The 52,211-nt window shown below is 71.6% G+C and carries 56 protein-coding genes; 36 read left to right on the top strand and 20 right to left on the bottom strand.

Features of this window, described 5'->3' with window-relative positions; translation table 11 throughout:
- Positions 1-400: 400 nt before the first annotated feature.
- A complete protein-coding gene (locus NX794_RS04925; RefSeq protein WP_258776906.1) occupies positions 401-1,144 on the bottom strand; it encodes an LmeA family phospholipid-binding protein in 744 nt (247 codons plus the stop codon).
- A gap of 148 nt (positions 1,145-1,292) precedes the next feature.
- Here NX794_RS04925 and NX794_RS04930 point away from each other — a divergent pair, with 148 nt between their 5' ends.
- Positions 1,293-1,556: a DUF3099 domain-containing protein gene (locus tag NX794_RS04930; RefSeq protein WP_258776907.1), complete on the top strand. Its 264-nt coding sequence runs from the start codon at positions 1,293-1,295 to the stop codon at positions 1,554-1,556.
- A gap of 13 nt (positions 1,557-1,569) precedes the next feature.
- Here NX794_RS04930 and NX794_RS04935 read toward each other — a convergent pair whose 3' ends face one another.
- Positions 1,570-1,932, bottom strand: coding sequence for a DsrE family protein (locus NX794_RS04935; RefSeq protein ID WP_258776908.1), 363 nt, complete (start codon positions 1,930-1,932; stop codon positions 1,570-1,572).
- A 178-nt stretch (positions 1,933-2,110) separates the two neighbouring features.
- Here NX794_RS04935 and NX794_RS04940 point away from each other — a divergent pair, with 178 nt between their 5' ends.
- The 3 genes from NX794_RS04940 to NX794_RS04950 are packed head-to-tail and all read left to right on the top strand — an operon-like array spanning position 2,111 to position 3,469.
- A complete protein-coding gene (locus NX794_RS04940) occupies positions 2,111-2,953 on the top strand; it encodes a helix-turn-helix domain-containing protein (RefSeq protein WP_258776909.1) in 843 nt (280 codons plus the stop codon).
- Positions 2,935-3,138 carry a DUF397 domain-containing protein gene (locus NX794_RS04945; RefSeq protein WP_258776910.1) on the top strand — a complete coding sequence of 68 codons (204 nt, stop codon included), beginning with the start codon at positions 2,935-2,937 and terminating at the stop codon, positions 3,136-3,138. Before NX794_RS04940 ends, NX794_RS04945 begins: the two co-directional genes overlap by 19 nt.
- Before the next feature lie 49 nt (positions 3,139-3,187).
- Positions 3,188-3,469, top strand: coding sequence for a DUF397 domain-containing protein (locus NX794_RS04950; protein WP_258776911.1), 282 nt, complete (start codon positions 3,188-3,190; stop codon positions 3,467-3,469).
- 15 nt (positions 3,470-3,484) lie between these two features.
- On the opposite strand, the gene gcvH is transcribed toward NX794_RS04950, so the two are convergent.
- Complete coding sequence (gcvH, locus tag NX794_RS04955; RefSeq protein WP_258776913.1) at positions 3,485-3,871, bottom strand: glycine cleavage system protein GcvH; 387 nt, start codon at positions 3,869-3,871, stop codon at positions 3,485-3,487.
- A 308-nt stretch (positions 3,872-4,179) separates the two neighbouring features.
- Between gcvH and NX794_RS04960 the strand changes: the two genes are divergently transcribed.
- From NX794_RS04960 to ygfZ, 3 genes are read left to right on the top strand one after another with little or no spacing between them, the layout of a single operon-like run.
- Positions 4,180-4,755 (top strand): heme-binding beta-barrel domain-containing protein, encoded by a 576-nt coding sequence (locus NX794_RS04960; RefSeq protein ID WP_258776914.1) that lies wholly within the window; start codon positions 4,180-4,182, stop codon positions 4,753-4,755.
- Positions 4,756-4,771: 16 nt separating this feature from the next.
- Positions 4,772-5,209, top strand: coding sequence for a Fur family transcriptional regulator (locus NX794_RS04965; protein ID WP_258776915.1), 438 nt, complete (start codon positions 4,772-4,774; stop codon positions 5,207-5,209).
- A gap of 9 nt (positions 5,210-5,218) precedes the next feature.
- Positions 5,219-6,184 carry a CAF17-like 4Fe-4S cluster assembly/insertion protein YgfZ gene (gene ygfZ, locus NX794_RS04970; protein ID WP_258776916.1) on the top strand — a complete coding sequence of 322 codons (966 nt, stop codon included), beginning with the start codon at positions 5,219-5,221 and terminating at the stop codon, positions 6,182-6,184.
- A gap of 85 nt (positions 6,185-6,269) precedes the next feature.
- Here the strand turns inward: ygfZ and NX794_RS04975 are convergent, their stop codons facing one another.
- The gene (locus NX794_RS04975; RefSeq protein WP_258776917.1) at positions 6,270-6,872 is read right to left on the bottom strand and encodes a TetR/AcrR family transcriptional regulator; all 603 of its coding nucleotides are present in this window, start codon (positions 6,870-6,872) and stop codon (positions 6,270-6,272) included.
- A gap of 78 nt (positions 6,873-6,950) precedes the next feature.
- On the opposite strand from NX794_RS04975, the gene NX794_RS04980 reads away from it, so the two are divergent.
- Both NX794_RS04980 and NX794_RS04985 read left to right on the top strand, forming a co-directional pair.
- Positions 6,951-7,913: a zinc-dependent alcohol dehydrogenase family protein gene (locus tag NX794_RS04980; RefSeq protein ID WP_258776918.1), complete on the top strand. Its 963-nt coding sequence runs from the start codon at positions 6,951-6,953 to the stop codon at positions 7,911-7,913.
- Positions 7,914-8,076: 163 nt separating this feature from the next.
- Positions 8,077-8,922, top strand: coding sequence for a methyltransferase domain-containing protein (locus NX794_RS04985; protein ID WP_258776919.1), 846 nt, complete (start codon positions 8,077-8,079; stop codon positions 8,920-8,922).
- A gap of 71 nt (positions 8,923-8,993) precedes the next feature.
- On the opposite strand, the gene NX794_RS04990 is transcribed toward NX794_RS04985, so the two are convergent.
- Genes NX794_RS04990 through NX794_RS05000 form a run of 3 tightly spaced genes read right to left on the bottom strand, consistent with a single transcriptional unit; the run spans position 8,994 to position 11,334 of the window.
- A complete protein-coding gene (locus NX794_RS04990; RefSeq protein ID WP_258776920.1) occupies positions 8,994-10,157 on the bottom strand; it encodes a hypothetical protein in 1,164 nt (387 codons plus the stop codon).
- A gap of 3 nt (positions 10,158-10,160) precedes the next feature.
- The gene (locus tag NX794_RS04995; RefSeq protein WP_258776921.1) at positions 10,161-10,415 is read right to left on the bottom strand and encodes a MoaD/ThiS family protein; all 255 of its coding nucleotides are present in this window, start codon (positions 10,413-10,415) and stop codon (positions 10,161-10,163) included.
- Between the two features lie 58 nt (positions 10,416-10,473).
- Complete coding sequence (locus NX794_RS05000) at positions 10,474-11,334, bottom strand: alpha/beta hydrolase (protein WP_258776922.1); 861 nt, start codon at positions 11,332-11,334, stop codon at positions 10,474-10,476.
- Between the two features lie 181 nt (positions 11,335-11,515).
- On the opposite strand from NX794_RS05000, the gene NX794_RS05005 reads away from it, so the two are divergent.
- The 6 genes from NX794_RS05005 to NX794_RS05030 all read left to right on the top strand — a co-directional run bounded on the left by NX794_RS05005 (position 11,516) and on the right by NX794_RS05030 (position 17,442).
- A complete protein-coding gene (locus tag NX794_RS05005; RefSeq protein ID WP_258776923.1) occupies positions 11,516-12,337 on the top strand; it encodes a response regulator transcription factor in 822 nt (273 codons plus the stop codon).
- Between the two features lie 110 nt (positions 12,338-12,447).
- Positions 12,448-13,470, top strand: a complete 1,023-nt coding sequence (locus NX794_RS05010; protein WP_258776924.1) for a LacI family DNA-binding transcriptional regulator — start codon at positions 12,448-12,450, stop codon at positions 13,468-13,470.
- 141 nt (positions 13,471-13,611) lie between these two features.
- Positions 13,612-14,745 (top strand): S1C family serine protease, encoded by a 1,134-nt coding sequence (locus NX794_RS05015; protein ID WP_258776925.1) that lies wholly within the window; start codon positions 13,612-13,614, stop codon positions 14,743-14,745.
- Positions 14,746-14,830: 85 nt separating this feature from the next.
- The gene (locus NX794_RS05020) at positions 14,831-15,067 is read left to right on the top strand and encodes a hypothetical protein (protein ID WP_258776926.1); all 237 of its coding nucleotides are present in this window, start codon (positions 14,831-14,833) and stop codon (positions 15,065-15,067) included.
- A 117-nt stretch (positions 15,068-15,184) separates the two neighbouring features.
- Positions 15,185-15,919, top strand: a complete 735-nt coding sequence (locus tag NX794_RS05025; protein ID WP_258776927.1) for a response regulator transcription factor — start codon at positions 15,185-15,187, stop codon at positions 15,917-15,919.
- Positions 15,920-15,969: 50 nt separating this feature from the next.
- Entirely contained in the window at positions 15,970-17,442 is a 1,473-nt protein-coding gene (locus NX794_RS05030) for a sensor histidine kinase (protein ID WP_428985854.1), read from the top strand.
- Here the strand turns inward: NX794_RS05030 and NX794_RS05035 are convergent.
- Entirely contained in the window at positions 17,426-19,240 is a 1,815-nt protein-coding gene (locus NX794_RS05035; protein ID WP_258776929.1) for a bifunctional metallophosphatase/5'-nucleotidase, read from the bottom strand. The two genes, NX794_RS05030 and NX794_RS05035, sit on opposite strands and share 17 nt — an antisense overlap.
- Positions 19,241-19,489: 249 nt before the next feature.
- Between NX794_RS05035 and mshD the strand changes: the two genes are divergently transcribed.
- Positions 19,490-20,416 (top strand): mycothiol synthase, encoded by a 927-nt coding sequence (gene mshD, locus NX794_RS05040; protein ID WP_258776930.1) that lies wholly within the window; start codon positions 19,490-19,492, stop codon positions 20,414-20,416.
- Between the two features lie 67 nt (positions 20,417-20,483).
- Here the strand turns inward: mshD and NX794_RS05045 are convergent, their stop codons facing one another.
- Positions 20,484-20,606 carry a hypothetical protein gene (locus NX794_RS05045; RefSeq protein WP_258776931.1) on the bottom strand — a complete coding sequence of 41 codons (123 nt, stop codon included), beginning with the start codon at positions 20,604-20,606 and terminating at the stop codon, positions 20,484-20,486.
- Between the two features lie 129 nt (positions 20,607-20,735).
- Here NX794_RS05045 and NX794_RS05050 point away from each other — a divergent pair, with 129 nt between their 5' ends.
- The 7 genes from NX794_RS05050 to NX794_RS05080 all read left to right on the top strand — a co-directional run bounded on the left by NX794_RS05050 (position 20,736) and on the right by NX794_RS05080 (position 27,792).
- Positions 20,736-21,122, top strand: a complete 387-nt coding sequence (locus NX794_RS05050; RefSeq protein WP_258776983.1) for a GntR family transcriptional regulator — start codon at positions 20,736-20,738, stop codon at positions 21,120-21,122.
- Positions 21,119-21,994 (top strand): ABC transporter ATP-binding protein, encoded by an 876-nt coding sequence (locus NX794_RS05055; RefSeq protein WP_258776932.1) that lies wholly within the window; start codon positions 21,119-21,121, stop codon positions 21,992-21,994. The genes NX794_RS05050 and NX794_RS05055 overlap by 4 nt, the downstream gene beginning before the upstream one ends.
- On the top strand, positions 21,991-22,986 hold the full coding sequence (locus tag NX794_RS05060; RefSeq protein ID WP_258776933.1) for an ABC transporter permease: 996 nt from the start codon (positions 21,991-21,993) through the stop codon (positions 22,984-22,986). Before NX794_RS05055 ends, NX794_RS05060 begins: the two co-directional genes overlap by 4 nt.
- Positions 22,983-23,738, top strand: a complete 756-nt coding sequence (locus tag NX794_RS05065) for a hypothetical protein (protein WP_258776934.1) — start codon at positions 22,983-22,985, stop codon at positions 23,736-23,738. The genes NX794_RS05060 and NX794_RS05065 overlap by 4 nt, the downstream gene beginning before the upstream one ends.
- Before the next feature lie 167 nt (positions 23,739-23,905).
- Positions 23,906-26,260: an RNA degradosome polyphosphate kinase gene (locus NX794_RS05070; protein WP_258776935.1), complete on the top strand. Its 2,355-nt coding sequence runs from the start codon at positions 23,906-23,908 to the stop codon at positions 26,258-26,260.
- Positions 26,241-27,335 (top strand): CHAD domain-containing protein, encoded by a 1,095-nt coding sequence (locus NX794_RS05075; protein ID WP_258776937.1) that lies wholly within the window; start codon positions 26,241-26,243, stop codon positions 27,333-27,335. The genes NX794_RS05070 and NX794_RS05075 overlap by 20 nt, the downstream gene beginning before the upstream one ends.
- A 19-nt stretch (positions 27,336-27,354) precedes the next feature.
- Positions 27,355-27,792 (top strand): NUDIX hydrolase, encoded by a 438-nt coding sequence (locus NX794_RS05080; protein ID WP_258776938.1) that lies wholly within the window; start codon positions 27,355-27,357, stop codon positions 27,790-27,792.
- On the opposite strand, the gene NX794_RS05085 is transcribed toward NX794_RS05080, so the two are convergent.
- Positions 27,789-27,974, bottom strand: a complete 186-nt coding sequence (locus NX794_RS05085) for a hypothetical protein (protein ID WP_258776939.1) — start codon at positions 27,972-27,974, stop codon at positions 27,789-27,791. The two genes, NX794_RS05080 and NX794_RS05085, sit on opposite strands and share 4 nt — an antisense overlap.
- Positions 27,975-28,143: 169 nt before the next feature.
- Here NX794_RS05085 and NX794_RS05090 point away from each other — a divergent pair, with 169 nt between their 5' ends.
- Positions 28,144-28,998, top strand: a complete 855-nt coding sequence (locus tag NX794_RS05090; protein WP_258776940.1) for an SCO4651 family lipoprotein — start codon at positions 28,144-28,146, stop codon at positions 28,996-28,998.
- A gap of 105 nt (positions 28,999-29,103) precedes the next feature.
- Positions 29,104-29,289, top strand: coding sequence for a hypothetical protein (locus tag NX794_RS05095; protein ID WP_258776941.1), 186 nt, complete (start codon positions 29,104-29,106; stop codon positions 29,287-29,289).
- Positions 29,290-29,297: 8 nt separating this feature from the next.
- Here NX794_RS05095 and NX794_RS05100 read toward each other — a convergent pair whose 3' ends face one another.
- Entirely contained in the window at positions 29,298-29,603 is a 306-nt protein-coding gene (locus NX794_RS05100; protein ID WP_258776943.1) for a metal-sensitive transcriptional regulator, read from the bottom strand.
- 236 nt (positions 29,604-29,839) lie between these two features.
- On the opposite strand from NX794_RS05100, the gene NX794_RS05105 reads away from it, so the two are divergent.
- Both NX794_RS05105 and NX794_RS05110 read left to right on the top strand, forming a co-directional pair.
- A complete protein-coding gene (locus NX794_RS05105) occupies positions 29,840-30,460 on the top strand; it encodes a DUF47 domain-containing protein (RefSeq protein WP_015493282.1) in 621 nt (206 codons plus the stop codon).
- A gap of 7 nt (positions 30,461-30,467) precedes the next feature.
- A complete protein-coding gene (locus NX794_RS05110) occupies positions 30,468-31,466 on the top strand; it encodes an inorganic phosphate transporter (protein ID WP_258776944.1) in 999 nt (332 codons plus the stop codon).
- A 246-nt stretch (positions 31,467-31,712) separates the two neighbouring features.
- Here the strand turns inward: NX794_RS05110 and pstB are convergent, their stop codons facing one another.
- The 4 genes from pstB to pstS all read right to left on the bottom strand — a co-directional run bounded on the left by pstB (position 31,713) and on the right by pstS (position 35,841).
- Positions 31,713-32,489, bottom strand: a complete 777-nt coding sequence (pstB, locus tag NX794_RS05115) for a phosphate ABC transporter ATP-binding protein PstB (RefSeq protein ID WP_258776945.1) — start codon at positions 32,487-32,489, stop codon at positions 31,713-31,715.
- A gap of 41 nt (positions 32,490-32,530) precedes the next feature.
- Positions 32,531-33,592, bottom strand: a complete 1,062-nt coding sequence (pstA, locus tag NX794_RS05120; RefSeq protein WP_258776946.1) for a phosphate ABC transporter permease PstA — start codon at positions 33,590-33,592, stop codon at positions 32,531-32,533.
- Entirely contained in the window at positions 33,589-34,596 is a 1,008-nt protein-coding gene (pstC, locus tag NX794_RS05125) for a phosphate ABC transporter permease subunit PstC (protein WP_258776947.1), read from the bottom strand. The genes pstA and pstC overlap by 4 nt, the downstream gene beginning before the upstream one ends.
- 114 nt (positions 34,597-34,710) lie before the next feature.
- Positions 34,711-35,841, bottom strand: a complete 1,131-nt coding sequence (pstS, locus tag NX794_RS05130) for a phosphate ABC transporter substrate-binding protein PstS (protein WP_258776948.1) — start codon at positions 35,839-35,841, stop codon at positions 34,711-34,713.
- A 323-nt stretch (positions 35,842-36,164) separates the two neighbouring features.
- Here pstS and NX794_RS05135 point away from each other — a divergent pair, with 323 nt between their 5' ends.
- Positions 36,165-37,736, top strand: a complete 1,572-nt coding sequence (locus tag NX794_RS05135) for an FAD-binding oxidoreductase (protein ID WP_258776949.1) — start codon at positions 36,165-36,167, stop codon at positions 37,734-37,736.
- Positions 37,737-39,005: 1,269 nt separating this feature from the next.
- On the opposite strand, the gene NX794_RS05140 is transcribed toward NX794_RS05135, so the two are convergent.
- The 4 genes from NX794_RS05140 to NX794_RS05155 all read right to left on the bottom strand — a co-directional run bounded on the left by NX794_RS05140 (position 39,006) and on the right by NX794_RS05155 (position 42,865).
- Positions 39,006-39,710 (bottom strand): phosphatase PAP2 family protein, encoded by a 705-nt coding sequence (locus NX794_RS05140; protein WP_258776950.1) that lies wholly within the window; start codon positions 39,708-39,710, stop codon positions 39,006-39,008.
- Positions 39,711-39,938: 228 nt separating this feature from the next.
- The gene (locus NX794_RS05145) at positions 39,939-40,895 is read right to left on the bottom strand and encodes a C40 family peptidase (protein ID WP_258776984.1); all 957 of its coding nucleotides are present in this window, start codon (positions 40,893-40,895) and stop codon (positions 39,939-39,941) included.
- Positions 40,896-41,053: 158 nt separating this feature from the next.
- Positions 41,054-41,827: a trypsin-like serine peptidase gene (locus tag NX794_RS05150; RefSeq protein ID WP_258776951.1), complete on the bottom strand. Its 774-nt coding sequence runs from the start codon at positions 41,825-41,827 to the stop codon at positions 41,054-41,056.
- Positions 41,828-41,938: 111 nt separating this feature from the next.
- A complete protein-coding gene (locus tag NX794_RS05155; protein ID WP_258776952.1) occupies positions 41,939-42,865 on the bottom strand; it encodes an oxidoreductase in 927 nt (308 codons plus the stop codon).
- A gap of 89 nt (positions 42,866-42,954) precedes the next feature.
- Here NX794_RS05155 and NX794_RS05160 point away from each other — a divergent pair, with 89 nt between their 5' ends.
- The 7 genes from NX794_RS05160 (at position 42,955) to NX794_RS05190 (ending at position 50,958) form a co-directional block, all read left to right on the top strand.
- Complete coding sequence (locus NX794_RS05160; RefSeq protein WP_258776953.1) at positions 42,955-43,560, top strand: TetR/AcrR family transcriptional regulator; 606 nt, start codon at positions 42,955-42,957, stop codon at positions 43,558-43,560.
- Positions 43,561-43,876: 316 nt separating this feature from the next.
- Complete coding sequence (locus tag NX794_RS05165) at positions 43,877-44,185, top strand: hypothetical protein (RefSeq protein WP_016436843.1); 309 nt, start codon at positions 43,877-43,879, stop codon at positions 44,183-44,185.
- Positions 44,186-44,304: 119 nt separating this feature from the next.
- On the top strand, positions 44,305-45,132 hold the full coding sequence (locus NX794_RS05170; RefSeq protein ID WP_258776954.1) for a DUF8175 domain-containg protein: 828 nt from the start codon (positions 44,305-44,307) through the stop codon (positions 45,130-45,132).
- Positions 45,122-46,447 (top strand): hypothetical protein, encoded by a 1,326-nt coding sequence (locus tag NX794_RS05175; RefSeq protein ID WP_258776955.1) that lies wholly within the window; start codon positions 45,122-45,124, stop codon positions 46,445-46,447. The genes NX794_RS05170 and NX794_RS05175 overlap by 11 nt, the downstream gene beginning before the upstream one ends.
- Positions 46,444-48,000, top strand: coding sequence for an SCO6880 family protein (locus NX794_RS05180; RefSeq protein WP_258776956.1), 1,557 nt, complete (start codon positions 46,444-46,446; stop codon positions 47,998-48,000). Before NX794_RS05175 ends, NX794_RS05180 begins: the two co-directional genes overlap by 4 nt.
- A gap of 14 nt (positions 48,001-48,014) precedes the next feature.
- Positions 48,015-49,427 carry an ATP-binding protein gene (locus tag NX794_RS05185; RefSeq protein ID WP_258776957.1) on the top strand — a complete coding sequence of 471 codons (1,413 nt, stop codon included), beginning with the start codon at positions 48,015-48,017 and terminating at the stop codon, positions 49,425-49,427.
- 31 nt (positions 49,428-49,458) lie between these two features.
- Positions 49,459-50,958 (top strand): type IV secretory system conjugative DNA transfer family protein, encoded by a 1,500-nt coding sequence (locus tag NX794_RS05190; RefSeq protein ID WP_258776958.1) that lies wholly within the window; start codon positions 49,459-49,461, stop codon positions 50,956-50,958.
- An 18-nt stretch (positions 50,959-50,976) separates the two neighbouring features.
- Here the strand turns inward: NX794_RS05190 and NX794_RS05195 are convergent, their stop codons facing one another.
- Positions 50,977-51,537 (bottom strand): GNAT family N-acetyltransferase, encoded by a 561-nt coding sequence (locus NX794_RS05195; RefSeq protein WP_258776959.1) that lies wholly within the window; start codon positions 51,535-51,537, stop codon positions 50,977-50,979.
- A gap of 52 nt (positions 51,538-51,589) precedes the next feature.
- On the opposite strand from NX794_RS05195, the gene NX794_RS05200 reads away from it, so the two are divergent.
- Positions 51,590-52,138, top strand: coding sequence for an isochorismatase family protein (locus NX794_RS05200; RefSeq protein WP_258776960.1), 549 nt, complete (start codon positions 51,590-51,592; stop codon positions 52,136-52,138).
- Positions 52,139-52,211 lie beyond the last annotated feature (73 nt).

The raw sequence follows: 52,211 nt of genomic DNA on the forward strand, positions 1-52,211 counted from the left end.
GCGGGGCGTGCGAGTAGAGATACGAGTCGAGAGGGGCGCGCGCACGGGGCGCACCGGTGCCCTTCCAGCAGGGCGGCCGGGAGATGCGCGGTCCGGGGGACCTTCGCTCAGAAGGGGCGACAGAGCATGGCGGCAACGCGGCACAGGTCCACTGCCCGCCGCTTCGTGAGATCCGCCTGTCGCTTCATGGGTCGATCGTAGGGACGTACGGGCACGCGTGTCACCGGCGTGTCATATGGCGAGACAGGATCGTCCGAATGGCGGGAAGAGAAGAGCGCCCGCCGGGCCGCCGTCGCGGCCGGAGGGCGCTCGGGCACCTCGCGTATCTACGGTACGGACGTCGCCGTCTCGCCAGCCGGACACCCGGCGTCCATCGCCCCGTACCGTCCGGCCTGGGCCCCTACCCCGCCAGCCGCACGTGCGAACCCTTCACGCTGACGTCCACGCCGTCCTGCGCGGCCCGCACCTGGTCGATCTTGATCCCGCCGGGCAGCTGGTCGACGGCCTGCTGGAAGTCGGTGATCGAGCGCACCCGGTCCTCGGCGAGCGAGAGGCCGCCGATCGCGGGCAGCGAGTCGGCGCGCACCCGCACCCTGCCGTCCTCGACCGTCACCGAGCTGAGCACCGACAGCGACTTGTCCACGGGAATCCCGGCGAACGCGCCCTTGACCCGCACCGCCACCTTGATCTTGCCGTTCCCGCCGTCCGAGAGACCGACGACATGGGCCCGCACGCCCGGGACGATGTCGGTCGGCTCCGACTTCGCCGCCTTCAGCAGCTCGCCGTAGGAGATCGTGGCCGTGCCGGTCGCGGCGGCGGCGACGGCCGAGGAGTAGTCCCCGGAGAAGGTGACGTCCTTCATGTGGGCCTTGAGGTCGTCCACGCGGATCGTCTGGCCGGCCTTGCCGGTGGCGGCCTGGTAGTCCTTGATGCCCACCTCGACGTCGTCCAGCGAGCCGCCCGCCACCTGGGTCAGGAACGGGAAGCCCTTGATGTCCACGTCCGGGGTGGTGGCCAGGTTCTCCGACGCCTTCACCTTGTCCGCGGCCTTCCCCTCCGCGACGTGCACGGCGACCCGGTCCACCACCACGAAGAGCGCGCCCAGGATCACGGCGATGATCAGAAGTATTCGCAGCGCGCGCATGTGGTGGTTCCCCCAGGTCGGTCAGGTCGTCAGGTCGGTGACGGCTTTCGGAATCCGGTACGGCTACGCCACGGTAACCCGCCTGGTGACGGCCGTACGGCGATTGTGGATCGGTTGTGACAGCCGGTACCCGACCTACCCTGGAGTCATGTACGCACGGCGGCGGCACGTCTACTTCGCCATGATGGCGGTCTGCGTCGGGCTCTTCGTCCTGGCGTGGGGAGTCGTACGGCTCTGGTCCGTCCCGGCGGCCGTCGGCATGTGCGTGGTGGCCATGGTCATCCCGCCGGTCGCCGCGATGGTCGCGAACCGGCGGGGTCCCGACGACCGCTGGTGGGACGACCCCTCCGGCGACCCGAAGTCCGACGAGTGGTGGGACGAACTGGACGGCAAGAAGCGTCCCCGCCCCTGAGGCCGCCTCGCCGTCAGTAGACGAGCGCCTGCGCGTCGTCGGCCAGCGCCTCCTGCACGAAGACCTGCGCGCCCGCGATCCGCACGCCCTCGATCACGTCCCGCTCCGTGATCTCCCGGCGCGCCGCGCACTGCGTGCACAGCGTCAGCCGGCCCGCCGCGAGCACCGAGTCGATCAGGTCCGGCAGCGGCGCCGCGTGCGGCAGCTCGAACTCGGCCGCCCGGCCCGGCAGCGCGAACCAGGACGACTCCCCGGTCAGCCACAGCGACACCTCGACCCCGCTGGCCACGGCCACCGCCGCCACCGTGAACGCCTGCGAGCAGCGCTCGGGGGCGTCCGCCCCCGCCGTCACCTTGATCACCAGCTTCTTCGCCATGCCCGGAAGCCTAGCGGCTTTCGTCAACCTCTGTACGGAATGCGACAGTTGCACTACTCTGCGTACTGATGGGCTGTTACGAGCATGGCCCATTCCGGGGGCGGGCGCGTGCGAAACGGCCGCTAGTTCCACAGCGGGCGCTCCAAATTCCACAAATTCCACAGTCCGGGAGGGTGCGGTGCCGCAGCGCAGGGCGATCACGGGTCGCAGTCAGGAACCGAGGGTCCGGTTCACCGAGGAGCTGCGGTTACTGCGCGCCGAGCGGGGCCTGTCCCTGCGGGCGCTGGCCGAGGTGGTGGGCTGGGACGCGTCCCTCCTCGGCAAACTGGAAAAGGGCCACACGCTGGGGGGACCGGAGGTGGTGCAGGCTCTCGACCACTTCTACAACACCTCCGACAAGCTGCTCACGCTGTGGGAGTTGGCCGTTGCCGACCCTACGCAGTTCAAGGAGCGGTATCGGCGGTACATGGTGCTGGAGGCTGAAGCGGTGAGTATGTGGCAGCACTCGCCAAGCATCGTTCCTGGGCTGTTGCAGACCCCCCAGTACGCCATCGAGCTGCTGATGCAAGGTGGCCTGACGGGCGTTGAGCTGGATAAGCAAGTGTCTGCTCGTATGGGTCGTCGTGAGGTGTTGCTGGCGGATGGCGGTCCACAGTTCCGCGTCATCCTTTCTGAAGCGGCGCTACGCAGCCCGCTTGGCGATCCAGAGCAGTGGCGGACGCAACTCTGCCATCTCCTCGCGATGGCGGAGCGTCCTAACATCACCGTCCAGGTACTGCTGCTGTCCGCTGGACTGCATGGGCTGCCCAACACCGACACCATGTTTCTGCGAGGGCTTGGCGGCCAGACGGTCGCCTGGGTCGAGACCGGCTACTCGGGCGAGCTGGTCCAGGAAAATCAGGCCGTTGAACGTCTCCAACTCCGATACGATCGAGTACGCGATCTGGCCCTATTGCCGGATAGGTCGCGGGAGTTCATCGAACGGATGCTGGAGGAAGCGCCATGCGAGCCATCGACCTGAGCACCATCACGTGGCGCAAGAGCTCTTACAGCAACCCGGACGGCGGCAACTGCCTCGAAGTCGCCGCCAACATCTCCTCCCTCGTCCCTGTCCGGGACAGCAAGGACACCCGCCTCACCCCCCTCATCCTCACCGCCTCCGCATGGGCCGGCTTCGTGGACGGGGTCAAGACGGGCGCCCTCTAACACCGGACTGATCGCGGGAGTTCATCGAACGGACGCTGGAGGAAAAGCCATGCGAGCCATCGACCTGAACACCATCACGTGGCGCAAGAGCTCTCACAGCAACTCGACCGGCGGCAACTGCCTCGAAGTCTCCGACGACCTCCTCCGCGCCGCCGACTGGCACAAGAGCAGCTACAGCAACGCTTCCGGTGGCGCCTGCCTCGAAGTCGCCGCCAACGTCCCCTCCCTCGTCCCCGTCCGGGACAGCAAGGACACCCGCCTCACTCCCCTCCTCCTCACCGCCTCCGCGTGGGCCGGCTTCGTGGACGGGGTGAAGGCGGGCGCCCTCTGACAGGCGGGTGACCGGCTACTCGGCGTCCTTGATGTACTTCTCGTACTCGGCGGCGCTGAGCAGGGCGTCCAGCTGGGCCTTGTCCGAGACGGTGATCTCGATCATCCAGCCGTCGCCGTACGGGTCGGTGCTGACGGTCTCGGGGTCGTCGACGAGGTCACTGCTGGTCGCGGCGATCGTGCCGGAGACCGGCATGTAGACCTCGGACACCGACTTGACGGACTCGACGGTGCCGAACGGATCCCCCGCGTCGAGCCGGGTGCCGGCCTGTCGCAGCTCTACGAAGACCACGTCACCGAGCTGTTTCTGGGCGTAGTCGGTGATGCCGACACGCGCCTTGTCGCCGGTGACCAGGACCCACTCGTGGTCCTTGCTGTACATGCGGTCGTCGGGGATGGTCATGGTGCCCTCCGCTGGAAGGTCCGGAACGGTCGCCGAGAGCGTCCTACACCTTGGGGCCCGTTTCCGGGACCGTCCCCCGTCCGGGTGAGTCCCCGGTCCGGGCCACCTCGCCGGGAGGGACCGGCCCCGGCCGCGTAAGCTGGGGGCCGGCTCTGTCGTATGCCCACCCTCGCTCAAGGAGCACCCGTGGAGATCTTCTTCGAAACCCTGCTGGTCCTGGTCTGCGTCGGCGTGCTCGCCTTCGCCGGTCTGACCGTGAAGAAGCTGTACCAGGGCCAGCGCTGATCCACACCTAGGAAAGCTTTCCCATGATCGAGATCCCGTCCGACCTGCACAAGGACCTCGTCCCGCTCGCCTTTCTGCTCGGCAACTGGGCCGGTGCGGGCGTGCACGACTTCCCCGGCTCACAGAAGTGCAACTTCGGCCAGGAGGTCAGCTTCAGCCACGACGGCCGGGACTTCCTGGAGTACCACTCCCACTCCTGGGTGCTGGACAACGACGGCAACAAGGTCCGCCCGCTGGAGTCGGAGTCCGGCTTCTGGCGGATCGACGCCGGCCGCCGGGTCGAGGTCACGATGACCCGCGACGACGGCACGGTGGAGATCTGGTACGGCGAGATGGCAGACAAGAAGCCGCAGATCGACCTGGTCACGGACGCGGTGGCGCGCACCGCCGCCGCGCAGCCCTACAGCGGCGGCAAGCGGCTGTACGGGTACGTGAAGAGCGACCTGATGTGGGTCGGCGAGAAGCAGACCCCCGAGGTCGAGCTGCGCCCCTACATGTCGGCCCACCTGAAGAAGGTCGTCACCGCCGAGGACGTCGAACGCTGGGCGAAGGCCCTCCCGGACGACATGCCCGACGACGGCATCGCCTTCTTCAAGTAGTCCTACACTCGTCGGTGTGGTGAGCACCGACTGGAAGAGCGACCTCAGGCAGCGCGGCTACCGGCTGACGCCGCAGCGGCAGCTTGTCCTCGAAGCCGTGGACACCCTGGAGCACGCGACCCCCGACGACATCCTCGTGGAAGTGCGGAAGACGGCGTCGGGGGTCAACATCTCCACCGTCTACCGGACGCTGGAGCTGCTGGAGGAGCTGGGCCTGGTCAGCCACGCCCATCTGGGGCACGGGGCGCCGACCTACCACCTGGCCGACCGGCACCACCATCTGCACCTGGTGTGCCGGGACTGCGAGAACGTCATCGAGGCCGACGTCGAGGTGGCCGCCGAGTTCACGGAGAAGCTGCGTAGGCAGTTCGGGTTCGACACCGACATGAAACACTTCGCGATCTTCGGCCGGTGCCGGGACTGCTCCCTGAAGGGCTCAACTACCACGTCGTAGGCTTGGCGTATGAAGAGCCCCCTGCTGTCCCTGCCCGGCGCCGTCCCCGCCGAAGGAGTGGACGAAGGCGTCGCCGCGCACTACGGAGACCTGTTCCGCGAGCAGCGCGCCCTCGCCGACGGCACCGGTTTCGTCGACCTCTCGCACCGCGGTGTCCTCACCGTCAGCGGCGCGGACCGGCTGAGCTGGCTGCACCTCCTGCTCACCCAGCACGTCAGCGACCTGCCGCCCGGCGAGGCCGCCGAGGCGCTGGTCCTCTCCGCGAACGGGCACATCGAGCACGCCCTGTACCTGGTGGACGACGGCAGCACCGTGTGGGCGCACGTCGAGCCCGGCACCCAGGAGGCGCTGATCGCCTACCTGGAGTCGATGAAGTTCTTCTACCGGGTCGAGGTCGCCGACCGCACCGATGACATCGCCGTCGTCCAGCTGCCCGCCGGTTCCATCGCCGAGGTGCCCGAGGGCGTCGTCGTACGCGAGACGCCGTACGGGCGGGACCTGTTCCTGCCGCGCGCGGACCTGGAGGAGTTCGCGGCCGGGCACGGGCCCGCCGCCGGGCTGCTCGCGCACGAGGCGCTGCGGGTCGAGCAGCACCGGCCCCGGCTCGGCTTCGAGACCGACCACCGGACCATCCCGCACGAGCTGGGCTGGATCGGCACGGCCGTGCACCTCCAGAAGGGCTGCTACCGGGGGCAGGAGACCGTCGCCCGGGTGCAGAACCTCGGCAAGCCGCCGCGCCGCCTGGTCTTCCTGCACCTGGACGGCAGCGAGGTCCACCTCCCGGCGCCGGGCACGGAGATCCGGCTCGCCGACGAGGGGCCCGACGGCCGCAAGATCGGCTTCGTGACGACGTCCGCCCGCCACCACGAGCTGGGCCCGGTGGCGCTCGCCCTGGTCAAGCGGAACGTACCGGTCGACGCGCGACTGGTGGCCGGCGAGACGGCCGCCGCGCAGGAGACGGTCGTCGAGCCGTAGGTGTGCCGCCCCGGGACGCGGTGACACGCGTGCCGGGCCGCCGTGCGCGATCCTGTCCGGCGTACGGCCCGCTCCGAGGAGCGGATCAAGCGCTGAGCGCTTTCCCATCCGTCCCCGGTGCGGCGCGGAACGCCTCGATCACGTAGGTGGCGAAGCGGCGGGAGGACGCGAGCCGGGTGGCCCGCGGCGCGTCCTGGAGGCCCCGGTGGGCCATGAGCATGAGGATCAGGTCGTCGACGACGAAGTCACGGCGGAGCCGGCCGGTCTCCTGGGCGCGGCGGGACAGCTCGGCGACCGCGCGCACCGTCCGCTCCCGGTCGGCGGCGAAGTCCATGGCCTCGGGGAACGCCGTCATGAAGGCGTCGGCGAACCCCCGGCTGTGCGCGTGGAGTTCGCAGACGCGCTCGACCAGGTCCCGGAACCCGTGCCAGGGGTCCGGGTCCGCGAGGGCGTCGCGGACGGCGGCGTGGCAGGCCCGCCGCTGCTCGGCGAAGGTCTCCCGGATCAGTTCCCGCTTGGTCGGGAAGTGCCGGTACAGCGTGGCGGGACCGACGCCCGCCTGCCGGGCGACCTCACGCATGGGCGCGTTCAGGCCCTCCTCACCGAACACCGCGCGGGCGGCGTCCAGGACGCGGGCGCGGTTGTCACGGGCGTCGGAGCGGGTGAGGTGAGGCAAACGGCCGGTCACGGCTTCTCACTTTAGCCAAGCGGACGGGTCCGTCCGTTACGGTCCGATGACAGCACCCGCCCGACCTGAGGAGCGCAGATGAGAGCCGTCGTGATCAGGGAGTTCGGCAGCCCTGAAGGCCTGGAGGTCGTCGACTTGCCCGTACCCGTACCCGCCCCGGGGCAGGTACGGATCACCACGGAGGCGATCGGCGTGGGCGGTGTGGACGCGGTGATCCGCCGGGGAACGCTCGCCGCGTACGGCTTCCGGGCGGGCCATCTGCTGGGCAGCGAGGTGGCGGGGAGCGTCACGGCGGTGGGGGAGGGCGTGGACGCGTCGTGGACGGGGCGGCGGGTGTGGGCGTTCACCGGCCTGTCCGGGGGCTATGCCGAACAGGCCGTCGCCTCGGTCGCCGACATCCTTCCACTGCCTGACGGCCTGACCGGCGCGGACGCGGTGACGCTCGGCGGTTCCGGTGTGGTCGCCCACTTCGCCCTGGACCGCGCCCGCCTCGCGCCCGGCGAGGCGGTGCTCGTGCGGGGTGCGGCGGGCAGCATCGGGATCACGGCGGTCCAGCTCGCGGTCAGGGGCGGTGCGGGCGCGGTGGCGGTCACCACGTCGTCGCCGGAACGCGGCGCCCGCCTCCGTGAACTGGGCGCGACCCACGTCCTCGACCGCTCCGGCGCGGGCGGCCCGGACACGCCGTCGGGCTTCGACGTGGTGCTCGACGTCGTCGCAGGACCTCAGCTCCCCCTCTTCCTGGACATGCTGAACCCCAACGGGCGGTACATGGCCCTCGGCGTGGTCGGCGGACCACCACCGGCGGACTTCGGCACGCGCCTGACCGCCGCCTTCCGCAAGTCCCTCTCCTTCACCACCCTCAGCTCCGACACCGTCCCCGCCTCCGCCCAACAGACCGTACGCTCGTCCCAGTTCACCGACGCCGCACACGGGACCCTGCGCACGGTCGTCCACGAGGTGCTGCCACTGGACCAGGCGGCGCGGGCCCACCGGGAGATGGACGCGGGGCGGGTGTTCGGGAGGGTTGTGCTGGTGCCCTGAGCCGGGTCGCGGGCCGCAATGGCAGACATCAACTTGTCTGCACATCAGCCTCGTTGGAACGGCTCATTAACCCGAATGCTCCCAGACGCCTCGGGCGACTCGGCAGATGCTGGAAGAAGCGCCGTGCGAGCCGTCGACTTGAACGGCGTGACCGCCTAACGGGATGGCGCCTGTGCTGTATGACATGGACGCGCGGGCGAGTACGACGGTCCACCGGCGGGAGGACCCGGACGCCTGGTACGCGGCCGTCGACAGCGACGTCCCCCTCGTGACGCAGTGGGACGACGGCGCGCACCGGGGCCCAGGACCGGGAAAGCTGGCCACCAGTTCCTCCTCCATGCCGTCCGTGGTCTACGCGCTGCTGCGGGACCTGGAGGTCGAGGGCGGCATGCGGGTGCTGGACGTCGGCACGGGTACCGGCGAGACGGCCGGCGCGCTGACCCACCGTCTCGGACGAGGCCGGGTGACGACCGTCGACGTGGACGGCGCCGTGTCCGCCGCCGCCCGCGAACGCCTGTGCCGACAGGGCCTGGACCCGGAGGTGGTCGTGGGCGACGGCCAGGCCGGCCACGCCGCCACGGCACCGTACGACCGTGTCCTCGCCACAGTCGGCATCCGCCGGGTACCGCCCGCCTGGCTCCGGCAGACCCGGCCCGGCGGCACGATCCTCGCCCCCTGGGGGACCGCTTACGGCAACGCCGACGCGATGATCCGTCTCCGGGTCCGGGGCGGGACGGCCATCGGCCCCTTCACCCGGCCCGTCTGGTTCTACGGGCTCACCGACCTGTCCTGGGCCTGCGTGATGTTCCGGGACGGCGGACACCGCGCCACCGTCTGGCAGTCGGGGCCCCGGCGCCTCTGGGACGAGGTGGCCGACGCCCACCGGTGGTGGCGGGGCCACGGCTCCCCCGACGTGACCCGGTTCGGCCTCACCGTCGACGCGCACGGGCAACACGCCTGGCTGGACGACCCCGCGCACGAGCCCTGGCCCCTCCGAGGAGGCGGATGAGCACCGCCCCCGTGCCGTCCCCACGTCCTTCCGCTGGGACTGGGAGCAGGACGCCGGGCCCGGTCCGTCCGTCAGGACAGTGCCCGGCCCAGGACCCACACCACCGGTGCCGCCGCCGACAGGGGCAGGGCGACGCCCGCCGTGAAGTGGACGAAGCGGGACGGGTAGTCGTAGCTCGCGACCCGGTGGCCGATGAGGGCGCAGGCACCGGCGGCGGCGCCGAGGAAGGCGCCCTTGGTGCCGAGGTCCGTCATGCCGCCCACCGCGATGCCCGCACCGGCCGCCGCGAGCAGGGCGACGACCACCGAGGCCGGGGTCGGCAGGGGCAGGGCGCGGGCCAGGACCGCCACGGCCACCGCCGCCGCGCCGACCGTCACCGCGTGGGTGCCGGCGCCCAGGTAGGCCGTCGCCAGGACCGTCAGGGACGCGGAGACGACCGTCGCCATCAGGCCGTACATCCGCTCGTCCGGCGAGGCGTGCGAGCGGAGCTGGAGGACCAGGGAGAGCAGGACCCACAGGCCCAGCGGGCCGAGGATCGCCGCCGGGGCGTCGTCGCGGCCCGCGACCAGGACCGCCGCGTCCGCCGCCAGGCCGCCCGCGAAGGCGAGCGCGATGCCCTGCCGGGCCGGCCACATGCCGTTGAGCCGGAACCAGCCCGCCGCCGTCACCGCCTGGAGCAGCACGAGCGGCACCAGGAGGGCGAAGGAGGCGACCGGCGCCGTGACCGCCAGCAGCAGGCCGAGCAGCGCGGTCAGCAGCGCCGGCCGCATGCCGGGCTCGATGATCGGCGAACGGCCCTCCAGGCGGGCCCGCTGCGCGTCGGTGACCCGGGAGTTGCCGGCGAGCGTCGCGGGACCGTACTCCGGTTCCGCCTCGGAGGAAGCGGGGGAAGCGGATGGTGCGGGTGGGGCGGGCGGGGCCGGGACCGCCTCAGGGGCGGCGTACTGCTGCGCGTATCCGTGCGACACCGGCTGCTGGTACTGCTGGTACTGCTGGTGCTCCTGGTGCTCCTCGTACGCGGGCACCGGCGCGTGCGTCTGGGTCTCCCAGGTCTGGCCCTGCCACTGCTGGGTCGTCTGGGAGTCGTAACCCCCCTGGTCCTCATAGCCCTCGTACGAGCCGGCGTGCCGCTGCTCGTGCGTGGGCCAGGCCCCCGGCTGCGGCTGCGGCTGCCCGTACGGGTCGTAGTCGTAGCCCTCGTAGGGGCCGCCGTTCTGATACGGCTGCTCGGTCATCGCTCACCCTCCTGCGAACGGCGGGAGCACCTCGACCGTGCCGCCCTCGGCCAGCCGTACCGTCTCGTGCGCGCGGGTCCCGACGGGGTCGCCGTCGACGAGGAACGAGCATCGCTGGAGCACGCGCGTGAGTTCACCGGGGTGCCGCGCGCGTACGGCGGCCAGCGCCTCGGCGAGGGAGTCCGCGTCGTACGGCTCCTCGGCGACCTGGGCGGCGGCCTTCGCGGCGGCCCAGTAGCGCACCGTGACCTTGGGCATCTGATTCCTCAATCGAACGCTCGGCAGAACACAGAGACGGAAGACGGATGGTGCCAGGCTAGCCCGCCGCGGCCGACGCCTCGCTCGCCCAGCCCCCGATCCGGGCGAGCAGGGCGTCCGGCGCCGCGTTCTCGGCGTGGCCCATGCCCGGCTCGATCCACAGTTCCGCGTGGTCACCGGCCGCCTCGGCGAGCATCCGGGGGTGGTCGAGCGGGAAGTAGCCGTCGTGGGTGCCGTGCACGATCAGCAGCGGGGCGGGCGCGATCCGGGAGGCGGCTTCCGTGGGAGAGAGGGGTACGGGGTTCCAGTCGCGGGAGTGGATGCGGGTGCGCAGGCCGTAGCGGCCGACCAGGCGGCCGGCGGGGCGGGTGACCAGCCAGTGCAGGCGGCGCATGGGGGCGGTGCCCCGGTAGTACCAGCGGGCGGGGGCACTGACCGAGACCACCGCGTCCACCGCGCCGGGGGCGAGGGCCGCGTGCCGCAGCACCACCGAGCCGCCCATGGAGAAGCCGACCGTCACCACCCGGCCGTGGCCGAGAGCGCGGGCCCGGTCCACGGCGGCGGCCAGGTCGAGGACCTCCTTGTCGCCGACCGTGGAGTGGCCGCCGGAGCGTCCGTGGCCGCGGAAGGAGAAGGTGACGACGGCGCCGTACTCCCGCAGCACGCCCGCCACCCTTCGGACGTGTGGACGATCCACGTCCCCCGTGAAGCCGTGCGCGACGACGAACACCAGGTCGTGAATGGCGGGCCGGGAGGTGTCCGGAGATGATTCGTATACGGCGGTGCCCGGGTCGTATACGGAATCGATCGGAATTCCGTCGGAGGTGTGCAGAAACGTCCGGATAGGGGTGTGTCTGCTTGTCTCGGAATTCGGACGAACGGTGGAACGTGCCTCGCGACCTGCCGGACCGTTGCTCATGTGGGCTATTCTGCTGGGCAGAGGACTCGGGCAGCGTAGCCCCCGGGTCCTTTTGTGCTTTCGGAAGCGTTGTATACGAAGCGGGAAACCACAGGTGACCGCGGGTGTACGGAGCCTTCGGGATCGCAGAGCTGTTCCGTACCGCACACGTCCTCGCAGGGACCGAGGAGGAACCAGACGTATGAGTTCTCTGCTGCTCCTGACCAACGCCCTCCAGCCGTCGACGGAGGTGCTCCCCGCCCTCGGCCTGCTGCTGCACAACGTGCGCGTGGCACCCGCCGAGGGACCCGCTCTCGTCGACACCCCGGGCGCCGACGTCATCCTGGTCGACGGCCGCCGCGACCTGCCCCAGGTGCGCAGCCTGTGCCAGCTGCTGCGCTCCACCGGCCCCGGCTGTCCGCTGGTCCTCGTCGTCACCGAGGGCGGCCTCGCCGCCGTCACCGCCGACTGGGGCATCGACGACGTGCTCCTCGACACCGCCGGTCCCGCGGAGGTGGAGGCACGGCTGCGGCTCGCGATGGGCCGCCAGCAGCTCGTCAACGACGACTCCCCGATGGAGATCCGCAACGGCGACCTGTCGGTGGACGAGGCGACCTACTCGGCCAAGCTCAAGGGCCGGGTCCTCGACCTCACCTTCAAGGAGTTCGAGCTGCTGAAGTACCTCGCCCAGCACCCGGGCCGGGTCTTCACCCGCGCCCAGCTGCTCCAGGAGGTGTGGGGGTACGACTACTTCGGCGGCACCCGCACCGTGGACGTGCACGTACGGCGGCTGCGCGCCAAGCTCGGGCCCGAGCACGAGTCGCTGATCGGCACCGTCCGCAACGTGGGGTACCGGTTCGTGACCCCGGAGAAGGGCGACCGGTCCGGCGCCGGCGAGGACGCCAAGGCGAAGGCCGGCCGCGCGAAGCCGGGCACCCCGGAAAACACCGGTAACACGGGCAACACGGGCAACACGGACGCGGACCGCGTCCTGGAGGGCACCGAGCTGCACGCGGACGCGTAGCCGCGCGGGCACCGGCCCGGTTCCCGGTCGCCGGACGCCCGTGTCCGAGCGGTGATATCCGAGCGCGATATGCCCTGCCCAGGACGGGTCAATCCGCGTAGACTCCGCGCGTGGCCAAGGTGACTCGGGACGACGTGGCACGGCTGGCGGGGACCTCCACCGCCGTCGTCAGCTACGTCATCAACAACGGACCCCGGCCGGTCGCCCCGGCCACGCGCGAGCGTGTCCTCGCCGCGATCAAGGAACTGGGGTACCGGCCGGACCGGGTCGCCCAGGCGATGGCCTCGCGGCGCACGGACCTGATAGGGCTGATCATCCCGGACGCCCGTCAGCCCTTCTTCGGCGAGATGGCGCACGCGGTCGAGCAGGCCGCCTCCGAGCGCGGAAAAATGGTCCTGGTCGGCAACACCGACTACATCGGGGAACGCGAGGTCCACTATCTGCGCGCGTTCCTCGGGATGCGCGTCTCCGGTCTCATCCTCGTCTCGCACGCCCTGAACGACCTCGCGGCGGCCGAGATCGACGCCTGGGACGCCCGGGTGGTGCTGCTGCACGAGCGGCCCGAGGCCATCGACGACGTCGCCGTGGTGACCGACGACCTCGGCGGCGCCCAGCTCGCCGTCCGCCACCTGCTGGAACACGGCCATCCGTACGTCGCCTGCATGGGCGGCACGGCCGACACCCCGGCCGTCGGCGACCCGGTCTCCGACCACGTCGAGGGCTGGAAGCGGGCCATGGAGGAGGCGGGCCTGCCCACCGAGGGCCGGCTGTTCGAGGCGCCGTACAACCGCTACGACGCCTACCGGGTGGGCCTGGAGATCCTGGCCGGCCCGCAGCGGCCCCCGGCGATCTTCTGCTCCACCGACGACCAGGCGATCGGCCTGCTGCGGGCCGCGCGCGAGCTGCGCATCGACGTACCCGGCGAGCTGGCGGTGGCCGGCTTCGACGACATCAAGGAGGCCGCGCTCGCCGACCCGCCGCTGACCACGGTCGCCTCCGACCGCTCGGCGATGGCCCGCGCGGCGGTCGACCTGGTCCTGGACGACGGGCTGCGCGTCCCCGGCTCCCGGCGCGAGCGGCTGAAGACCTTCCCGTCCCGGCTGCTGGTACGGCAGAGCTGCGGCTGTTCATGAGGGCCGTCCGGCGTTCATGAGGGCCGTCTGAGAGGGTCCCGTAAGCGCCGAGAGGCGTCTTTATATCGGGCAAACACGGTTCTGCCGGGCTTCTCAGGCGACACTCAGGAAGCTCTCATGGTGGCGGGGGACTCTCTTTCCATGACCGAGAGCATCCGCCGCAGCGGCGAGTACGAGGGCGAGTACGAGTACAAGTACGAGCAGGGAAGCCCGCAGGGGCCCCAGGTCTCCTACGGCCACCACACCGCCCACTCGGCTCCCTCCGCTCCCGCTGACCCGGGCCCCGTGCGGCACGAGTGGCCGCCTCCGCCGCCGTACGAGCCGCCGACGGCCACGACGACCGCGTTCGGCGAGCCGGTGGCGGCACCGGGTCCCAGGCGCAAGCGCGCCCGGGGTCCGGTCGGCCTGCTCGCGGCGGTCGCGATCGTCGCGGCGGCGGTCGGCGGCGGCACGGCGTACGCCTTCCAGGAGCTGACCGGCAAGGACACCGTCTCCGCCGCCGGCTCCACCACCAACGTGGTGCCCACCAGCAAGAAGGGCGACGTCGCCGCCATCGCCTCGGCGGTCAGTCCGAGCGTGGTCGAGATCCAGGCCACGCTCAGCAACGGCACCTCCACCGGCTCGGGCGTGATCATCACGTCCGGCGGCGAGATCATCACCAACAACCACGTCGTCACCGGCGCCGACTCCATCAAGGTGCGCACCAACGACGGCAAGAGCTACACCGCCGAGGTCGTCGGCACCGACAGCTCCAAGGACCTCGCGCTGATCAAGCTCAAGGGCGCCTCCGGACTGAAGGCGGCGGCCCTCGGCGACTCCGACAGCGTCCAGGTGGGTGACTCGGTCGTCGCCATCGGCTCCCCCGAGGGGCTGAGCGGCACCGTCACCAGCGGCATCGTCTCCGCGCTCGACCGGGACGTGACCGTGTCGACCGACGAGAACCAGCAGCAGTCCCCGGGCGGCGGCGGTGGCGGTGGCGGCGGTGACGGGCAGTGGCCGTTCCAGTTCGGCGGCCGCGAGTTCAACGGCGACACCGGCTCGTCCACCACCACCTACAAGGCGATCCAGACGGACGCCTCCCTGAATCCCGGCAACTCCGGTGGCGCCCTGATCGACGCCGCCGGCCGGATCATCGGCATCAACTCCGCTATGTACTCGTCGAGTTCGCAGGCGTCCTCGTCCTCGGACGCGGGCAGCGTCGGCCTCGGCTTCGCCATCCCGGTCAACACCGTGAAGTCCGATCTCGCCAAGCTGCGGGCGGGCTCCGGGAACTGACACCGGGAGCTGACATCGAGGGCACAGGAACAGCCATCGCGGGCACAGGAACAGCGCCACCAGCACAGACAGCAAGGAGCAGGTCATGATCACGAAGGTTTCGCACCAGGTCACCGGCCGCGGCCCGGCCGACATCACCCTCGCTCTCTCCGTCTCCGCCCACCTCCACCCGCAGATCCCGGCCCCCCGCGCCCCCGAGAGGGTGCCGAGCCCCGTCCCCGAGATGATGGGCCTGCGCGTCTCCCCCGCCCGCCCGCACCGGCGCCGGGTGCCGCTGAAGCGCCTGAACACCATGCGCACGCTGAGCACCATGGGGGCGTGAGGCGCCGCCCTGCCCGGGCCTCGTCTGTGCCCGCCCCGGCCGCGGAACGTGCGAGGCTGTCAGAGCCCCCGACACACCAACTGACCGCACCGACCGCACCCCGAGGAATCGCGAGCGATGAGCCCCGCCGAAGGCGACCGTGACCCCCAGCGCATCCTGATCGTCGACGACGAGCCCGCCGTCCGGGAGGCCCTCCAACGCTCCCTCGCCTTCGAGGGCTACGACACGGAGGTGGCCGTGGACGGCGCGGACGCCCTGGAGAAGGCCACGGCCTACCGGCCCGACCTGGTCGTCCTGGACATCCAGATGCCCCGCATGGACGGCCTGACGGCGGCCCGCCGCATCCGCGGCGCGGGCGAGACCATCCCGATCCTCATGCTCACCGCCCGGGACACCGTCGGCGACCGGGTGACCGGCCTGGACGCCGGCGCGGACGACTACCTCGTCAAGCCCTTCGAGCTGGACGAGCTGTTCGCCCGCATCCGCGCCCTGCTGCGCCGCAGCTCCTACGCGGTCGACGTGTCGGCCGCGGCCCAGGAGGACGAGGCGCTCACCTTCGCCGACCTGCGCATGGACCTCGCCACCCGGGAGGTCACGCGCAAGGGGCGGCAGGTGGAGCTGACCCGCACCGAGTTCACGCTCCTGGAGATGTTCATGGCGCACCCGCGCCAGGTGCTGACCCGGGAGCAGATCCTGAAGGCGGTGTGGGGCTTCGACTTCGAGCCCTCCTCCAACTCCCTGGACGTGTACGTGATGTACCTGCGCCGCAAGACCGAGGCCGGCGGCGAGCCGCGCCTGGTGCACACCGTGCGGGGCGTCGGGTACGTGCTCCGCCAGGGCGGCGCCGAGTGAGGAGGCTGGTGCGCCGCTACCGGGCGCTGCCGATCCGCGCGCGACTGGCCATGCTGGTCGCGGCGGCGGTGGCGTTCGCGGTGGCGGCGGTCTCGGTGACCTGCTGGTTCATCGTGCAGCAGAAACTGTTCGCGCAGCTGAACAACGACCTCCAGAAGGCGGCGGCACCGCAGCGGGCCCGGGACGTGCAGTCCACGCTCACCTCCTGCCCGCAGGCACCGGTCACCGCCAACGTCGGGGACTCCCGGGTCGGCTACTACTACGTGCAGCTCGTCCGCCAGGACGGCACCGCCTGCGTCTTCTCCAACTCGGCGGGCCGGGTGAAGACCGTCGCGGACGACACCAAGGTGATCAACGCCGTGACCGTCCGCGACGGCCTGCTGCACGCGGACATCGTCATGCGCGACGGCACCGACTCCGAGGGCCGGGCGGTACGGGTGCTGACCCAGCCGCTCACCCTGACCCAGCTCGGCGGAGGCCCGCCCACCCTGTACCCGGACACCGCGCTCCAGGTCGCCATTCCGCTGAAGAGCACCCAGAACACCCTCAAGGACCTGGCGCTGGTGCTGCTGCTCGTCTCCGGCATCGGCGTGGTGGGCGCCGGGGCGGCCGGACTCGCGGTGGCCCGGGCCGGGCTGCGTCCGGTGGACAAACTCACCGACGCCGTGGAGCACGTGGCGCGGACCGAGGACCTGAGCGTCCGCATCCCCGTGACGGACGACAGTGACGACGAGATCGCCCGGCTGTCCCGCTCGTTCAACACCATGACCACCGCGCTCGCCGGCTCCCGCGACCTCCAGAAGCAGCTGATCGCGGACGCCGGGCACGAGTTGCGCACCCCGCTCACCTCGCTGCGCACCAACGTCGACCTGCTCACCCGCAGCGAGGAGACGGGCCGCCCGCTGCCGCCGGCGGACCGCAAGGCGCTGCTGTCCTCGGTGAAGGCCCAGATGACCGAGCTGTCCTCGCTCATCGGGGACCTCCAGGAACTGTCCCGCTCGGAGGGGCAGCGCGGCGAGCGGCTCCAGGTGGTGGCGGTACGGGACATCGCCGAGGCGGCCCTGCGCCGGGCGCGGCTGCGCGGCCCGGAGCTGACCATCACGGCCGACCTGGATCCCTGGTTCACCCGGGCCGAGCCCTCGGCGCTGGAGCGCGCGGTCGTCAACATCCTCGACAACGCGGTGAAGTTCAGCCCCGAGGGCGGGGCGGTCGACGTACGGCTGTCGGGCGGCGTGCTGACCGTCCGCGACCACGGGCCCGGCATCCCCGAGGACGAACTCCCGCACGTCTTCGACCGCTTCTGGCGCTCCCCCAGCGCCCGCGCCCTGCCCGGCTCGGGCCTCGGCCTGTCGATCGTGGCCCGTACGGTCCAGCAGGCGGGCGGCGAGGTCACCCTGGCCCACGCCCCGGGCGGCGGCACGGTGGCGACCGTACGGCTGCCGGGGACCCCGACCCCGCCGCCGGAGCCCCCGGAACCCCCAGAACCCCCGGAATCGGCCGAGACGCCTACCGCACGACCGTGATCCGGTCCGCCGTCGGCGGGGTGATCGGGGACGACGGGGAGGAGTGGGCCGTCAGGTACGTCGCCAGGGCCGTCAGGTCGTCCGAGCCGACCAGCGGGCCGGTGCCCTTGGCGAGGGTCGGGAAGCCGTCGCCGCCGCCGGCGAGGAAGCTGTTCACGGCGACGCGGTAGGTGGCGGCCGGGTCGAGCGGGGCGCCGTTCAGGCGGATGGAGTCGGTGACCACGCGGTCGGCGCCCGACTTGGTCAGGTCCAGGGTGTAGGTGAGGCCGGCCGAGGGCTGGAGGATCTTCGGGGCGGCCTCGTTGGCGCCGCTCACCTGCTCCTTGAGCACCTGGACGAGCTGGGCGCCGGTGAGGTCCGCGAGGTTCACCGTGTTGGCGAAGGGCTGCACCGTGAAGCCCTCGGCGTAGGTGACGACGCCGTCGCCCTCAGCGCCCTTGGCCGCGTACGTCAGCCCGGCCCGCACCCCGCCCGGGTTCATCAGCGCCACGCTGGTCCTCGGGTCCAGCTCCTTGCCGTGGGCGAGCTGCGCGTCGGCGATCAGGTCGCCCATCGGGGACTCGGTGCCGGTGTTGTTCACGTCGCCGGAGACGTAGCCGATGGGGCGGTTGCCGATCGGCGCGGCGAGGGTGTTCCAGCGGCTGATCAGGTCCGTCATGTCGGCGGCCTTGGGCACGTCCCGGGTGACGACCCGGTTCGCGGACTTCACGGCCGTACGCGCGATGTCGCCCGTGCGGCGGTCGTAGGTCAGCGTGGTGTCGGTGTAGAGGCGGCCGAAGGAGGCGGCCGAGGTGACCATGCGGGAGCGGCCGGAGGGGTCCGGGATGTCGCAGACGTACGCGTTGTGGGTGTGGCCGGTGACCAGGGCGTCCACCGCCGGGGTCACGTTCTTCGCGATGTCCACGATCGGGCCGGAGATGCCGGAGCCGGGGCCCGCCGCGTCGCAGTCGTAGTTGTAGGACCCGGAGGCCGGGTAGCCGCCCTCGTGGATCAGGGCCACGATGGACCGCACGCCCTGGCGCTGGAGCACCTTGGCGTACTTGTTGATCGTCTCCACCTCGTCCTTGAAGGACAGGCCCTTGACGCCGTCGGCGGAGACGATGCCCGGGGTGCCCTCCAGGGTGACGCCGATGAAACCGACCTTGACGTCCTTCTTCTTCCAGACCCAGTACGGCTTGAGGATCGGCTTCCTGGTCTTCTCGTCGAGGACGTTCGCCGCCAGGTACGGGAAGTTCGCGCCCTTGAACTTCTTGTCCGTGTAGCAGCCGTCGGTCGGGTGGCAGCCGCCGTTCTGGAGGCGGGCCAGTTCCCTGGCGCCCTCGTCGAACTCGTGGTTGCCGACCGAGGTGACGTCCAGCTTCAGCTTGTTGAGCGCCTCGATGGTGGGCTCGTCGTGGAACAGGCCCGACAGCAGCGGGGAGGCGCCGACCATGTCGCCGCCGGCCGCCGTGATGGAGTAGGGGTGCCCCTTACGGGCCTGGCGCAGATGCGTGGCGAGGTACTCGGCGCCGCCCGCGTCGACGGTCTTCGTGGCGCCGTCCGGCTGGAGTTCGGTGACCCGGCCGGAGGAGCCCGACGGCGGCTCCAGGTTGCCGTGCAGGTCGTTGAAGGACAGCAACTGGACGTCCTGGTAGCGGCCGGGACGCGGGTGGTGCCCGTGCCCGCCCTTCCCGGTGTGCGCCTGGGCGGGCAGCGCGGCCGTCAGCGCGGCGGCGGTGGCGAGGGCGGCGCCGGTGGCGAGGACGGCGTAGGCACGTCGTCCGGTACGTCGTCCGGTACGCCGGGGTACGGCTGGCATGGGGACCCCCCTGTGGGTCTGCTCTGGGTGTGCTCTGGGTCTGCTGTGGGCCGGTGATGAGTGGACCGGCAGGGCAGCCTAGGGTCAACGCGCGTAGCGCGACAGGGGGTTCATGGTTACATCCTGGTTTCCCTTTGCCGATCTCTTTACCGACTCCCTTTGCCGATTCCCTCTGCCGAGCGGACGCGGGCCGTCCCCGTCACCCACCGTTTCGGGACTTCACCCGAGCGCCCCCGTACCCTCGTACGCATGAGCAGCGACGACACCGCCCGGGCCTTCTCCGCCCGCTCCATCGACACCCGCTCCGCGCTCACCCCCGAGCAGGCCGAGGCCGTGCTCGGACTGCTCGCCGAGGCCGCCGAGGCCGACGGGCAGCAGCCGGTGTCCGAGCAGGGCCGGCTGCATCTGCGCGGGGGTGCCCGGGAGGGCGTCTCGCATCTGCTGCTGACCGTCGAGGACGAACTCGTCGGGTACGCGCAGCTGGAGGACACCGACCCGGTGGAGGCACCGGCCGCCGAACTGGTCGTCCGCCCCTCGCACCGCGGTCGCGGACACGGCCGGGCGCTCGGCGCGGCCCTGCTCGCCGCCTCCGGCAAGCGGCTGCGGGTCTGGGCGCACGGCGGCCACTCCGCCGCCCGGCACCTGGCCCAGGTGCTCGGCCTCACCCTCTTCCGCGAACTGCGCCAGATGCGCCGCTCGTTGACCGATCTGGAGCTGCCCGACCCGGTGCTGCCCGAGGGCGTGACGGTCCGCGCCTTCGTCCCCGGCAAGGACGACACGGCCTGGCTCGCGGTCAACGCCGCCGCCTTCGCCCACCACCCCGAGCAGGGCGGCCTGACCCCACGCGACCTGGACGCCCGCGAGGCGGAGCCCTGGTTCGACCCGGCCGGCTTCTTCCTCGCCGAACGCCGCGGCGAGATCATCGGCTTCCACTGGACGAAGGTCCACGCCGAGGAGGGCCTCGGCGAGGTCTACGTCGTCGGCGTCCGCCCCGGCGACCAGGGCGGCGGCCTCGGCAAGTCCCTCACCACGATCGGCCTGCGCCACCTGTCCCGCCAGGGCCTGCCGACGGCGATGCTCTACGTCGACGCGGACAACACGGCGGCGGTGTCGGTGTACGAGCGGCTGGGGTTCGGGGTGTACGAGACGGACCTGATGTACCGGACGGAGACGTGACGGGGCTCCCCCTCACGTGACGGGGCAGCCCCTCACGTAAGGGGGTCCCCGCTCATGGGGCTCGGCCTCAGCGGTCCCGCCGCCAGGCCGCCAGGGCGATGCCGATCACCACCAGCACCGCCACCATGACGGCGAACCACGTCGGCATCAAATCGAGCCCCTTGTAGGCGACGAACGGCGACTCGGGCATCGGTCCTCCTCGGGTGGGGGCCCTCTCCGCATGCCCGCCGGCAGCCCACTTCACCGGTCTCCGGTTGACTTTCCGGCCCCCCTTGCACCACCCTTTCACTACTCAATTAGTGAAAGGGTGGTTACCTCAGTGGTCGAGTACCGCATCGACCGGCACAGCGGCGTGGCCACCTATGTGCAGATCGTCCAGCAGACCAAGCAGGCCCTGCGCATGGGGCTGCTGATGCCGGGAGACCGGCTGCCCACGGCACGCGAGGTCGTGGAGGCCACCGCCATCAATCCCAACACCGTGCTGAAGGCCTACCGCGAGCTGGAGCGGGAGGGGCTGGTGGAGGCGCGGCGCGGGCTCGGCACCTTCGTCCGCCGTGGCCTGGGCGCCACCCCCGCCGACTCCCCGCTGCGCACCGAGCTGGAGGAGTGGGCGCGCCGGGCCCGCGCCGCCGGCCTGGAGCGGGACGACGTGGCCGCGCTCTTCACCGCCGTACTCGACAAGCACTTCCAAGGAGACCCGTCATGAGCAGCGACACGGCGTTGAGGGCCGAGGCTCTGGGGAAACGGTTCGGCCGACGCGGCCGGGCGCTGCGCGACTGCTCGTTCCGGCTGCCCGCCGGACGCGTCTGCGCGGTCGTCGGCCCCAACGGCGCCGGCAAGTCCACCCTGCTGACCCTGGCCGCCGGACTCGCGGCCCCCACCGAGGGCACCCTGAGCGTCCTCGGCACCACCCCCGCGGCGGCCCGCCCGCGCGTCGGCTACCTGGCCCAGGACAAGCCGCTGTACCCGCAGCTCACCATCGCCGAGACGCTGCGCATGGGCGCCGACCTCAACCCCGGGCGCTGGGACGCGGCCGCGGCCGAGGAGGTCGTCGCCGCCGGCGACCTGGACCCCGGCTCCCGGGTCCGCACCCTGTCCGGCGGCCAGCACACCCGCGTCGCGCTCGCCCTGGCCCTCGGCAAGCGGCCCGAACTGCTGCTGCTGGACGAGCCGATGGCCGACCTCGACCCCCTCGCCCGGCACCAGCTGATGGGCACGCTGATGGCCGAGGCCGCGCAGCACGGCACCACGATCGTGATGTCCTCCCATGTCGTCGCCGAACTGGAGGACTCCTGCGACCACCTGCTGCTGGTCGGCGACGGCCGGATCCGGCTGTCCGGCGACATAGACGAGCTGCTCGCCGCCCACCTGCGGGTGACCGCCCCCGAGTCCGCCGCCCTCGCCCCGCACACCGTGGTCGACTCCCGGGTCACCGGCCGCCAGCTCAGCGCCCTCATCCGCCCCGCCGGACCCGTCCCGGACGCCTGGCGCACCTCGGCGCCCTCCCTGGAGGAGCTGGTCCTCGCCCACCTGCGCAACCCCGGCGCGCCCAGCCTCGTCGAGGAGAGTGCCGCATGACCACCGCATCCACCGGAAACCGCCCGCGCACCGTCCGCTGGCTGCTGCGCCTGCACCGGCCCGCGCTGTACGGCTGGGCGGCCCTGGTGGTCGTACTGGCCGGCGTCCTGCTCGCCGTGCGCGGCCCGCTCACCGACGCGGCGGCCGAGGGCTGGCGCCAGTACAACGCCTGCCAGGGCGAGGACACGGCCTGCTCCTACGACCAGGACGCGATCCTGCGCTACAAGGACTGGTCCGGCTACGCCACCTTCGCCGTCACCGCGCTGCCCTTCCTGGTGGCCGGCTGGGCGGGCGGCGCGCTGACCGGCCGCGAGCTGGAGACCGGCACCGCCTGGCTGGGCTGGACCCAGAGCACCTCGCCCGCCCGCTGGCTCGCCGTCCGCCTGGCCGTGCCGGCCGCCGTCGTCACCGCCGGGGCGGCCGTGACGGTGTGGCTGCACCACCTGGCCTGGAGCGCGGGGCAGGGCCGGGTCGACACCGCCAAGGAGTGGTACGACCGGTTCGTGTTCCACGCCAACGGGCCCAGCACCGTCGCCCTGGCCCTCGCCGGGCTCGCCGCCGGCGCCCTGTGCGGACTGCTGCTGCGCCGCACCCTGCCCGCCCTGCTGCTCGGCGTCGTGGTCACGGCGGTCGTCCGGCTCGCCGCCGAGTTCGCGCTGCCGCACCTGTGGCCGGCGGTCACCCGGCTCGCCGGGACCGACCAGGTGGCCAACGGTTCCGGCATCACCGTGGACGAGGGGTACGTGACCCGGAGCGGCGCCCATGTGCCGCTCTCCCACTGCGCCTGGGACCGGCCCTGCGCCGACGTCGTCGCCCGCTTCCACACCTACCAGCCGCGGTCCCACTACTGGCCCCTGCAGCTCACCACCAGCGCCCTGATCCTCGCGGTCGCCGCCCTGCTGGTCGCGGCCTGCTTCCTCGTCCTGCGCCGCCGGACCGGTGCCACGCACACCGCCCAGGCCCCGGCCGTTCCCACCGGAGCCGCCGTATGACCACCCTCGCCCCCGTCCGCCGCCCGGCCGTCCGGCGGACGGTGCTGCGGCTGCACCGGCCCGCGCTGCTGGTGTGGAGCGTGTCCCTGCTCGCCGCCCTCGCCGAGCTGCTCTGCCTCCAGCTGTCGGCCGTACCCCGGGACCGGGCCTGCCGACAGGCGGGCCACGTGTGCTCGTACACCCTGTTCGACGACCCGAACCTCGTCATGAACGTCCTCGGCGAGGTCCTCACCTACGCCCCCTGCGCGGTCGCCGCCTGGGCGGCCGGGGCGCTGATCGGCCACGAGCTGGAGTCCGGCACCGCCCGCCTGGTCTGGACCCAGGCCGCCACCCCGGCCCGCTGGCTCGCCGCCAAGCTCACGCTCGCCGCCCTGCCCCTGGCCGTGGGCGGTGCGCTGCTCGCCTGGCTCTACGACCGGGTCTGGACCGGGAGCCGGGACGTGCTGGTCACCAACTGGATCTGGGACCGCGTCTTCGTGCCGCGCGGCCCGCTGCTGCCCGCGCTGCTGCTGCTCGGGCTGGCCGTCGGGGTGCTGGCCGGGCTGGCCCTGCGCCGCACCCTGCCCGCGCTCGCCGCGTCCGTCGGTGCCATGCTGCTGGTGCGGATGAACCTGCGCGAGCTGTGGCAGCCGCTGCGCGGCACCCTGTCCGGATTCCGGCACCTGCACCTGACGGCCACCGGCATCGTCCTCGCCCTCACCGCGCTCACCGTCGCCGCCGCGTTCGCGGTGCTGCGCCGGGCCACCGCCTGAGCAGATCACGGTGACGGGTTCCCGTACCGGCACGGTGCCCGGCCGGTACGGGAACCGGACCGGCCGGTACCGGAACCGGACCGCGTACCCCCGGGAGCCGCCCCCCGCTATCCCGCACGTCATGTCGCCGTAACCATCGATTCAGACGGGCTTGCGAGGCTCGGCCAATGCAGCCCGCCGTGCCAGAGCCTTCGCCGCCGCCCGAGGGGCCCCCGGGAGACGGGGCCGTCACGCTCCCGCCCGCACGTTCCGACGCGCCTGTCACGCCCCTGGCGCGGAAGAATGGGTTCATGAGTCAGCCAGACGCCCAGGCAGAGGTCCAGCACGTCCAGCCCTCCGTGGGCTCCATCGCCGCCCACCGCCAGAACGCGGTGTCCGCGGCGGTCTCCGACCTCGAACCCGATCTCGACGCGGACCTCGACGCGTACGAGGAGTCGCACGCCGGCGGTGTGCCGCTCCCGAAGGGCCGCTTCCTCGACCGGGAACGCAGCTGGCTCGCGTTCAACGAGCGCGTTCTCGAACTGGCCGAGGACCCGAACACCCCCCTGCTGGAGCGCGCCAACTTCCTGGCGATCTTCGCGAGCAACCTGGACGAGTTCTTCATGGTCCGGGTCGCCGGCCTGAAGCGCCGCATCGCCACCGGGGTCGCCACCCGCTCCGCCTCCGGCCTCCAGCCGCGCGAGGTGCTGGAGATGATCTGGGCCCGCTCCCGCGAGCTGATGGCCCGGCACGCCGCCTGCTACCACGAGGACGTCGCCCCCGCACTCGCGGACGAGGGCATCCACCTGGTCCGCTGGAACGAGCTGACCGAGAAGGAGCAGGCCCGCCTCTTCACGCTCTTCCGGCACCAGATCTTCCCGGTCCTCACCCCGCTGGCCGTGGACCCCGCGCACCCCTTCCCGTACATCTCCGGCCTCTCCCTGAACCTGGCCGTCGTCGTGCGCAACCCGGTCAGCGGCCACAAGCACTTCGCGCGCGTGAAGGTGCCGCCGCTGCTCTCCCGGTTCCTGGAGGCCTCCGCCGGCCGGTACGTCCCGCTGGAGGACGTCATCGCCGCGCACCTGGAGGAGCTGTTCCCGGGCATGGAGGTGCTCGGGCACCACGCCTTCCGGCTGACCCGCAACGAGGACCTGGAGGTCGAGGAGGACGACGCGGAGAACCTGCTCCAGGCCCTGGAGAAGGAACTCATGCGGCGCCGCTTCGGGCCGCCGGTGCGCCTGGAGGTCGAGGAGTCCATCGACCGCGAGGTGCTGGACCTGCTGGTGCGCGAGCTGAAGATCTCCGAGGCCGAGGTGTACCCGCTGCCCGGCCCGCTCGACCTCACCGGCCTGTTCCGCGTCCACTCGCTGGACCGGCCCGAGCTGAAGTACCCGAAGTTCATCGCCGGCACCCACCGCGACCTGGCCGAGGTCGAGTCCGCCTCCCCGCCCGACATCTTCGCCGCCCTGCGCGCCCGGGACGTCCTGCTGCACCACCCGTACGACAGCTTCTCCACCTCCGTGCAGGCCTTCCTGGAGCAGGCCGCGGCCGACCCGGACGTCCTCGCGATCAAGCAGACCCTGTACCGCACCTCCGGCGACTCCCCGATAGTCGACGCGCTCATCGACGCCGCCGAGTCCGGCAAGCAGGTGCTGGTCCTGGTCGAGATCAAGGCCCGCTTCGACGAGCACGCCAACATCAAGTGGGCGCGCAAGCTGGAGGAGTCCGGCTGTCACGTGGTGTACGGCCTGGTGGGCCTGAAGACGCACTGCAAGCTGTCCCTGGTGGTCCGCCAGGAGGGCGAGACGCTACGGCGCTACAGCCACGTCGGCACCGGCAACTACCACCCGAAGACGGCCCGGCTGTACGAGGACCTGGGGCTGCTCACCGCCGACCCGCAGGTCGGCGCGGACCTCTCCGACCTGTTCAACCGCCTGTCCGGCTACTCCCGCCGGGAGACCTACCGCCGGCTGCTGGTCGCCCCCAAGTCGCTGCGGGACGGCCTGATAGCGCGGATCACCAAGGAGATACAGCACCACCGGGCGGGCCGCCCGGCGTTCGTCCGTATCAAGGTCAACTCGATGGTGGACGAGGCCGTCATCGACGCCCTCTACCGGGCGGCCCAGGCGGGCGTGCCGGTCGACGTGTGGGTGCGCGGCATCTGCGCCATCCGGCCGGGCGTCCCCGGCCTGTCGGACAACGTGCGGGTCCGCTCGGTGCTCGGCCGCTTCCTCGAACACTCCCGGGTGTTCGCCTTCGGCAACGGCGGCGAGCCCGAGGTGTGGATCGGCAGCGCCGACATGATGCACCGCAACCTCGACCGCCGGATCGAGGCCCTGGTCCGCGTCGTGGACCCGGGCCACCGGGCGGCCCTCAACCGGCTGCTGGACACCGGCATGGCCGACAGCACCGCGTCCTGGCACCTCGGCCCGGACGGCGAGTGGACCCGGCACTCGACCGACGCGGACGGCCAACCCCTGCGCAACGTCCAGGAGATGCTCATTGACGCCCGGAGGCGCCGGCGTGGCACAGCGACACCTTGACCCGACGGACCCGACGGCCGGCGCGGTGACCGGGGACGCCCTCGCGGCCTACCTGCGCGCCCAGGCCACCGAGTTCCTCCGCGCCCTGCGCCTGCACCGGGAGACCGGCGGCGGAGCGGCCAGTGGCGCGGAGGGGTCCGTCGACGCGGCCCGCGCCCTGCGCCGCTCGGCCCGCCGCGTCAGCGGCAGCCTGCACACCTTCCGGCCCCTCCTCGACCCCGCCTGGTCCGAGGAGATCCGTCCCGAACTGGCCTGGCTGTCCGGGACATTGGGCCTGGAGCACGCCTACGAGGCACGGCTGGAGCGGCTGCTGCTGGCCCTGCACCGGCTCTCGGGCACGGCGCTGTTCCCGGCACAGGCGGCACAGGCGGAGGCCGATGGGGCACCCCGAGCGGCTACGGCGGCCACGGAGAACGGCGGTGGTCCGGCCCGGACGGCGGTTCCGGAGCGCGGCAACCTCACCGTCGGCGCGGCGAAGGCGGGCGCGCTGCTGGAGCGGCAGCTCACCCTCGCCCGCACCCGGGCCCACTCCACGGCGCTCCAGGCGCTCGGCTCCGCCCGCTTCCACGCCGTGGCCGACAAGGTCGCCGTACTGGCCAGCGAGGTCCCGCTCACTCCGGCCGCCCCCGGCACCGGCCTGCGCCCCCTCGCCGCCGCCGCGGAGGAACGGCTCACGGACGCCGTCACCGCCCTCCCGCTGCTGACCGCCGGGCACCCCTACAACGCGGAGGCCCTCGTGCACGGCCTGTCCGCCGACCCGTCCCCGCACCCCCAGGACGGCCCCTGGCACCAGGTCCGGCTGCTGCTGCGCCTGCACCGCTACGCCCGCGAGGTGCTGAACGGCGGCGACGCGCCCGCCGACGGCCGGCTCCTCGCGGCCGGCCGGGCCCTGAACCGGCACCGGGACGCCTCGGAGGCCGCCGGCGCGGCGGCGCAGGCGGCTCGCACCCCCCGGATCGCGCCCGCGACGGCGTACGCCCTCGGCGTCCTGCACGCCGACCAGCGGCACGAGGTGGAGGCGGCCCGGTTCGCCTTCCAGCAGGCCTGGCAGCTCCAGACCGTCGACGCGCCCTGACATCCCCACTGGAGGCGGTGTGAACGACTTCCTGGTCCGGGCGGCGGGCTGCGTCCTGTGGCGCCGCTCGCCGGTCACCGGCACGCTGGAGATCTGCCTGGTCCACCGGCCCAGGTACGACGACTGGTCGCATCCCAAGGGCAAGTTGAAGCGGGACGAGGACGCGCTCGCCGGCGCCCTGCGCGAGGTCGCGGAGGAGACCGGGCACAGCGCCGCGCCCGGCGCCGAGCTGCCAACTCTGCGCTATCTGGCCAACGGCCGCCCCAAGCAGGTGCGTTACTGGGCGGCCGAGGCGATATCCGGCCACTTCACGCCCAACGACGAGGTGGACCGCGTGCTGTGGCTCTCCCCCGACGCGGCCCGCGCACGGCTCACCGAGCCCCGCGACCGGGACCTGGTGGACGCCTTCCTGCGGCCGGCCACCGGGCACCGCGCGCTTCCCCAGGACACGATCTAGGGAGCCGCCAGGTGCCCCTCCGCGTCCGTCCGGGCCTGGCTGCGGGCCCGGCGGGCCGGTCCGCGCCAGCCGCAGCTGCATCTCGCCACGCAGAAGCGGCCCTGTTCGTCCGTGCTGGTGAGGTGCCGCTGCCCGGGGCCGCCGGACTCGCGCCCCTCCTGCCGTGCCGCGCTGACTGCCACGCGGACAACGGTACCCAGGCCCCGGGCGAAGGGGCTTACGGCCCCCGGGCGAAGGGTGCCCGCGGCCCTGCCCCCGCTTTCCCGGCGGCGCGTGACGAGGCCCCCTACCCCTCGTTAACCGATCGACAGGGGGCCCGTGACGGACGTACCGGCTGGGGGTAGGCAGGCGATGGAGCGGCGGCAGCACAGACGCGCGGGCAGGACGGTCGTCGCGGTGGGCATCATGCTCGGCCTCGGCGCGGGTGCCTCGGGCTGTTCCGGGAGCAGAGCCGCCGCCGAGGACGTCAAGGGCGCGGGCGATCCGGTCGCCACCCTGCACCGGGCCGCCGACACCCTGCGCGGCGCGGGCAGTTCCCGGGCCACCACCTCGATGGAGATGGCCACCGGCGGCACCCGGGTCACCATCCGCGGCAGGGGTGGCTACGACTACCGGCACCGCCTCGGCCGGCTCACCGTCGTCCTGCCCGAGGACCCGGCCGGCAGCCCCGGGCACCGGCCCATCACCGAACTGCTCGCCCCGGGCGCCCTGTACATGAAGAACCGGGGCGCGGGCGTGCCCGCCGACAAGTGGGTCCGGGTGGAGACCGCCGCGCTGTCGGACGGCAACCTGGTCACCGGCGGCGCGACCGACCCGTACACGGCGGCCGAGGTGCTGCGCGGCACCCGCAGCGCCGCCTACGTCGGCCGGACCGAGGTCGGCGGCACGCCGGTGCGGCACTACCGGGGCACCGCCGACCTGGAGCGGGCGGCCCGCTACGCCTCGGCCGACGACCGGGCGTCCCTCGCGGCAGCGGCGAAAGGGTTCGCCACGACCGAGGTGCCGTTCGACGTCTACCTGGACGACCAGGGCCGCATCCGCAAGCTCAGACAGCGCTTCAGCTTCGTCAACGGCCGCCAGAAGACACCCGTGGCGGTCGCCTCGACCACCCTGCTCTACGGCTTCGGCGCCGCCGTGGACGCGGTGCTGCCGCGCCCGGCGGACATCTACGCGGGCCGGATCGCCGAGAACCAGCCACCGGGGTAGCCGGCGCGTACTAGTCCGCCGCGCCCGGCCCGGACTAGCCCGTACGTGCCATGCGCGGCGCGGGGAACCCTGCCTACTCTAGGAAGTCGTGTCGGCGGGGAAGGGGTGAGGCAGGTGGCTCCGGTCTGCGGTACGGCGGTTCAGGACCACGTGGCCCTCGCCGAGATCGAGCTGTGCGGAGAGCTGATCATCGCCGCCTCGGCGGCCGAGGAGCGGCTCAGCCTGGAGAGCATCGACCAGGTGCTGCGGGTGACCGAGGAACGGCGGAAGACGGCCGCCGCGCCCCGCTGACCAGCTGATCAGGTGCGCAGCAGGCGGCCGATCGCCTTCGTCGCCTCGTCCACCTTCGCGTCGATCTCGTCCCCGCCCTTGACGGCCGCGTCCGCGACGCAGTGCCGCAGGTGCTCCTCCAGCAGCTGGAGCGCGAAGGACTGGAGCGCCTTGGTGGAGGCGGAGACCTGCGTGAGTATGTCGATGCAGTACGTGTCCTCGTCGACCATGCGCTGCAGGCCGCGGATCTGCCCCTCGATCCGGCGCAGCCGCTTGAGGTGCTCGGCCTTCTGCTTGTGGTAGCCGTGCGTGGCGCCGGCCTCGGTCGTCGTCATCGCGGGCCTCCGTAACGGAAAGACGTGTCAGCACGAGCGGGAGATGTGCGCGCCCGGGATATACATACCCCTACAGGGTATATGGTAGCGAACTTCGCGGGGTAGAGGGCCCTTGGTACGCCCCCGTCATGATCACTCTGCTCGATGGGCGACACTGGGGGACGGCCCGATAGCCGTGGCCGGATGATGCGCCTAGCATCAGCCTGACCGAAACCGAAGCACCCCGAGGACCCCACGTGCGCTTTCGTCTGACCCCCAGGGAGACGAGCTTCTACGACATGTTCGCCGCCTCCGCGGACAACATCGTCACCGGCTCGAAGCTCCTGATGGAACTGCTCGGGGCGGACTCCTCCGCCCGGGCCGAGATCGCGGAGCGCATGCGGGCAGCGGAACACGCAGGTGACGACGCCACGCATGCGATCTTCCACCAGCTGAACTCCTCGTTCATCACGCCGTTCGACCGCGAGGACATCTACGCCCTCGCCGGCTCCCTCGACGACATCATGGACTTCATGGAGGAGGCCGTCGACCTGGTCGTCCTCTACAACGTCGAGGAGCTTCCCAAGGGCGTCGAGCAGCAGATCGAGGTGCTGGCGCGGGCGGCCGAGCTGACGGCCGAGGCCATGCCGAACCTGCGCACCATGGACAACCTCACCGAGTACTGGATCGAGGTCAACCGGCTGGAGAACCAGGCCGACCAGATCCACCGCAAGCTGCTGGCGCACCTCTTCAACGGCAAGTACGACGCGATCGAGGTGCTGAAGCTGAAGCAGATCGTGGACGTGCTGGAAGAGGCGGCGGACGCGTTCGAGCACGTGGCGAACACGGTGGAGACCATCGCCGTCAAGGAGTCCTGAGGCGTCGATGGACACCTTCGCTCTGATCGTGACCGTCGCGGTCGCGCTCTTCTTCACGTACACGAACGGCTTCCACGACTCCGCGAACGCGATCGCGACCTCGGTCTCGACGCGGGCGCTGACCCCGCGCGCGGCGCTCGCCATGGCGGCCGTGATGAACCTCGCCGGTGCCTTCCTGGGCTCCGGGGTCGCCAAGACCGTCAGCGAGGGGCTGATCGAGACGCCGCACGGCTCGCGCGGCATGGGCATCCTCTTCGCGGCGCTGGTCGGCGCGATCGTCTGGAACCTGGTCACCTGGTACTTCGGGCTGCCCTCGTCCTCCTCCCACGCGCTGTTCGGCGGCATGGTCGGGGCGGCGCTGGCGGGCGGCATCGACGTGCTGTGGGACGGCGTCCTCGACAAGATCGTCATCCCGATGTTCCTGTCGCCGTTCGTCGGCCTCGTCGTCGGCTACCTGGTCATGACGGCGATCATGTGGCTGTTCCGGCGCTCCAACCCGCACAAGGCCAAGCGGGGGTTCCGGATCGCGCAGACCGTCTCGGCGGCGGCGATGGCGCTGGGGCACGGTCTCCAGGACGCCCAGAAGACGATGGGTGTCGTGGTCCTGGCACTGGTGATTTCCGGCCACGAGACCTTCGGCGACCCGATCCCCGTGTGGGTCAAGATCGTCTGCGCGGTGATGCTGTCGCTGGGTACGTACGCCGGTGGCTGGCGGATCATGCGGACGCTGGGCCGGAAGATCATCGAGCTGGATCCGCCGCAGGGGTTCGCGGCGGAGGCCACCGGTGCGTCGATCATGTTCACCACCGCGTTCATCTTCAAGGCGCCCATCTCCACGACGCATGTCATCACCTCGGCGATCATGGGCGTCGGCGCGACCAAGCGCGTCAACGCCGTGCGCTGGGGCGTGGCCAAGAACATCGTCCTGGGCTGGTTCATCACCATGCCGGCAGCGGCCCTGGTATCAGCGGCAGCCTTCGGCCTCCTGAACCTGACGGTCCTGTAGCCCTACCATTCCGCCCACCCCGCGCCCCAAAGGGGCGCGGGGAACTGCGCGAGGAACCACAGCGCACCCGCACACGGCGGCAAACGGACACCCACCCCCACGGAAGCCGCCCCCTCACCGGCACGCGGCACGCGGAGGGAAAGACACAGGCCCGCCCCCGAACCACAGGGGCGGGCCCTTTTGTGTCCTCGCGGTGGCACCGCCATGCAGCACCGCGAGGGGTCCGACGAGTCGTCCGGCCGAGGTCTAGCCGAAGCGGCCCGAGATGTAGTCCTCCGTGGCCTGGACCGACGGGTTGGAGAAGATGCGCTCGGTGTCGTCGATCTCAATCAGGCGCCCGGGCTGCCCGACCGCGGCCAGGTTGAAGAACGCCGTACGGTCCGAGACCCGCGCCGCCTGCTGCATGTTGTGCGTCACGATGACGATCGTGAACCGCTCTTTCAGCTCACCGATCAGGTCCTCGATGGCGAGCGTGGAGATCGGGTCGAGCGCCGAGCACGGCTCGTCCATCAGCAGCACCTTCGGCTCCACCGCGATCGCCCGCGCGATGCACAGCCGCTGCTGCTGGCCGCCCGACAGACCGGAGCCCGGCTTGTTGAGACGGTCCTTGACCTCGTTCCAGAGGTTCGCGCCCTTGAGCGACTTCTCGACGACGTCGTTCAGCTCGGACTTCTTGTAGTTGCCGTTCAGCCGCAGCCCCGCCGCCACGTTGTCGAAGATCGACATGGTCGGGAACGGGTTCGGCCGCTGGAACACCATGCCCACCTCACGGCGGACCGCCACCGGGTCGATCCCGGTGCCGTACAGGTCCTCGTCGTCCAGCAGCACCTTGCCCTCGACCCGCCCGCCGGGCGTGACCTCGTGCATCCGGTTCAGGGTCCGCAGGAACGTCGACTTGCCGCAGCCGGACGGGCCGATGAACGCCGTCACCGAGCGCGGCTCGACCGTCATCGAGATGTCCTCGATCGCCTTGTGGGAGCCGTAGTAGGCGGTGAGCCCACTCACGTCGATTCGCTTGGCCATTACTTCTTCACATCCAAACAGTCGGTCGCTGCAAGGCCGCGTCAGCGACCGGTCTTCGGGGCCTTCCAGCGGGCGATGCCACGGGCCACCAGGTTCAGGATCATCACGAAGGCGATCAGCGTGAGGGACGCCGCCCACGCGCGGTCGTACGCCGCACCGGAGCCCGCGCTGTTGGCGAACTGCTGGTAGATGTACAGCGGCAGCGACGCCTGCGCGCCCTCGAAGGGGTTGTTGTTGATGAACGGGTTGCCGAACACCAGCAGCAGTACGGGCGCGGTCTCACCGGCGATACGGGCCACCGCCAGCATCACACCGGTGGTGATGCCGCCGATGGAGGTCGGCAGGACCACCTTCAGGATGGTGCGCCACTTCGGCACGCCGAGCGCCAGCGACGCCTCGCGCAGCTCGTTCGGGACGAGCTTGAGCATCTCCTCGGTGGAGCGGACCACGACCGGCATCATCAGGATGGCCAGGGCCAGCGAGCCGGCGAAGCCGAACGGCTCCATCTTGAAGATCAGCATCAGGCTGAGGATGAACAGACCCGCGACGATCGAGGGGATGCCCGTCATCACGTCGACGAAGAAGGTGACGGCCTTGGCGAGCCGGCCCCGGCCGTACTCGACCAGGTAGATCGCGGTGAGCACGCCGATCGGGGCGCCGATGACGGTGGCGAGGCCGACCTGCTCCAGGCTGCCGATGATCGCGTGGTAGATGCCGCCGCCGGGCTCGGTGTCGGCGACCACGCCCATCGAGTGGGTCAGGAAGTAGAGGTCGAGGACCTTCACCCCGCGGGCGACGGTCACCCAGATCAGGGAGACCAGCGGCACCACGGCGACCACGAAGGCCACCCAGACGAAGCTGGTGGCGACCCGGTCCCGGGCCTGCCGGCGACCCTCGACGCGCGCGGCGATGCCGTACGTGCCGAGCACGAACAGGAGCCCGGCGATCAGGGCCCACTGGATGCTGCTGTGCAGCCCGGCGGCGGCGCTGATGCCGATGCCCAGGGCGATGGAGCCGGCGGCGATCGCCCACGGCGTCCATGTGGGCAGGCTGGCGCCGCGCAGGCTGCTCGCGCGCTTGTCGGTGACGGCTGCGGTGCTCATGCGTTGGCCCCCGAGTACTCCGAGCGGCGGGCGATGATCACGCGGGCCGCGCCGTTGACCACCAGGGTGATGACGAACAGCACCAGACCGGAGGCGATCAGCGCGTCCCGGCCGAACTCGTTCGCCTCGCTGAACTTGCTGGCGATGTTCTGGGCGAAGGTGCCGCCGCCCGGGTCGAGCAGGCTGGCCTGGATGTCGAAGGACGGGGAGAGCACGGTGGCCACGGCCATCGTCTCGCCGAGCGCGCGGCCGAGGCCGAGCATCGACGCGGAGATCACGCCGGAGCGGCCGAAGGGCAGCACGGACATGCGGATGACCTCCCAGCGCGTGGCGCCGAGGGCCAGGGCCGCCTCCTCGTGCATCTGCGGGACCTGCCGGAAGACCTCGCGGCTCACGTTGGTGATGATCGGCAGGATCATGATCGAGAGCAGGATGCCGACGGTGAGCATGGAGCGCGGAGCGCCCTCCTGCCAGGAGAAGACGCCGGTCCAGCCGAAGAAGTCGTTGAGCCAGCCGTACAGGCCGTTCATGTGCGGGACGAGGACCAGGGCGCCCCACAGGCCGTACACGATGGACGGCACCGCGGCGAGCAGGTCGATCACGTAGGCGACCGGGCCGGACATCCGGCGGGGCGCGTAGTGCGTGATGAACAGCGCGATGGCGACCGCGACCGGGACCGCGATGGCCATGGCGATGACCGAGGAGACGATCGTGCCGAAGGCCAGCACCGCGATGCCGAAGGTCGGCGGCAGGACGTTGGTGTTCCACTCGAAGGTGGTGAGGAAGCTGCCGTGGTCCTTGCCGATGGCGAGGGCGGCGCGGTAGGTGAGGAAGACCGCGATCGCGGCCATGATCACCAGCAGCAGGATGCCCGAGCCCCGGGACAGGCCGAGGAAGATGCGGTCGCCGGGGCGGGTCGCGCCGCGGGCGGTGCGCTTGCCCTCGGCCGTGGTGGGCCGGGACGGTGTGGGCGGTGGTGCGTCTGTGGTCGTCGATATGTCCATCGGGTTCTCCGGTCTGCGGAACCGGACGGCCCGATGGGGGCCCGGCTCCTGGCGGCGGTGCACCGGACGGTGCGGCCCGGGTCACGGGGAACCGGGCCGCACTTGCGGATCAGGTCAGCTCAGGCTGTCGATGGTCGAGCGGACCTTGGTGATGATCTGGTCGGGGACCGGCGCGTAGCCGATGCCCGGGAGGATCTTCTGGCCGTCCTCGCTGGCGATGTAGCGCAGGAAGGCCTTGGTGGCGGGCAGGGTGTCCGACTTGTTGCCCTTGTCGCACACGATCTCGTAGGTGACCAGGGTGATCGGGTAGGCGCCCTCGGCCTTGGTGTTGTAGTCCAGCTTGAGGGAGAGGTCCTTGCCGGTGCCGACGACCTTCGCGGCGGCGATGTCGGCGGTGGCGCTCTCGGAGCTGGGCGCGACCGGCTTGCCGGCGCCGGTGTCGACGGACACGGCCTTGATGCCGTCCTTGACGTAGGACAGCTCGAAGTAGCCGATGGCGCCGGAGGTCTGCTTCACCTGCTGGGCCACGCCCGCGGACTGCGGAGCGGACTGGCCGCCCTTGGCCTGCCAGGCCTTGCCGCCGGAGTACTTCCAGTTGTCCGGGGTGGTGGCGATCAGGTACTTGGTGAAGTTGTCCGTGGTGCCGGACTCGTCGGAGCGGTGGAACGCCTGGATCTTGAGGTCGGGCAGCTTGGCGCCCTTGTTCAGCTTGGCGATCGCCGGGTCGTTCCACTTGGTGATCTTGCTGTCGAAGATCTTCGCGAGGGTCGGCGCGTCCAGGACCAGGTTGTCGACGCCCGGGACGTTGTAACCGAGAGCGATCGGGCCGCCGACCATCGGCAGGTCGATGCCCTGGCCGCCGCTGCACACCTTCTTGGAAGCGGTGACCTCTTCGGGCTTCAGCGCGGAGTCGGAACCGGCGAAGGCGACCTGGCCCTGCGTGAACGCGGTGACGCCGGCACCGGAGCCGCCGCCCTTGTAGTTGATCTGCACGCCGCAGGCCTGGGAGAACTGCTTGACCCAGGCGTCGATCGCGTTCTTCTGCGCGGAGGAGCCGTCGGCGAGGAGCTGGCCCTTGGCGTTGTCGCACTTGACCGAGCCGGCGGCCGGGGCGGAGGCACCGCCCGACGCCTTGCCGCTCCCACCGTTGTCGTCCGAGCCGCACGCCGTCAGGGCCAGGGCGCCGGAGACGGCGATCGCACCGAGGGTGAGGGCGCGCAGCCGGTTCTTGCGCTGAAGCATCACTTTCGGATGTTCCTTCCAGGAGCCGCCGCTGTCGGCGGCGTGCGAAGTCGTAAGGCACGCGAGTGCGCCCAAGGCCGCACTCCGCACCGTGCACGGCCGAAATTAGGCAGAACAGGTGAAGCCGCCGATGGTCGGAAGTGAACGAGGGGTGAACCCCTGCCGTCGGCCCGGTGAGGTCACGGAACGCTCACGGGGAGAGCACGTGGAGGTTCCGGCGACCGGGTCGCGGGGCGGCACCTTCGCCGTCTCTTCACCCGTTCGGGGGAACCCCGCCGGAGAGGACGCCGTCTCGTTCCACGACAGCCGAGGAAAGGCGACAGGACATGGAACGGCGTACGTTCATCTCGGGCGGTACGGCCGCCCTGGCGACGACCGCGCTCACCGCGTGCGGTGTGGGCGGGAGCCACCCCGCCCGGGCGGCGGCGCACTCCGGAACGCCGTCCGGTTCATCGTCGCTCACCGGTGTGCGGACCACCACCGCGAGCGCCGCCGCGAACTGGGCGGCCCTCGCCCGCGACCTGGACGGCAGCCTGCTGCGGCCCGGCGACGCCACCTGGACGACCGCGCACCAGCTCTACAACACCCGCTTCGACGGCCTGAAGCCGGCCGCGGTGGCGTACGTGGCGCACACCGACGACATCCGCACCACCCTGGCGTACGCCCGCGCCCACCAGCTGAAGGTGTCGATCCGCAACGGCGGCCACTCCTACGCCGGCTACTCCTCCGGCGACGGCCGGCTGATCCTCGACGTGTCCCGGCTGAACCGGATCCGGGTGTCCGGCGGGCAGGCGGTCGTCGGCGCCGGCTCGAAGCTGATCGACGTCTACCGGGCGCTGGGCGCCAAGGGCGTGACCATACCCGCCGGCTCCTGCCCCACGGTCGGCGTCTCCGGCCTGGTGCTGGGCGGCGGCCACGGCGTCGTCTCCCGCGCCTACGGCCTCACCTGCGACAGCCTCACCCAGGCCACCCTGATCACGGCCGACGGCACCCAGGTCACCGCCGACGCCGGCCACCACTCCGACCTGTTCTGGGCGCTGCGCGGCGCCGGCAACGGCAACTTCGGCGTCGTCACCGAGCTGCACTTCAAGACCCACCCCGCGCCGCAGGCCGTCACCGCCTACCTGTCCTGGCCCTGGGCGAAGGCGGCGGCGGTCCTCAAGGCCTGGCAGTCCTGGGCCCCGAGCCAGCCCGACGAGATCTGGTCCTCCCTGCACCTGTCGTGCTCCCCGGGCCGCACCCCCTCCATCTCGGTGTCCTGCTTCTCCCTCGGCACCTACGGCGAACTCCAGAACGCCGTGGACCGCCTCGCCCACCAGGCCGGCGCCGACGCCACCTCGGTCACCCTGCGCCGCCGGGGCTACGAGGAGGCCATGGAGATCTACGCCGGCTGCTCCTCCTTCTCCGCCGACGCCCAGTGCCACCTGCCGGGCTCCACCCCCGGCCGCTCCCCGCAGGGCAAGCTCGGCCGCGAGACCTACGCGGCCCGCTCGGACTTCTTCGACCGCTCCCTGTCGGCGGCCGGCATCCAGACCGTGCTCAAGCAGATCGCCGGGGTGCGCGGCGGCGGGGGCAGCATCGCCTTCACCGCGCTCGGCGGCGCCGTCAACCGCGTCGCCCCGACCGCGACCGCCTTCGTCCACCGCCGCTCCCGCATGCTGGCCCAGTACATCGCCTCCTGGGGCGCGGGCGCCTCCGGCTCCACCGCCCAGTCCTGGCTCACCGCGGCCCACACCGCCATGCGGCCACACGCCTCGGGCGCCGCCTACCAGAACTACACCGACCCCACCCTGAAGAACTGGCGCAAGGCCTACTACGGCGACGCGTCCCCCCGCCTGACCAAGGTCAAGCAGCAGTACGACCCCCAACGGTTCTTCTCTTACACGCAGGGGGTGTAGGCGGGGCGGGGTGGGGCGGGCGGGCGCTGGGGTGCTGGGCGCTGGGGTGCGGGGGCCTGGAGTGCTGGGGTTGGCTGCCGGGCGCTGTAGTGCCGGGGCTGTAGTGCCGGGGCTGAGGTGCCCGGCGCTGGGGTGCCGGGCGCTGGGGTGCCGGAGGCTGGGGGCGGTAAGCGCCGTGCGCCGGAGCGGGCAGGGGCTGTGGCGCCCGGGGCCGGGGCGGGGGGGCTGTGGCGCGTCCTCGCCGTGACGGGGGCTGTGGTGGCCTGGTCGGTGCAGGGCCGTAGCGCACGCAGGGTTTCTGGCGCCCAGCGCCGAGACGGAGCGTTGCAGCGGTCCGCCGGGGCGGGGCTATAACAACCCCCGAGACGGGGGCTGCAGCGATGCCGCCGCAGCAGGGACTGTGGCGCTCCGCACCGGGGCACAGGCCGCACTACCCCGCACCGGAGCGGACGGGGGCTGTGGCGCCGGAGACAGGGGGCTGTAGCGCGACCTCGCCGAGACAGGGGTCGTAGCGGCCCAGCCGGAGCAGGGGCCGTGGCGCTCCGCGCCGGTGAGGCGGCGAGGGGCCGGGCCTTCCCGGGGCGATCGGCCGTAGGACGGAAGAGGGCACCTCCGTACGAACCGAGGGGCCGGCAACCGGCGGCAGGGCAGCGGATGCGGACGCCGGCCCCCGTGAGGCCTGCGGGAGCAGAAAGAAGGCCGCAGTCAGGGGTGCGCACGGCGGAAGGGCGCCCCGCGCGAGGCGGGGGCCGGCACCTGACGGCAGGCCACGGATGCGGGCGCCAGCCACCGGCGCCACCGGCGGGAGCCGAAGAAGGGCGCGGCTGGGCAAGCCGCCGCCGCGAGACGGGGCGACCCTGCACGAAGCGGGCATCGTCAACCGGCAGCACGCCACGAACGCGGGCGCCAGCCACCGGTGACACCGGCGAAAACCGAGAAGGCCCCAGCCAGGCGGCACGGCCAAAGGCGGAGGCGACCCCGCCCGAAAGAGGCCACGCCCCGTATGGAAGCCGACGTATGGAGGCACTGGGCCCCTGCGACACGGCATGAGTCGAGAAGAGGAAGTGAAGAGGAAGTCCCGAGGGCAAGTCCTCTCTCTCGGGCCTGACCAGCCCCCGCAGCCGCGCCTTGTGGACGACCCCGGGCGGGACCTGGTGCATGGGGCCGCAAGCCGGCGGAGGGCGCCGACCCGTGAAGCGGGACTCGTCGGCGGCCATGCCGCGGACGGGGGCGGCCGGTCCCGGCGGGAGCCGGGGAGAGAGGGCGCCGTCAGGCGGCGAGGTCGCGTTCCTCGGATTCCGCCGCCGTGCGGGAGCGGGGGATCAGGGTGCCGTCGGAGTGGGGGGGCGTCGCGCGGCGGCGGATCAGGAGGCCGGCCCGCGGGGAACGCTCCACGGCGCGCAGCAGCGGGGTGAGCAGGGCCGAGGCGAGCGGGGAGAGCAGCAGGACGACGGCGGTGCCGAGGGCGAAGCCGCCGATGACGTCCGTCGGGTAGTGCACGCCCATGTAGACCCGGCAGAAGCCCTCCAGCAGGGCCAGGCCGATACCGGCGAGCCCGAATCTGCGGTGGGCGACGAAGAGCCCGACACCGAGGGCCATGGTGATGGTGGCGTGGTCGCTGACGAAGGAGAAGTCGGTCTTGCCGGAGACCAGCACGTCCAGGCCCTGGTGGTCCACGAAGGGGCGGGGGCGCTCCACGAAGCCCCTTATCGGCACGTTCACCAGGACGGCCAGCCCGGCCGCGAGCGGGGCCCAGACCAGCGCGGCCACCGAGGGCGCCGCCTCCTCGCCGCCCCGGCGCCGCACGGACCACCAGCACCAGAGGATCAGCAGCACCATCGCGAGCAGCAGGCCGTACTCGCCCACGAACTCCATGACCCGGTCGAACCAGTGCGGGGCGTCCTTGGCCAGGCCGTTGATGTCGTAGAGCAGGTCGACGTCGGGGTTCGATCCGGATTCGGCGAGTACAGCCATGGTGCTGCGGCCCCTTCGTCGTCGTCCCGGACGCACCTCGTGTGCGCCGCTCGTGCCCCCGTGGTTCGTAGATCCGCTTCCGCTGCACTCCGCACTGACGTCCGCTCGGCTACGTCAACAGGAACGCACGGCCACCACCAATACGTTCCACTCTCCACTGAATGATCACGCAGACGTTATCGAAGAGAGACTCATCGCCCCAGCTCAGGGGGTGGGTTCACGCTCGGTTCACACCGTCGTGGGGAGCGCTTTCGCGCCATCTTCCGTCACCCGCGTGGCGCCGAAGTAGTCGGGGGTGTCGATCGGGTCGAACCGGATGACGGCACCGGTGCGCGGGGCGTCGATCATGTAGCCGCCGCCGACGTAGATGCCGACGTGCCGGATGGCCCGCGAGTCGGTGAGGTTGTCGGAGAAGAACACCAGGTCGCCGGGGAGCAGTTGGTCCCGCGAGGGATGCGGTCCCGCGTTGTACTGGTCGTTGGCGACGCGCGGCAGCGTGATGCCCACCGACGCGTACGCCGCCTGGGTGAGTCCCGAGCAGTCGAAGCGTCCGCCCTGGCCGGCGGTGCCGGTACCGCCCCACAGGTAGGGCGTGCCGAGCTTGCTCTGCGCGAAGGAGATGGCGCCGGCGGCCTGCTCGGTGGGGTCGATCCGGCTGACCGGCGCGGCGAAGCTCTCCTCCAGGCTGCGGATCCGCTTGACGTAGTTCTGCGTCTCGCTGATGGACGGGACCCCGGCCGCCCTTATGACGCGGTACGCACCGGCGTTGTAGGCGGCGAGCATGTTGTCGGAGGTGTTCCCGGGCACGTCCTTGACGTACTTGGCGAGTTCGCAGTCGTACGACGCCGCCGACGGGATCGCGTCGGCCGGGTCCCAGATGTCGCGCTTGCCGTCGCCGTTGCCGTCGATGCCGTGGGTCGCCCAGGTGCTCGGGATGAACTGGGCGATGCCGCGCGCGTCGGCCGGGCTGACGACCGTCGGATTCCAGCCACTCTCCTGGTACAGCTGGGCGGCGAGCAGCGCCGGACTGAGCGCCGGGCACAGGTTGCCCCACTTCTGCACCAGCGACTGGTAGGCAGCCGGCACCGCACCCTTGGCCAGACCCCGGCCGCCGGAGGTGACGCCGTTGACGAGGTTGCCGGCGACGACGTACACCCCGACGACCAGCAGCATGACGAGGCCCATGCCGAGCCCGACGGCCGCCCCACCGAACACCCATACCTTCCGCACGGTTCAACTTTCCCCCATGCGGCAGCCGTTCAAGGCCATTTGGACGCGAACTGGCGGTATTTCACAGGTACGGCGGCCCGGGTGACGCTCCCTCAGCCGCCGTGAGCCGGGCCTCAGAGGCCGGCGACCGCGTCCTCGTACAGCCGGGCGGCCTCGTCGCGCAGCACCACGCTGTAGGAGACGTCCGCGGTGGCGCCGCCCTGTTCGTGACCGCCGAGGACGCCGACGACCTGGCCGTCACCGTTGACCCAGGGGCTGCCACTGGTGCCGCCGGTGAAGTCGGGGCAGTCGATGCGCTGCTGGGTACGGCTGTGCGCGGCCGGCTTGTTGACGCAGCGGACCGGCACCTGGCGGGAGTCCGGATAGCCGGTGACGGTCACGGCGGTGGCCCCGGTGGCCGTCCCGGGCGTGAACCGGTTGCCTCCGACCACGTCCTCGATCCGCCGGCCGTCCGGACCGGTGACGGCGGCGAAGGCGAGGTCGCTGTCCTCGTCCTGGCCGCTGGTCCACCCCTCGGGCAGGAAGCGCCGCGTCACCTTCCACACCCCGTACGGCGCCCGGCCGTCCCGGTAGCCCGGCGCGAACACCAGGTCGCCGTCGCCGCCCATGCAGTGCGCGGCGGTGACGATCAGGTCGCCGCCGGGGCTGTGCACCACCGAGGCGGTGCAGAAGTGATCACCGGACAGCCCGCCCGCGCCGTCGGCGTCGGCTTCGAACAGCGCGCCGACCCGGGCGGCGTGCCGGGTGGCTGCGGCGTCGGCGGTGACCCCCAGGGGGCCGGGCCCGTCGTCGGCGGAGGCCACCGAGGCGGAGGTCAGGGCGAGCATCACCACGGCTCCCAGCAGGGCGGGACGCGAGGTGACCGAGATGCGTGAGATGCGCTTCATCACCACCCACTCTGTCCCGGAAGGGTGAGGAACACGCTCCGACTTCACTGAGATTTTCCTGTGAAGTTCCGGAGGCCGCCACCGCGCGCCCGCCCGCCACCGGGCGTGGCGTCACCCCACCGGAGTCTTGAGCCCCCACTCCACACCGGTCAGCTCCGCCGAGAGGGTCCACAGCCGCCGGGCCGCCTCCGGGTCGCTGGCCGCCGCGCTGCGGCCGACCAGGGCGGGGGCGCCGCGCATCTCGCCGAGGCCGTCGGGACCGACGTACGCCGCCGGGGGCAGGTCCTGGCTCGCCGCGTACAGGGTGGGCAGGGCACCGGCCCGGTCGTCCTGCGCGAAGACCCGGTTGCCGATCGCCATGAAGGCCCTGGCCAGCGGGTTCGCCGTATGGCTCTGGAGGTTGGTGGCCGCGTAGCCGGGGTGGGCCGCGAGCGCCCGTACGGGTGAGCCGGCCTCGGTGAGACGGCGCTGGAGCTCCAGGGTGAACAGCAGGTTGGCCAGCTTGGACTGGGCGTAGGCGCGGGTCGGGGAGTAACGCCCGGTCAGGTTGACGTCATCGAAGTGGATCACGCCGTCGCCGCCCCGGTGCAGCCCGGAGGAGACGGTCACCACCCGGTCGGTCAGGTGCGGCAGCAGCAGGTTGGTCAGCGCGAAGTGCCCGAGGTGGTTGGTGCCGAACTGCATCTCGAAGCCCTGCTTGGTGCGCTGTTCCGGAAGCATCATCACGCCCGCGTTGTTCACCAGCACGTCCAGCGGGCGGTCCCAGCCGGCGGCGAACTCGCGCACCGAGTCCAGGTCGGCCAGGTCCAGCCGGCGCACCTCGGTGCTGCCGCCGACCCGCCGCGCCGCGGCACCGCCCCGCGCGAGGTCCCGTACGGCGAACACCACGTGCGCCCCGGCCCGGGCCAGCGCGGCGGCGGCCGCGAGGCCGATACCGCTGTTGGCGCCGGTGACCACGACCGTACGGCCGGTCTGGTCGGGCAACTGGGTCGCGTTCCACTTGGCGCGCTTGCCGCGCGCTCCGGTTGTCTCAGCCATGTCCCCAATGTAGGCAGCGGCAACAATGCTGTCAACGACAACAAAGCAGCCACTGCCAACAAAGCTGACGCCGTCAACATCGGGATACGATGTCACCCATGCCCACACCCCGCCCCTACCACCACGGAGACCTGCGCGCCGCCCTGCTCACCAGCGCCGAGCGCACCCTGCGGGAGAAGGGCGCCGGCGCGCTCTCCCTGCGCGAGCTGGCCCGCGACACCGGGGTGAGCCATGCCGCGCCGGGCCGGCACTTCAAGGACAAGCAGGCCCTGCTCGACGCCCTCGCCCTGGACGGCTACGAGCGCCTGAACCAGTCCCTCACCACCGCCGGCGCCCTCCCCGCCCACTCCCTGGAGGAGCGGATGACCGCACTGGCCCGCGCCTACCTCGGCTTCGCCGTCGACCATCCCGAGCTGCTGGAGCTGATGTTCGCGCGCAAGCACCACCCCGACAGCTCCGCGCAGCTCGCCGAGGCCGTGGAGCGGTCCCTCGGCACCTTCATGGGCCTGGTCGCCGACGCCCAGGAGCGCGGCGAGATCGTCCAGGGCGACCCCGAGCAGGTCACCACCGTCGCCGCCGCGAGCCTGCACGGCCTGGCCGCCCTCATCGCCGGCTGCGCGCTGGACGCCGAGCAGACCCTGGCCGGCCTGGACGCACACGTCCACCTGCTGCTGCACGGCCTGAAACCACGCTGATCGCCGCCTGACCGGACGTCACTTCCCGGCCACTCGTGAGAACATCGACCCGAGACTCACCCGACCAGCCGTCAGACACCGGGCCAGGCCGTAAAGAGGCTCAACGACCGAACCACACGACAGGTTCCGGTCTGACCTCATTGCCCGGGGTGACCTGCCGTGATACACAGAGTGACGGTGTGCTCCGCGCGCACGAAACCCGTCGGCCAATGACGTCAAGTCGACATACGTTGGCGGCGTTGTCGGCGACAATAGGGCCCGACCTCTGCACCCGCAGGGGCGCACACGGAACTACCCACCAGGGGCGGTGACTTACATGCTCTTTGCGGCCGACAAGGGAGACATCAACACCATCATCGGCGGGATCGCTCCGGACTGGGGCCCCTTCGGCAGCCTGGGCAACGAGGCCAAGGTGATGATCGAGGTGGTCATGGCCGTGGCCATCCTGCTCTGCCTGGGCCTCGCGGTCTGGGGCGCGGCCAAGCAGCGCATCGGCGCCACGGCCCTGCGGGACACCTTCAGCGCGGAACAGGGCAAGGGCCTGATCATCGCCGGCCTCACCGGCGTCTTCATCATCGGCTCCCTCGGCACCCTGTTCACCATCGTGTACGGCATGGCGGTCTGACCCCCCGCTCCCATCGACTGAGGTTGCGTCTCCCTGATGCCGAGTCACCCCACCGCGCCCGCGCGGCAACCAGCACGGCTACCGTCATACGTCCACGAGGCGAAGGGACGGTACGCGGCATGACTCCCGGAGACGACCAGAGCCCCGGCTACGGCGACACGGGCCACACCCGCACCCGCCTCCCCGACCCCGACCCCTACGGCGGCGCCCCCCGCCGCACCCCCCGCCGCTCCTCCTCCCGCGGCCTGGTCACGGTGGTCGGCGTGGTCGTCCTGCTGATCGCGGCAATCGCCTTCGCGAACCGGGACAACGACAAGACCGCCGACGACTCGACGGCCGGTCCCACCCGCCCGAGCACCGCCGCGACAGCCCCCACCGGCACCAAGCCGGTAACCACCACCACATCCAACATCCCCACCGGCTACGCCCACACGGAACAGGGCGCACAGAGCGCCGCGGCGAACTACGCGGTGGCGCTGGGGTCGGCGGAGATGTTCACCCGGGCCACACGCGATGCGATCGTGCAGACCGTCATCACCCCCTCACGTGTGCCGAGTTCCAAGGCCGCGTTCGACAAGGCCTACACCCCGGCCTTCAGCAAGAGCCTCGGGCTGAAGGACGACGGCACCGCGCCGACGGGCTACACGTTCGTCTCTCGCACGACCCCGATCGGGACCAAAGTCACCGAATCCACCAGCGACACGGCCACGGTCGAGGTCTGGTGCAGCGGTCTCCTGGGGCTCACGGGCGAGAAGTCCACCAACCCGGTCACCAACAGCTGGTTCACCATCACCATGCGACTCGAATGGGCATCCGGCGACTGGAAGATCGTCACCCACTCCCAGAAGGACGGCCCGGCGCCCCTTCCCGGTGACGACAAGGCCGCAGACTCCCAAGAGATCTCGAAGGCCGTCAACGAGTACGGAGGGTTCAGCTATGCCCGCTAATCGCCGCGTACTCGGCCTGGCCGCCACGGTCACGGCCCTTCAGACGGCAGCCGTCCTCATGGCCGCGCGTGCCTTCGCCGCACCCACCCCCACGCCGTCGCCCTCCAAGAGCAGCGACGCCTGTGATCTGATCCACGGCGCCGCACGGGACCTCTGCGAAAAAGACAACGGCTCCTCCGGCGGATCCTCCGGCATCTCCCCCAAGAACCCCCTCGGCAGCACCCTCGACCCCCTCGACTCCCTGGCCAAGGGGTGTGCCGATGCCGCCTCCTGGACCATCGGGAAGCTCAGTCACGCCGTCAAGGAAACCGCCAACGTCGACTTCACCAACTCGAAGTTCCTCCAGCAGTACGCCGTCGTATTCGCCGCGTCCACGATCCTGACGCTGCTGCTGTGGCTGCTGGCCGTGGCCAAGCGGGCGGTGCGCGGGGTGCCGTTGACCACCGCGATCTCGGAGGCCGTCGGCTTCCTCTGGCTGACCGTGCTGGCCTCCGCCTTCACGCCCCTCATCCTCTACACGGTCGTCTCGGCCACCGACGGCGTCACCGACGTCCTCGCCAAGGCCACCGGCGACCAGACCGACACGTTCTTCGGCACCTTCTCCGGCGCCCTCGGCAAGGGCAGCGACATCGGCGGCGGCCCCATCATGCTGATCGTCGTCTCCCTGGTCAGCATCCTCGCCGCCGGCGTCCTCTGGCTGGAGTTGGTCATCCGCGCCGCCCTGCTCTACGTCGGCGCCCTCCTCGGCACCGTCGTCTACGCCGGCCTCGTCGACAAGAACCTCTGGGGCCACGTCCGCCGCTGGGCCGGCATCATGATCGCCGTCATCCTCGTCAAACCCGTCATCGTCATCGTCCTCGGCCTCGCCGGCGCCCTCTCCGGGGACAACGGCCCCGACTCCTTCTCCGCCGTCGTCTCCGGCCTCGCCATCATCCTGCTCGCCATCTTCGCCAGCGCGATGATCTACCGCTTCGTCCCCGGCTTCGGCGACGAGATCGCCGGCTCCCGCAACAACCGCATCATGCAGGGCGCCGAAGGCAAGGCCGCCGCCGTCATCAGCTCCCCCGCCACCCTCGTCGCCCAGGGCATCAAGACCCACAGCACCCGCGCCGACAGCAACGGAGCAGCGGGCGGCGGCAGCACCCCCCGCCCCGCCAACCCGGCCAGCGGCGGCGTCGCCGCCCACAGCAGCCGCACCCCGACCGGCGGCGGAACCGTCCCCTCCGCCACCCCCGCGCCCCGCGCGTCCAGCCCGGTCAACACCCCGCACGCAGGCAACACCCGCAACAACCGCACGGGAGGTGAAGGGCGTTGACGACCGAGTCCCACCTGTCCCATCCGGTCACGCCCCGCCGGACGTATCTCATCGGCCGCGCCCGGCCGAACGCGATCGTCGGAAGGAACCGCGAGTCCGGCGAGATCGCGCTGATCATCGTCGGCGCGTTCCTCGGCATGATGTGCGGCCTCCTCGTCCCGGTCCTGTCCCTGCGCATCGTGCTGCTGACCGGCTTCCCGATGCTCGCGCTCGCCGCGGTCTACGTGCCGTACAAGCGCCGCACCTTCTACAAGTGGTTCGAGATCAACCGCAGCTACAAGCGCACCGTCAAACGCGGCGCCACCTACCGCTCCACCGCCGCCGAGGCCGGCACCCAGCTCGACGGACGCGAGATCGAGGTCGGCCCGCCCCCCGGCATCGGCCGCATCAACTGGCTCGCCGCCCCCTTCGGGCCCGACGAGATCGCCGTACTGCTGCACGCAGACCGCAAGACCGTCACCGCCGCCATCGAGATCGAGGGCCCCGGCGTCGGCCTGCGCGACTCCGAGGACCAGGAAGCCCTCGTCGACCGCTTCGGCACCCTGCTCAAGCACGTGGCCAACGGCGACGGCTTCGTCACCCGCATCCAGATGCTCGCCCGCACCCTGCCCGCCGACCCCGACGCCCACGCCAAGGACGTCGTCCAGCGCGGCGACACCCGCGCCCCGGACTGGCTCCAGACCTCCTACGACCAGCTCCAGTCCATGGTCTCCACCAGCAGCGAGCAGCACCGCGCCTACCTCGTCGCCTGCATGCACTACACCCGCGAACTCGCCGCCGAGGCCAACGCGATGGCCCGCGCCGTCCGCGCCCACGGCACCAAGGTCGACCGGGACGCCGGACTCGCCGTCGTCATGGCCCGCGAGCTGACCGACATCTGCTCGCGCCTCCAGGAGGCCGACATCCGCGTCCGCCAGCCCCTCGGCCAGGGCCGCCTCGCCTCCCTCGTCCACTCCATGTACGACCCGGACCACCCCATCGACCACATCCAGGCGATGACCAAGCGCAACGCCTGGCCGGCCGAACTCGACGCCATGGAGCCCACCTACCTCCAGGCCAAGACCCGCGAGTCCAGCACCCGCGCCCCCTGGTGCCACGCCACCGCCTGGGTGAAGGAGTGGCCCATGACCCCGGTCGGCGTCAACTTCCTCGCCCCGCTGCTCGTCCACACCCCGGACGTCATCCGCACGGTCGCCGTCACGATGGACCTCGAACCCACCGAGGTGGCCATCGAACGCATGCTGACCGAGAAGACCAACGACGTGGCCGAGGCCTCCCGCGCCGCCAAGATGAACCGCACCGTCGACCCGCGCGACATCGCCGCCCACACCCGCCTCGACCAGCGCGGCGAGGACCTCGCCAGCGGCGCGGCCGGCGTCAACCTGGTCGGCTACATCACCGTCTCCTCCCGCACCCCGGAGGCACTCGCCCGCGACAAGCGCACGATAAGGGCCTCGGCCGGCAAGTCGTACCTCAAGCTGGAGTGGTGCGACCGAGAGCACCACCGCGCCTTCGTGAACACACTTCCGTTCGCCACCGGCATCCGAAGGTAGGGGCTGATTCGCCGATGCGGGACCCGCTGTCCGTCCTCACCGAAGCCTTCACCTCCTTCCTGTTCGGGAAGGTCGAGACGACCCGGCTGCCGGTGCGCACCTCCACCGGCCAGGCCCAGGCGGTCTACCTGCCCACCGCCGCGCCCGGCCTGGGCGACTCCGGCGTCATCATCGGCCGCGAGGTCTACTCCGGGAAGGGCTACATCTACGACCCCTTCCAGCTCTACGGCCAGCAGCTCCCGGCCCCCCACTGGCTCGTCCTCGGCGAGTCCGGCAACGGCAAGTCGGCGCTGGAGAAGACCTACGTCCTGCGCCAGCTGCGGTTCAAGGACCGCCAGGTCGTCGTCCTGGACGCGCAGGGCGAGGACGGCGTCGGCGAGTGGAACCTCATCGCCGAGGAGCTGGGGATAACCCCCATCCGGCTCGACCCGACGGCGGCCCTGAACCACGGCATCCGCCTCAACCCGCTCGACCCCGCGATCACCACCACGGGCCAGCTCGCGCTGCTCCGCACGATCATCGAGGTCGCCATGGGCCACGGCCTGGACGAACGCGCCGGCTTCGCCCTCAAGGTCGCCCACTCCTACGTCAACGAGACGATCGTCGACCGCCAGCCCGTCCTCACCGACATCGTGGAGCAGCTACGGCACCCCGAGCCGGAGTCCGCCGAGGCGATGAACGTCGCCATAGACGACGTACGGGCCTGGGGCCTGGACGTCGCCCTGGTGCTGGACCGCCTGGTCGACGGCGACCTGCGCGGCATGTTCGACGGCCCCACCACGGTCGGCATCGACCTCGACGCCCCGCTCATCGTCTTCGACCTCTCCCACATCGACCGCAACTCCATCGCCATGCCCATCCTGATGGCGATCGTCGGCGTGTGGCTGGAGCACACCTGGATCCGCCCCGACCGCAAGAAGCGCATCTTCCTCGTCGAAGAGGCCTGGCACATCATCAACAGCCCCTTCGTCGCCCAGCTGTTCCAGCGGCTGCTGAAGTTCGGCCGGCGCCTCGGCCTGTCCTTCGTGGCGGTCGTCCACCACCTCTCCGACGTGGTGGACGGCGCGGCGGCCAAGGAGGCCGCGGCGATCCTGAAGATGGCGTCCACCAGGACGATCTACGCCCAGAAGGCGGACGAGGCGAGAGCGACCGGCCGCGTCCTCGGCCTGCCCCGCTGGGCCGTGGAGATCATCCCCAGCCTCACCCCCGGCATCGCCGTCTGGGACGTCAACGGCAACGTCCAGGTGGTCAAACACCTGATCACCGAGACGGAACGCCCCCTGGTCTTCACCGACCGCGCGATGACCGAGTCCTCCAGCGACCTGCGGGCCGACGACGCCCTGCGCGCCGCCGAGCTGGAGGCCGAGCAGCGGGCGGCGGCCTTCGTGGAACAGCACCTCGGCGACTCCGAGTCGACGGTGGCGTAGGGGCGGGGACAGGGGCAGGGAGGGACGGGCGGTGAGACCGGACGCGCACGAGCACCGGGAGGGCCGGGGCGGCATCCCCGACGGCCTGCTGATCGGCATACTCGCGTTCCTCCTCGGCATGACCGTGCTGGTGTGGACGGCGACCGGCCTCGCGGCCCTCCTCAGCCGGGGCGCCTGGCCCGACGGCGTCTCCTTCACCCACACCCCGCTGGCCATGCGCCACCTCATCGGCCGGCCCCACGACCTCGCCGGCGCCTGGCCGGACACCCCCGCCGGCCGGCTCTCCGGCTGGGGCCTGTTCTGGGGCCTGGTGATCGGCCAGCTGATGATCCTGCTGGTCCTCACGGTGTTCACCCTGGGCGCCGTGGCCCGCTGGCGCGCGGGGCGGGCGAGGACCCGGGAGCAGGTACGGGAGCAGGCACGGGGGCAGGTTCGGGAGCAGCAGCCATCGGCACCAGTCCCGACGCCGCTCCCGGCACCAGTCCCGACGCCGCTCCCAGCGCCGCTTCCGAGCCACGAGGTACCGGCACCCCGCGCCGAACCGGTGCCGACCGCGCCCCTGCCGGAGGCGGCCCCGGCGAGCGAACGGGCCGTACCGCCCCGCCCCGAAGGCCCCGTGCGCTACGGCCCACCCGCCGACCGCCGCACCACCGCCACCCAGGCGATCCAGGAAGCCCCTGGCCCCGCCCTGGTCGTCACCTCCGACCCGGCCCTGTGGGCGGAGACGAAGGACGCCCGGGCCAAATTCGGCCCGACCCTCCTCTACGACCCCGCCCACCTCTGCGACACCCCGGCCCGCCTGCACTGGTCCCCGCTGACCGGCTGCGAGGACAAGCAGACCGCGCTGCACCGCGCGACGGCACTCCTCGCCCCCGTCCAGCCCACCGCCCGGATCGACCAGGCGACGGCGGACACGGCGACCACCCTCCTGCGCAGCTACCTGCACGCCGCGGCCCTCGACAACCGCACCGTCCGGCACGTCCACCGCTGGTCGCAGGGCACTCAGGTGCAGGACGCCGTCCGCACCCTGCGCACCCACCCCAAGGCCGCCGCCGGAGCCGCGGGAGAACTCGAAGCCGCCCTCACGGCCCACCCGGAACGCCGGGACATGGCCCACGAGTTGACGACCCGGGCACTGTCCGCGCTCAGCACGGTCAACGTCCGCGAGGCCTGCACACCCCACCGAACCGATGCCCTCGCCCTGGATTCCTTCGTCCACGAAGGGGGCACGCTTTATGTGCTGGGTGAATCCATCGAGGACCCGCGGAGCGCCCCCGGCGCGATGCCGCTCCTGACGGCCCTCGCTTCGAGCGTGGTCGAGCACGGCCGGCGCATGGCCGCACGGTCATCCTCCGGTCGGCTCGACCCACCACTCACCCTGATCCTGGACGACATCGCGGCCGTCGCCCCCCTTCCCGAGCTGCCGGACCTGCTCACCACCGGCACCGACCAGGGCCTGCCGACCCTCGCCCTCCTGCGCTCCCGGGAGCAGGCCCGCGCCCGCTGGCCCCACCGGGAACTCCAGGTGTGACCCGCACACTTGCCGGCCCTACGGCTCCAGCACGAACTCCAGCTCGTCCTCGCTCTCGTTGGTGACGAGCGGCACGACCCGCCCACTCGGGACGAACCCCACCCGGCGATAGGCCGCCTGCGCCCGCCCGTTGTCCGCGTGCACGAACAGCCGCACCCGCTCGGCGCCGCGCTCCCACGCCCACTCCACACCGGCCCGGAACAACGCCTCGACGAGCCCGTTCCCCCGGTGCTCGGGCCGCACGAAGACGCCCACCACATGCCCCTGCCGGCGCTCGATCGGATACCCCGCCCAGTCCTTGTCTCCGGGCTCCTCCACGAGCACGGTGACCGTCCCGGCCCAGCTCCCGTCCGGTGCCTCGGCCACCAGCTGCCGCGCCGACTCGGACGCCTCCCCCGACCCGATCGCCCGCTCCTGCCAGAAGGTGTCGTCCCGCGCCGCGGCCACCTCGTACGTCTCCAGGAAGGCGAGGTGCGCGACCGGATCGCGCAGCGCGTCGAGACGCAGCCGCTTCACGGCGGCCCACTCGTCGGGTCGTATGGCGCGGACGACGTAGTCGTCGCTGGTGGAGGTGCTCATGCGGTCACGGTAGCCGACCCGGTTGTCAGTGCCGGGTTCTACGGTGAGCTGTATGACCACACTTCCCCACCGCCCCCATACCGCGGTCGTCGTCATCGACGTTCAGAACGGAGTGGTGGCCGGCGCACCCCACCGTGACGCCGTCATCGCCAACATCAACACCATCATCGACCGGGCCCGCACGGCGGACGTGCCGGTCGTCTGGGTCCAGCACTCCGACGACACGCTGAAGGAGGGCAGCGACGACTGGCAGTACGTCCCGGAGCTGACCCGGAGAGGCACCGAACCGCTGGTGGCCAAGCTCTACTCGGACTCCTTCGAGGACACCGACCTGGAATCGGTCCTGGCCGAGCGCGGAGTGGGCCGGCTGCTGGTCGTGGGCGCCCAGACCGACGTCTGCATCCGCTCCACCCTGCACGGCGCCATCGTCCGCGGCTACGACGCGACGCTGGTCGCCGACGCCCACACCACGGAGGACCTCACCAGCTACGGCGCCCCCACGCCGGACCAGGTCATCGCGCACACCAACCTGTACTGGAAGTGGCACAGCGCCCCCGGCCGCGAAGGGGGAACCATCGAAACGGCCGAGGTCACTTTCTGAATTCTTCCACTGAACTCCCCGTAAACGCAGAAAACCCCCGCACCAGCATGGTGCGGGGGTTTCCCCAATGATT

It is taken from the genome of Streptomyces pyxinicus (assembly GCF_024753135.1).
Taxonomy (GTDB): domain Bacteria; phylum Actinomycetota; class Actinomycetes; order Streptomycetales; family Streptomycetaceae; genus Streptomyces; species Streptomyces pyxinicus.

Coding starts and splice junctions, on each gene's coding strand:
- NX794_RS05035 (WP_258776929.1), bottom strand. CDS start 19,240: ATGCCAGCCGTACCCCGGCGTACCGGACGACGTACCGGACGACGTGCC.
- NX794_RS05160 (WP_258776953.1), top strand. CDS start 42,955: ATGTCACCCATGCCCACACCCCGCCCCTACCACCACGGAGACCTGCGC.
- NX794_RS04950 (WP_258776911.1), top strand. CDS start 3,188: ATGCGAGCCATCGACCTGAACACCATCACGTGGCGCAAGAGCTCTCAC.
- NX794_RS05005 (WP_258776923.1), top strand. CDS start 11,516: ATGAGTTCTCTGCTGCTCCTGACCAACGCCCTCCAGCCGTCGACGGAG.
- NX794_RS04990 (WP_258776920.1), bottom strand. CDS start 10,157: ATGACCGAGCAGCCGTATCAGAACGGCGGCCCCTACGAGGGCTACGAC.
- NX794_RS05015 (WP_258776925.1), top strand. CDS start 13,612: ATGACCGAGAGCATCCGCCGCAGCGGCGAGTACGAGGGCGAGTACGAG.
- NX794_RS05175 (WP_258776955.1), top strand. CDS start 45,122: ATGCCCGCTAATCGCCGCGTACTCGGCCTGGCCGCCACGGTCACGGCC.
- NX794_RS05000 (WP_258776922.1), bottom strand. CDS start 11,334: ATGAGCAACGGTCCGGCAGGTCGCGAGGCACGTTCCACCGTTCGTCCG.
- NX794_RS04935 (WP_258776908.1), bottom strand. CDS start 1,932: ATGGCGAAGAAGCTGGTGATCAAGGTGACGGCGGGGGCGGACGCCCCC.
- NX794_RS05060 (WP_258776933.1), top strand. CDS start 21,991: ATGACCACCGCATCCACCGGAAACCGCCCGCGCACCGTCCGCTGGCTG.
- NX794_RS04945 (WP_258776910.1), top strand. CDS start 2,935: ATGCGAGCCATCGACCTGAGCACCATCACGTGGCGCAAGAGCTCTTAC.
- NX794_RS05055 (WP_258776932.1), top strand. CDS start 21,119: ATGAGCAGCGACACGGCGTTGAGGGCCGAGGCTCTGGGGAAACGGTTC.
- NX794_RS05025 (WP_258776927.1), top strand. CDS start 15,185: ATGAGCCCCGCCGAAGGCGACCGTGACCCCCAGCGCATCCTGATCGTC.
- NX794_RS05185 (WP_258776957.1), top strand. CDS start 48,015: ATGCGGGACCCGCTGTCCGTCCTCACCGAAGCCTTCACCTCCTTCCTG.
- NX794_RS05065 (WP_258776934.1), top strand. CDS start 22,983: ATGACCACCCTCGCCCCCGTCCGCCGCCCGGCCGTCCGGCGGACGGTG.
- NX794_RS05070 (WP_258776935.1), top strand. CDS start 23,906: ATGCAGCCCGCCGTGCCAGAGCCTTCGCCGCCGCCCGAGGGGCCCCCG.
- NX794_RS04930 (WP_258776907.1), top strand. CDS start 1,293: ATGTACGCACGGCGGCGGCACGTCTACTTCGCCATGATGGCGGTCTGC.
- NX794_RS04960 (WP_258776914.1), top strand. CDS start 4,180: ATGATCGAGATCCCGTCCGACCTGCACAAGGACCTCGTCCCGCTCGCC.
- NX794_RS05195 (WP_258776959.1), bottom strand. CDS start 51,537: ATGAGCACCTCCACCAGCGACGACTACGTCGTCCGCGCCATACGACCC.
- NX794_RS05165 (WP_016436843.1), top strand. CDS start 43,877: ATGCTCTTTGCGGCCGACAAGGGAGACATCAACACCATCATCGGCGGG.
- NX794_RS05155 (WP_258776952.1), bottom strand. CDS start 42,865: ATGGCTGAGACAACCGGAGCGCGCGGCAAGCGCGCCAAGTGGAACGCG.
- NX794_RS05145 (WP_258776984.1), bottom strand. CDS start 40,895: ATGGGCCTCGTCATGCTGCTGGTCGTCGGGGTGTACGTCGTCGCCGGC.
- NX794_RS05150 (WP_258776951.1), bottom strand. CDS start 41,827: ATGAAGCGCATCTCACGCATCTCGGTCACCTCGCGTCCCGCCCTGCTG.
- NX794_RS05020 (WP_258776926.1), top strand. CDS start 14,831: ATGATCACGAAGGTTTCGCACCAGGTCACCGGCCGCGGCCCGGCCGAC.
- mshD (WP_258776930.1), top strand. CDS start 19,490: ATGAGCAGCGACGACACCGCCCGGGCCTTCTCCGCCCGCTCCATCGAC.
- NX794_RS04980 (WP_258776918.1), top strand. CDS start 6,951: ATGAGAGCCGTCGTGATCAGGGAGTTCGGCAGCCCTGAAGGCCTGGAG.
- NX794_RS04985 (WP_258776919.1), top strand. CDS start 8,077: ATGGCGCCTGTGCTGTATGACATGGACGCGCGGGCGAGTACGACGGTC.
- NX794_RS05200 (WP_258776960.1), top strand. CDS start 51,590: ATGACCACACTTCCCCACCGCCCCCATACCGCGGTCGTCGTCATCGAC.
- pstA (WP_258776946.1), bottom strand. CDS start 33,592: ATGAGCACCGCAGCCGTCACCGACAAGCGCGCGAGCAGCCTGCGCGGC.
- NX794_RS05045 (WP_258776931.1), bottom strand. CDS start 20,606: ATGCCCGAGTCGCCGTTCGTCGCCTACAAGGGGCTCGATTTGATGCCG.
- NX794_RS04995 (WP_258776921.1), bottom strand. CDS start 10,415: ATGCCCAAGGTCACGGTGCGCTACTGGGCCGCCGCGAAGGCCGCCGCC.
- pstB (WP_258776945.1), bottom strand. CDS start 32,489: ATGGCCAAGCGAATCGACGTGAGTGGGCTCACCGCCTACTACGGCTCC.
- NX794_RS05170 (WP_258776954.1), top strand. CDS start 44,305: ATGACTCCCGGAGACGACCAGAGCCCCGGCTACGGCGACACGGGCCAC.
- NX794_RS05090 (WP_258776940.1), top strand. CDS start 28,144: ATGGAGCGGCGGCAGCACAGACGCGCGGGCAGGACGGTCGTCGCGGTG.
- pstC (WP_258776947.1), bottom strand. CDS start 34,596: ATGGACATATCGACGACCACAGACGCACCACCGCCCACACCGTCCCGG.
- NX794_RS05030 (WP_428985854.1), top strand. CDS start 15,970: ATGCTGGTCGCGGCGGCGGTGGCGTTCGCGGTGGCGGCGGTCTCGGTG.
- NX794_RS05140 (WP_258776950.1), bottom strand. CDS start 39,710: ATGGCTGTACTCGCCGAATCCGGATCGAACCCCGACGTCGACCTGCTC.
- NX794_RS05135 (WP_258776949.1), top strand. CDS start 36,165: ATGGAACGGCGTACGTTCATCTCGGGCGGTACGGCCGCCCTGGCGACG.
- gcvH (WP_258776913.1), bottom strand. CDS start 3,871: ATGACCATCCCCGACGACCGCATGTACAGCAAGGACCACGAGTGGGTC.
- NX794_RS04925 (WP_258776906.1), bottom strand. CDS start 1,144: ATGCGCGCGCTGCGAATACTTCTGATCATCGCCGTGATCCTGGGCGCG.
- NX794_RS05110 (WP_258776944.1), top strand. CDS start 30,468: ATGGACACCTTCGCTCTGATCGTGACCGTCGCGGTCGCGCTCTTCTTC.
- ygfZ (WP_258776916.1), top strand. CDS start 5,219: ATGAAGAGCCCCCTGCTGTCCCTGCCCGGCGCCGTCCCCGCCGAAGGA.
- NX794_RS05100 (WP_258776943.1), bottom strand. CDS start 29,603: ATGACGACGACCGAGGCCGGCGCCACGCACGGCTACCACAAGCAGAAG.